Source organism: Sphingomonas sp. FW306-05-A, from assembly GCF_058782275.1.
This window is the reverse complement of record NZ_JBYSXN010000001.1, coordinates 1,312,795-1,370,465: the sequence shown is the minus strand read 5'-3', so window position 1 is coordinate 1,370,465 and position 57,671 is coordinate 1,312,795. Positions and strand designations below refer to the sequence as shown.

Annotated in this window: 36 protein-coding genes and 1 riboswitch (2 of these 37 only partly in view); of the genes, 22 read left to right on the top strand and 14 right to left on the bottom strand. The window is 65.1% G+C overall.

All coding sequences use genetic code 11. The features are described 5' to 3' along the window. From AC3WJR_RS06230 to AC3WJR_RS06210, 5 genes are all read left to right on the top strand, one after another. Positions 1-51, top strand: partial view of a PIG-L deacetylase family protein gene (locus AC3WJR_RS06230; protein WP_492723214.1) — the 3' portion only. 636 nt of this gene lie to the left of the window's left edge; the window shows 51 of its 687 coding nt (coding positions 637-687); the start codon falls outside the window, past its left edge; its stop codon occupies positions 49-51. 100 nt (positions 52-151) lie between these two features. Continuing rightward, entirely contained in the window at positions 152-1,081 is a 930-nt protein-coding gene (locus AC3WJR_RS06225) for a glycosyltransferase family 2 protein (RefSeq protein WP_492723212.1), read from the top strand. After that, positions 1,078-2,151 (top strand): glycosyltransferase, encoded by a 1,074-nt coding sequence (locus AC3WJR_RS06220; RefSeq protein ID WP_492723210.1) that lies wholly within the window; start codon positions 1,078-1,080, stop codon positions 2,149-2,151. Before AC3WJR_RS06225 ends, AC3WJR_RS06220 begins: the two co-directional genes overlap by 4 nt. Next, positions 2,148-3,062, top strand: a complete 915-nt coding sequence (locus AC3WJR_RS06215) for a polysaccharide pyruvyl transferase family protein (RefSeq protein ID WP_492723208.1) — start codon at positions 2,148-2,150, stop codon at positions 3,060-3,062. The genes AC3WJR_RS06220 and AC3WJR_RS06215 overlap by 4 nt, the downstream gene beginning before the upstream one ends. Next, a complete protein-coding gene (locus AC3WJR_RS06210) occupies positions 3,062-3,970 on the top strand; it encodes a glycosyltransferase family 2 protein (RefSeq protein WP_492723206.1) in 909 nt (302 codons plus the stop codon). The genes AC3WJR_RS06215 and AC3WJR_RS06210 overlap by 1 nt, the downstream gene beginning before the upstream one ends. 10 nt (positions 3,971-3,980) lie before the next feature. On the opposite strand, the gene AC3WJR_RS06205 is transcribed toward AC3WJR_RS06210, so the two are convergent. Then, complete coding sequence (locus AC3WJR_RS06205) at positions 3,981-5,204, bottom strand: alginate export family protein (RefSeq protein ID WP_492723204.1); 1,224 nt, start codon at positions 5,202-5,204, stop codon at positions 3,981-3,983. Between the two features lie 4 nt (positions 5,205-5,208). Further along, positions 5,209-6,576 (bottom strand): cation:proton antiporter, encoded by a 1,368-nt coding sequence (locus tag AC3WJR_RS06200; RefSeq protein WP_492723202.1) that lies wholly within the window; start codon positions 6,574-6,576, stop codon positions 5,209-5,211. A 221-nt stretch (positions 6,577-6,797) separates the two neighbouring features. Between AC3WJR_RS06200 and AC3WJR_RS06195 the strand changes: the two genes are divergently transcribed. From AC3WJR_RS06195 to AC3WJR_RS06185, 3 genes are read left to right on the top strand one after another with little or no spacing between them, the layout of a single operon-like run. Then, on the top strand, positions 6,798-7,031 hold the full coding sequence (locus tag AC3WJR_RS06195; RefSeq protein WP_492723200.1) for a type II toxin-antitoxin system Phd/YefM family antitoxin: 234 nt from the start codon (positions 6,798-6,800) through the stop codon (positions 7,029-7,031). After that, positions 7,013-7,513, top strand: a complete 501-nt coding sequence (locus tag AC3WJR_RS06190; protein WP_492723198.1) for a PIN domain-containing protein — start codon at positions 7,013-7,015, stop codon at positions 7,511-7,513. The genes AC3WJR_RS06195 and AC3WJR_RS06190 overlap by 19 nt, the downstream gene beginning before the upstream one ends. An 18-nt stretch (positions 7,514-7,531) precedes the next feature. After that, complete coding sequence (locus AC3WJR_RS06185) at positions 7,532-9,085, top strand: tryptophan halogenase family protein (protein ID WP_492723196.1); 1,554 nt, start codon at positions 7,532-7,534, stop codon at positions 9,083-9,085. Positions 9,086-9,107: 22 nt separating this feature from the next. Here the strand turns inward: AC3WJR_RS06185 and AC3WJR_RS06180 are convergent, their stop codons facing one another. The 4 genes from AC3WJR_RS06180 to AC3WJR_RS06165 form a co-directional block, all read right to left on the bottom strand. Beyond that, positions 9,108-10,604, bottom strand: a complete 1,497-nt coding sequence (locus AC3WJR_RS06180; RefSeq protein ID WP_492723194.1) for a glucuronyl esterase domain-containing protein — start codon at positions 10,602-10,604, stop codon at positions 9,108-9,110. Positions 10,605-10,738: 134 nt separating this feature from the next. Then, positions 10,739-12,442 carry a malate dehydrogenase (quinone) gene (gene mqo / locus AC3WJR_RS06175; RefSeq protein ID WP_492723192.1) on the bottom strand — a complete coding sequence of 568 codons (1,704 nt, stop codon included), beginning with the start codon at positions 12,440-12,442 and terminating at the stop codon, positions 10,739-10,741. Between the two features lie 325 nt (positions 12,443-12,767). Then, the gene (locus tag AC3WJR_RS06170; RefSeq protein ID WP_492724183.1) at positions 12,768-13,568 is read right to left on the bottom strand and encodes a dienelactone hydrolase family protein; all 801 of its coding nucleotides are present in this window, start codon (positions 13,566-13,568) and stop codon (positions 12,768-12,770) included. Between the two features lie 62 nt (positions 13,569-13,630). Next, positions 13,631-14,047, bottom strand: a complete 417-nt coding sequence (locus AC3WJR_RS06165; RefSeq protein WP_492723190.1) for a DUF3597 family protein — start codon at positions 14,045-14,047, stop codon at positions 13,631-13,633. A 197-nt stretch (positions 14,048-14,244) separates the two neighbouring features. Here AC3WJR_RS06165 and AC3WJR_RS06160 point away from each other — a divergent pair, with 197 nt between their 5' ends. Continuing rightward, positions 14,245-14,808, top strand: coding sequence for a DUF4142 domain-containing protein (locus tag AC3WJR_RS06160; protein WP_492723188.1), 564 nt, complete (start codon positions 14,245-14,247; stop codon positions 14,806-14,808). 88 nt (positions 14,809-14,896) lie between these two features. Here AC3WJR_RS06160 and AC3WJR_RS06155 read toward each other — a convergent pair whose 3' ends face one another. Then, entirely contained in the window at positions 14,897-17,923 is a 3,027-nt protein-coding gene (locus tag AC3WJR_RS06155) for a TonB-dependent receptor plug domain-containing protein (RefSeq protein ID WP_492723186.1), read from the bottom strand. Positions 17,924-18,313: 390 nt separating this feature from the next. On the opposite strand from AC3WJR_RS06155, the gene AC3WJR_RS06150 reads away from it, so the two are divergent. Next, positions 18,314-19,558, top strand: a complete 1,245-nt coding sequence (locus tag AC3WJR_RS06150) for an MFS transporter (RefSeq protein WP_492723184.1) — start codon at positions 18,314-18,316, stop codon at positions 19,556-19,558. After that, positions 19,555-21,189: a glycoside hydrolase family 43 protein gene (locus tag AC3WJR_RS06145; protein WP_492723182.1), complete on the top strand. Its 1,635-nt coding sequence runs from the start codon at positions 19,555-19,557 to the stop codon at positions 21,187-21,189. The genes AC3WJR_RS06150 and AC3WJR_RS06145 overlap by 4 nt, the downstream gene beginning before the upstream one ends. Before the next feature lie 25 nt (positions 21,190-21,214). Here AC3WJR_RS06145 and AC3WJR_RS06140 read toward each other — a convergent pair whose 3' ends face one another. Then, positions 21,215-22,249, bottom strand: coding sequence for a LacI family DNA-binding transcriptional regulator (locus tag AC3WJR_RS06140; protein WP_492723180.1), 1,035 nt, complete (start codon positions 22,247-22,249; stop codon positions 21,215-21,217). A 189-nt stretch (positions 22,250-22,438) separates the two neighbouring features. On the opposite strand from AC3WJR_RS06140, the gene AC3WJR_RS06135 reads away from it, so the two are divergent. From AC3WJR_RS06135 to AC3WJR_RS06125, 3 genes are all read left to right on the top strand, one after another. Further along, complete coding sequence (locus tag AC3WJR_RS06135) at positions 22,439-23,554, top strand: Gfo/Idh/MocA family protein (RefSeq protein WP_492723178.1); 1,116 nt, start codon at positions 22,439-22,441, stop codon at positions 23,552-23,554. 150 nt (positions 23,555-23,704) lie between these two features. Then, complete coding sequence (locus AC3WJR_RS06130) at positions 23,705-26,086, top strand: DUF3772 domain-containing protein (protein ID WP_492723176.1); 2,382 nt, start codon at positions 23,705-23,707, stop codon at positions 26,084-26,086. A gap of 102 nt (positions 26,087-26,188) precedes the next feature. Then, positions 26,189-26,992 (top strand): FkbM family methyltransferase, encoded by an 804-nt coding sequence (locus tag AC3WJR_RS06125; protein ID WP_492723174.1) that lies wholly within the window; start codon positions 26,189-26,191, stop codon positions 26,990-26,992. Here the strand turns inward: AC3WJR_RS06125 and AC3WJR_RS06120 are convergent. From AC3WJR_RS06120 to AC3WJR_RS06100, 5 genes are all read right to left on the bottom strand, one after another. Further along, positions 26,976-28,205 carry a glycosyltransferase family 9 protein gene (locus AC3WJR_RS06120; protein WP_492723172.1) on the bottom strand — a complete coding sequence of 410 codons (1,230 nt, stop codon included), beginning with the start codon at positions 28,203-28,205 and terminating at the stop codon, positions 26,976-26,978. The genes AC3WJR_RS06125 and AC3WJR_RS06120 overlap by 17 nt on opposite strands. Next, a complete protein-coding gene (locus AC3WJR_RS06115) occupies positions 28,202-30,358 on the bottom strand; it encodes a tetratricopeptide repeat-containing sulfotransferase family protein (protein WP_492723170.1) in 2,157 nt (718 codons plus the stop codon). Before AC3WJR_RS06115 ends, AC3WJR_RS06120 begins: the two co-directional genes overlap by 4 nt. Before the next feature lie 43 nt (positions 30,359-30,401). Then, positions 30,402-44,834, bottom strand: a complete 14,433-nt coding sequence (locus AC3WJR_RS06110; RefSeq protein ID WP_492723168.1) for a hypothetical protein — start codon at positions 44,832-44,834, stop codon at positions 30,402-30,404. 234 nt (positions 44,835-45,068) lie between these two features. Further along, positions 45,069-46,208 (bottom strand): AGE family epimerase/isomerase, encoded by a 1,140-nt coding sequence (locus tag AC3WJR_RS06105; protein ID WP_492723166.1) that lies wholly within the window; start codon positions 46,206-46,208, stop codon positions 45,069-45,071. Then, on the bottom strand, positions 46,205-46,705 hold the full coding sequence (locus AC3WJR_RS06100) for a D-glycero-alpha-D-manno-heptose-1,7-bisphosphate 7-phosphatase (RefSeq protein WP_492723164.1): 501 nt from the start codon (positions 46,703-46,705) through the stop codon (positions 46,205-46,207). The genes AC3WJR_RS06105 and AC3WJR_RS06100 overlap by 4 nt, the downstream gene beginning before the upstream one ends. Before the next feature lie 137 nt (positions 46,706-46,842). Between AC3WJR_RS06100 and AC3WJR_RS06095 the strand changes: the two genes are divergently transcribed. The 8 genes from AC3WJR_RS06095 (at position 46,843) to cobJ (ending at position 57,070) form a co-directional block, all read left to right on the top strand. Then, positions 46,843-47,652, top strand: coding sequence for a hypothetical protein (locus tag AC3WJR_RS06095; protein ID WP_492723162.1), 810 nt, complete (start codon positions 46,843-46,845; stop codon positions 47,650-47,652). 18 nt (positions 47,653-47,670) lie between these two features. Then, on the top strand, positions 47,671-49,146 hold the full coding sequence (rfaE2, locus tag AC3WJR_RS06090) for a D-glycero-beta-D-manno-heptose 1-phosphate adenylyltransferase (protein ID WP_492723161.1): 1,476 nt from the start codon (positions 47,671-47,673) through the stop codon (positions 49,144-49,146). Between the two features lie 3 nt (positions 49,147-49,149). Further along, positions 49,150-49,386: riboswitch (cobalamin riboswitch) on the top strand. 170 nt (positions 49,387-49,556) lie between these two features. After that, positions 49,557-50,594, top strand: a complete 1,038-nt coding sequence (gene cobW, locus AC3WJR_RS06085; RefSeq protein ID WP_492723159.1) for a cobalamin biosynthesis protein CobW — start codon at positions 49,557-49,559, stop codon at positions 50,592-50,594. Between the two features lie 6 nt (positions 50,595-50,600). Beyond that, positions 50,601-53,861: a cobaltochelatase subunit CobN gene (cobN, locus tag AC3WJR_RS06080; RefSeq protein ID WP_492723157.1), complete on the top strand. Its 3,261-nt coding sequence runs from the start codon at positions 50,601-50,603 to the stop codon at positions 53,859-53,861. A gap of 38 nt (positions 53,862-53,899) precedes the next feature. Next, complete coding sequence (locus AC3WJR_RS06075; protein WP_492724181.1) at positions 53,900-54,961, top strand: ferredoxin-like domain-containing protein; 1,062 nt, start codon at positions 53,900-53,902, stop codon at positions 54,959-54,961. After that, a complete protein-coding gene (locus AC3WJR_RS06070) occupies positions 54,961-55,590 on the top strand; it encodes a precorrin-8X methylmutase (RefSeq protein WP_492723155.1) in 630 nt (209 codons plus the stop codon). Before AC3WJR_RS06075 ends, AC3WJR_RS06070 begins: the two co-directional genes overlap by 1 nt. Beyond that, positions 55,587-56,324, top strand: coding sequence for a precorrin-2 C(20)-methyltransferase (cobI, locus tag AC3WJR_RS06065; protein ID WP_492723153.1), 738 nt, complete (start codon positions 55,587-55,589; stop codon positions 56,322-56,324). The genes AC3WJR_RS06070 and cobI overlap by 4 nt, the downstream gene beginning before the upstream one ends. Continuing rightward, positions 56,321-57,070 carry a precorrin-3B C(17)-methyltransferase gene (cobJ, locus tag AC3WJR_RS06060; protein WP_492723151.1) on the top strand — a complete coding sequence of 250 codons (750 nt, stop codon included), beginning with the start codon at positions 56,321-56,323 and terminating at the stop codon, positions 57,068-57,070. Before cobI ends, cobJ begins: the two co-directional genes overlap by 4 nt. Here the strand turns inward: cobJ and AC3WJR_RS06055 are convergent. Next, positions 57,046-57,671, bottom strand: partial view of a cobalt-precorrin-6A reductase gene (locus AC3WJR_RS06055; RefSeq protein WP_492723149.1) — the 3' portion only. The gene runs 124 nt beyond the window's last position; 626 of the gene's 750 nt are visible here — the last part of the coding sequence; its start codon lies off the right edge, out of view; its stop codon occupies positions 57,046-57,048. The two genes, cobJ and AC3WJR_RS06055, sit on opposite strands and share 25 nt — an antisense overlap.

The window sequence follows — 57,671 nt, the reverse complement described above, 5'->3', positions numbered from 1 at the left end:
ATGGAGACGGCGGTTCGTGCGGTGGAGGCCGAACGGCTTTTCGACGGCTGATTGTCGCCGGATACGGCATCGTGATTGACTCCGCCCCCCGGATGCCAAAATGCAGCGTCGGATCCTTGTCGTTCGATCCTCCTCCAACCGAGCTTTCTTCATGACCGAAGTTTCTGTCGTCACGCTGGGAAAAGGGCGCCCGGATCATCTCGTCAACGTCGTGCGCGGGTTGATGCGCCAGACCCTGCCGCCCGCCGAGCTGATCGTCGCGGTGATGCAGGACGATCTGTACGACCTCCCCGACACCCCCTTCCCGATCCGGCAGATCAAGGTCGTCGCCGACGCGCTGCCGCTGGCCGAAGCGCGCAACGTCGCGGCGCGTGCGGCAACCGGGGACGTGCTCGTCTTCCTCGATATGGACTGTATCCCGACGCCAACGCTGCTCGCCGACTATGCCGGGTTCATCGCGGACCTCGACGGCCTGTTGATGGGCGAAGTGCTGTACCTGCCGGGCGGGGCGACCGACGGCGACTGGTCGTATGACGCCTTCGCCAAGGTTGCGGTCAAACATTCCGACCGGCGCGGCCCGCCGCACGAGGGGATCGAGATCTGCAACGATTATCGTTGCTTCTGGTCGCTCAACTTCGCGATGCGGCGCGCGACGTTCCTGTCGCTCGGCGGGTTCGACGAACGCTATTCAGGTTATGGCGGCGAGGATACCGACTTTGGCAAGGTGGTCGACACTGCGGGCATCCCGATCGCGTGGATCAAGGGCGGGCTCGCCTATCATCAATATCATCCGCACCACATGCCGCCGGTCCACCATCTCGACAGCGTCGTTCGCAATGCCGAAGTGTTCGAAGCCAAATGGGGCTATCGCACGATGGGCCACTGGCTGCAGGCGTTCCGCCTGATGGGTCTGGTCGATCTCGCGCCGGGGCAGCCGATTCGCATCCTGCGCCGCCCGGACGACGCCGATCGCGCGTTGACCGGGCAGCAGAGCCACCAGCCCTATGCCAATACCACCACCGTCATCCGTTTGCTGGAGGACCGCCTCGCGGCGTCCGAGCAAGCGCGGTCGACCGGATGAGGATCGCGGTCCTCGGGCATGTCCGACAACGCATCGGACAGCCCTTTGCGGGCGGGATGGAATCGCACTGCTGGCATCTCGCGACCGGGTTGCAGGCGCGCGGGCATGACGTCGTGCTGTTCGCGTCCGGCGACAGCGACCTCGGCCTGACGCTCGATCCGGTCCTGCCGGTCCATTACGAAAAGGCGTTCCCGGGTGCCGAGCATCGCGGCTACGCCCCGCTGATCGCGCATATCGACGCAGGCTATGAAGCCGCGTGCGACCGGATCGCCGGCGGCGGGTTCGACGTGGTGCACAACAACAGCCTCCACCGCTTCCCGATCGAACCGGGTCGCACGGCCAGGGTGCCGACCGTCACGTCGCTCCACGTCCCGCCCTATGACGCGCTGCGCTGGTTCGTCCACGCAAGCGCGGTGCCGGGCCACCGCCTGACCGTCACCTCGCAGCGCCAGCTGAACGCATGGTGGCCGGACGGCGCGCCGCCGCAAGCCACGGTGCTGTACAACGGCATCGATCCCACGCTGTGGCCGTTCGTTCCGCAGGGTGATGGACAGGCGGTGTGGTGTGGGCGGATGACCCCCGACAAGGGCCCGCATCTCGCCGCCCAGGCCGCACGTCTGGCGGGAATCCCGCTGATGCTGTTCGGCGCGATCGAGGACCCCGGCTATTGGGCGACTAAGGTCGTGCCGCTACTGGACGACACGATCCGCTATGGCGGGCATATCGACGGCACGATGCTGCCAGCCGCAATCGGACGCGCGTCGGTGTTCGTCTTCACGCCGTGCTGGGACGAACCCTTCGGGCTGGTCGCGGTCGAGGCGATGGCGTGCGGGGTCCCGGTCGCGGCGTTCGACATGGGCGCGGCGCGCGAAGTGATTGGCGCGGGCGGGTGCTTCGCGCCGATGGGCGATGTCGCTGCGCTCGCCGAAGCGATCACTGCGGCCGCCATGCTTCCGCGCAAGGCGCAACGCGCGCGCGTTGAAGCCTTGTTTACGCATGACGTCTGGCTCGACGGGTGCGAGGCGCTGTACCGCGACGTCATCGCCGACCGGGTGGATGCAGACACATGATGGTCGACCGCATCGCCGCGCAACAGGCGGCGCTCCGTGCCTTGTACCGTAGGCACGTAGCCCCCGGTGACGCCTATGCGCTGGTCGATTTCCCCGATCATGCCAATGTCGGCGATAGTGCGATCTGGCTCGGCGAAGTGACGCTGCTGCGCGCGCTGACCGGGCGCGACCCGGATTACGTCTCTACCTGGCATGATTTCGACGAGGCGGCGTTTCGACAGGCCTGCCCCGGTGGAACGCTGTTCCTCCACGGTGGCGGTAATCTTGGCGACATCTGGCCGCACCACCAGCGGTTCCGCGAAACCGTTCTGGCGACGATCGACGACCGGCCGGTGGTGCAGTTACCGCAGTCGATCCATTTCCGGTCCTCCGCCGAAGCTGACCGGTTTGCGATGCTGGCGAGCGCGCACCCGGATTTCACGCTCTACGTTCGGGACGCCCGCAGTCTCCAGTTCGCGCAACAGCGCTTTGCCTGCGAGACGCAGCTTGCGCCGGACTCCGCCTATGCGCTCGGGCCGCAACCGCGCGGTACCGCGGATTGCGAGGTGCTGATGCTGCTGCGCACGGACGATGAAAGCGTGGGCTATGCCCTGCCCGCCCCGGAACGGGCGACGATCGTCGACTGGCTGGATGACGGTCCCGACGTTCCATCCGGCAGCGATCCTGCGGCCCGCCATGCGCAAGCCGCCAACCGCGTCACGCGCGGTTTGCGGTTGCTGTCGCGCGGGCGTGTGCTCGTGACCGATCGGCTGCACGGCCATATCCTGGCCGACCTGCTCAGCGTGCCGCATGTCGCGCTCGACAATGATTACGGCAAGCTGGCGGCGTATCTCGACGCCTGGCCGCCTGCTACCGTGATCGCACGCGCGACGACCCCAGCCGCAGCATTGCTGGTGGCCGAACGCCCGTAATGCGCAAGGTTGCCCTCACCCTCCTGATCTGCACGCGCAATCGCTGTGCTTCGCTTGCCGCGACGCTCGACTCGGTCACCCTCGCCGCCGCGGCAGGCCGCGAAAGGGGCGTAAGGATCGAGGTCATTTTGGTCGACAATGGCTCGACCGACGGCACCCCGGACCTGATCGCGCAGTGGTCGCAAGACCAGCCGTTTCGCGTATCTTTGGTCGAGGAACCGCGTCCCGGGCTCGCGCGCGCGCGCAACAGCGGGCTGGCGCATTGCACCGGCCCGATCATTGCGATGACGGATGACGACTGCATCCTCCACGCCGATTATTTCGTCCGTCTGATCGCCGCCTTCGCCAAGGCCGAGGGCCCCGCGATCATCGGAGGGCGGATCCTGCTCGGCAACCCCGCCGACCTGCCCGTGACGGTCAAGCTCGAGGATCACCCGATGGTCGCGCCGCCCGGCGGGTTCCCCGGTGGCTTCGTGATGGGCGCGAACCTTGCCTTCGGGGCGGACGTGCTCGCCGCGGTGGGGCCGTTCGACGAACGCTTCGGCGCGGGCGCGCCGTTCGTCGCGGCGGAGGACACCGACTTCCTCTTCCGCGCGAGCGGGCTGGGAATCCAGTTGCTGTACGATCCGTCGATCGTCGTCGATCATCACCACGGAAGACGCGACGTCGCCGACGAGACCCGCCTGCTCGCGGGCTACAGCTTCGGCGACGGGGCGTTATATGCCAAGCATTGGCGCACCGACCGGCGCGCGCGGCGGATGCTGCTCGCGGACGTCGGAGATGTGCGGCTCGACCTTCTCCGTCCGGTGACGACCCATGCGGGGGTACGCCGGTTCTATTGCTTCCGCCTATTCCACAAGGCGCGTGGCTTCCTGTCCTATTCCCTGATGGGTCGCAGAACCGGGTGACGCCAGATCCTCAGTGAATTGCCCATTCGACCGCCACCCAGAGCTTCGACGTGTCGGTGAACAGGCGATCCGCCTGATAGTGCGCGTAACGCAGCGACACGTTCGTGGTATGAATCCTGGCGGTGGCCAGCAGGTCGATTTCGTCGCCATAATGCCGCACGAGCCGGTCGCTCTCGAAGCGATGGTAAACGGCGGATAGTGCCACGTTCGCAAGCGGTCCTGCCTGTTTCCAGCCATAACCCAGCGAACCGTACAGGTCGCGGATACCGTCGGGCGGCGTGGTGGTGAACTTATCGGCCCAGCCCTGGAACTTGAACAGCGAGGAGAATGGCGTCTGGACGCTGGTCAACGCGGCGCCTTGGTCGGCCCCGAGGACCTCGTAGCCGACGGTCGCCAGCAACAACTTGCGCGCAACCGTCACCTCGCCGAGGGCATAGCTTGCCGCATAATCGTTCGGGTTGCGGTGATAGTCGCTCTGGCGCGCGTAGCTCGCGGTGTACCCGAGCTTCCACAGGCCTCCGATGGGACGCGTGCCGGTGAAGCGCGCGCCGTAGGTCTGGCTCGCAAGCCGGAAGCCCTGCACGGCGACGTCATCCTGATCGACCAGATAGGCGAAGGGCGCGATCGTGCCGACCGGCGTGGTGTAGGCGATCGTCCCGAACCAGTTGCTGCCGCTGATCGCCTGAGGACGCGCGCCGAAACCGTCGATACCGTTGATGGTGCGGTCGCTCCAAGCATAGGCCGCGTCGATCGCCAGCTTGGGCGTCGGGCTCCACGTGATGTGCACGGCGTCGTAGGTCTGCTGGTTCTGGCGGAACGAGGACGACCCGACGAACCGCTGATCCGCAAACTCGAGCACCTGGCGTCCGACGGTGATGCTCGCCGTCGGTACGGCATAGCGCAGTTGCGCGCGGTTGAGCTCGATGTTCTGCGGATCGGCGATGGTGGGATACCCCGCGCGTGCGTTCAGCCCGTCGTTGTAATTCTGGACGATACCGACCGTTGCCTCGCTCTCGACCAACCCCGACCAGGGGCCGGCGCTCGCCTCGACACCGCTGCGCACGCGCAGCGTGACGGCGTCTGCGGTCTTGGGCAGGCCGTCCTGATCGACGTCCTCCCAGCGCAGCCGTGCATCGATCAGCGGCTTGACCGTGACATCCTGTGCCTTTGCCCCCGACGCGGCGCACAACGCCACCGTGGCGAGCGCTGCGGCTCGCATTTGCTTGATAGTCATTGGATTATTCCGCTGCGACGCGCGCGTCGATCGCGCGCAGTTCGCCGCTTTCGCGCGCTTTCCGGCCATACACCAGCTCAAACAGCGGCCCCGCCATCATCGTCGTGACAATCGCCATCAGCACCAGCATCGAGAACAGCGTCGGTCCGATGATGCCCTTCTGCAACCCGATGTTGATGATAATCAGCTCCATCAGCCCGCGCGAGTTCATCAGCGCACCGATGCCGAGCGCGGTACGATTGTCCTCCCCGGCCAGCCGTGCGGCAAGGTAGCAGGCGCCGCCCTTGGCAAGGATCGACGCGACCAGCACGCCCAGCGCGATCAACAGCAACGACGGCGAGTTGACCATGTCGAGCCGGGTATTGAGCCCCGAATAGGTGAAGAACATCGGCAGCAGCAGCACCACCGCGAGCGGCTCGATCTTGCGCTTGATCTCGTCGGAGAAGAGCCCGCGCGGCATCACCACACCCAGCAGGAAACCGCCGAAGATCGCATGAATGCCGACCATGTCCATCAGGAATGCCGAGGTGCAGAACGCGGCGAGCGTGAGGGCCAGGACCGTATAATTCATCTCGCCCTCGCGCTCTACCCGGCGCGCGAGCGGCGCGAAGATGCGTGGTCCGAAGATCAGCACGATGACCGCCCACAACAGCCCGCCGCCGATCGCGAGGATCGCGACGCCCGCCCCGCCCCCGAACGCGGCAAGCACGATCGCCAGCACGCACCAAGAACATACGTCGTCGAACGCGCCTGCCGTCAGCGACAGGGTGCCGAGCGAACTGTCGGCAAGCCCGCGCTCGTTGATGATCCGCGCCAACATCGGGAATGCGGTCAGCGCGATGCACGCGCCCATGAACAGTGTCGCGTTGATCGTCGATATGCCCGGCGCGAACAGCCCGGGAACGGTCAGAAGGAACGGCGTGATCAGGATTGCCACCGCGAATGGCGCAGCGATCCCGGCAAACGAGACGCCTGCGGCACTCCGCGCCTTGGCCTTGAAATGGTCGATCCGCAGGGTCGTGCCGACGAGGAACATGTACAGCCCGACGCCAAGCTGCGCGCCGGCATAGAGCACGTTGCGCGTCTCCTTGGCGAAGATCGCTCCCTGCAGGTCGGGCCACAGCATCCCGAGCAGCGATGGCCCGAGCACGACGCCCGCAATCATCTCGCCGACCACCTGTGGCTGGCCGAGGAACTTCTGGCCCAGCCACCCGACGACGCGACACGCGATCAGGATGATCGCAAGCTGGAGGAAGAAATGGATCGAGAAGTCGCCCGGCGCATAGCTTTTCGCCGCGGCGACTGCGGCTGGCCCGTGCGGTGACAATACACCGCCAAGCGTAGACCAGAAGCTGTCCAATATTCCTGTCATACATCCCCCCGGATCGGCGCGGCCTTGGTTCGGCGGCACGCTCGAAGACGTTGACCAACGGCAAATCCGGGACCCCGCGCAATCGCAAATTACGGGTAGCCGGTCGATTTCGAGGGTCTTCACCCGATCTGTTGCAGCCGTGCCACGTTGTAGTAACATGCCTACAGTCGAGCCTGCGAAACGTAGGTTTGTAGAGCAGTGGGAACGCTAGCGTGAAGGTCATGACCAGCCGGGAATTCAACCAGGATGTCAGCCTGGCGAAGCGTGCCGCGCGACTCGCGCCGGTGTGGATCACCGACCGCGGCACGCCGACTCACGTGCTGCTGAGCATCGAGGCGTTCCAGCGCCTGTCGGGTGCGCGCGAGACAATCGTCGACCTTCTGGCGATGCGCGACGATGATACCGCGCCGCTCGACCTGTCGGCGGATGGTGCTGCGTGGACCGGTCCGCGCTGATGTTCCTGCTCGATACCGATGTGGTGGCCGAACTCCGACGGGGGACACAGGCCGACGCGGCGGTGGCGGCATGGGCCGGCACGCTCGCGCCCGAGCAGCTTTTCCTTTCAGCCGTGTCGTTGATCGATCTCGAGAATGCCGCAATACGCCGGGCGCCGCGCGACAAGGCTCAGACCGCGCGGGTGCAACGCTGGATCGACGAACAGGTGCTGACCGCCTTTGCAGGGCGCATCGTCCCGCTTGATGCGGCGATCATCGCCCGCAGGCGTGCGGTGACGGTGTCCGACCCGCGCGACGCGCTCGTCGCCGCCACCGCGCTCGACCGCGGCATGACGCTTGCCACGCGTCGTACCGCGGCGTTCAAATCCCCGAAGCTCAAGCTGCTCGACCCGTGGCAGTGGACCGCGGAGGACGACCTCGACTGGCGTCGCGCCAGCCGAACCGAGCCGCACTGGCTCAAGACGCTGTTCGTGCGCGCCTGACGTGGCTAGGATCACATCATGACAGCCACGCGGAGGATCCTGATCGTTGGTGGCGGGACCGCCGGCTGGCTGGCGGCGGCCTACCTTGCCAAGGCGCTTGCCTGTTCTCCAGCGGGCGCGGCGCAGATCACCTTGCTCGAATCGCCCGAAGTCGGGATCGTCGGCGTCGGGGAAGGCACCTTCCCCACGATCCGCGCGACGCTCAAATTCCTCGGCATCGACGAAGGCGAGTTTTTGCGCGAGACGTCGGCGACGTTCAAGCAGGGCATCCGGTTCGTCGACTGGCTGCACGCGCCCGACGGCGACACGCGGCACGAATATCTCCATCCGTTCGAGGCCCCCACCCATAGCGATCTCGGCAGCCTTGCCCCCTATTGGCTCGCACAGGATCCCCGCATGCGCGATACGTTCGCCGAAGCCGTCACGATCCAGAGCCGCGTCGGTGCCGCCGGGCGCGGTCCCAAGGCCTCGCGGGACGATCCGTTCGATGGGCCGCTGGCCTATGCCTATCATTTCGATGCGGTGAAATTCGCGGCGTTGCTGGCGCGCCATGCGACTGCGGGGGGCGTGACGCACCTCAGTGATCTGGTCACGCGTGTCGATGTCGGCCCCGACGGGCGCATTGCGGGGGTGGCGACGCGCGATAACGGTGTGCTCGACGCCGACCTGTTCATCGACTGCAGCGGGTTTCGTGCCGAACTGATCGGCGGGGCGCTCGGTGAGCCGCTCAGGTCGGTCCGCGCGCACCTGTTCACCGACCGCGCGATCACCGCCAAGCTACCCTATGACCGGGCACGGTCCCCGCTCCCGAGTTTCACCGGTGCGACGGCCCATGAGGCGGGGTGGTTCTGGGACATCGGGCTCGCTCACGCGCACGGCGTCGGCTGCGTCTATTCCAGCGCGCATATCGACGATGCACGTGCCGCGGAGATCCTCCACGCGTACCTCGGCATGGAGCCCGGAAGTGTGCCGACGCGGCTACTCGAGTTCGAGCCCGGCTATCGCGAACGGCAGTGGATCGGCAATTGCGTTGCGGTGGGTCTTGCGGGCGGGTTCCTCGAACCGCTCGAGGCCACCGGAATCGTGATGATCGAAGCAGCGGTGGCAATGATCGCCGAGATGCTGCCGCACGGCGGGCCGATCGACGCCCCCGCCGCACGCTTCAACGCTTTGATGCGCGCGCGCTACGACAATGTCGTGACCTTCCTGAAGCTGCATTATTGTCTCAGCCGCCGCCGCGAACCGTTCTGGCGCGACAATGCCGATCGCGCGAGTTGGCCCGTCCGGCTGGGGGAGTTGATCGACCAGTGGCGCTATCGTGCGCCGGGACGGTTCGACCTTGCGCTCGACACCGAGACCTTCGCCTATTTCAACTATCAATACGTCCTTTACGGCATGAACGAGGATGCCGCCTTGCCGTCCGGCCTCAACCGGCTGGCGAACGCGGAAATGGCGGACCGACAGTTCGCGCGGATCCGGTCGCTCGGCGATCGGGCGAAACGCGAGCTGCTGCCCAACCGCGAATTGCTCGAAACGATCGGCGGCCAGGAAGCGCGAGCGCGACGGGGCTGAACGGGGTCGCCGATGACCCGGCTCATCGCGCCGGGGCGTAGCCGATCTTGGCGTTAGCCCATGTGACGAAATGGCGCATGTTGGGCGCATCGGTGTGCCCGCCGTCATGCTGGCGCCAGGCCAGTTCTCCTTCGAGCAGGTCGGTGCCCTGCGGCGGCATCTGCGCCGTACGGTAATCGTCGCCCCGCCCCAGATCACGCTTTCCGAGCAGCGTCCACGCACGTCCAGCGGCGACGGTTGCCATGTAGCTGCCCTGCTGGTCGAGCCAATTGGCGTCGCCCTGTTCGGGTACGCCGTAGCTGACGAAGGCAAGCCGCGGTGCCACCAGCGCGAGCAGTTGGTGCGAATCCACCGGCAGATCCCCCGCCGTCCTGCGACCGAGCCGACCGTTCTCGGTCCCGTATTTCAGGAAGTTGCCCGCCATCCAGTGATACTCCCCGGCGCTCGTCAGGTTCTCGACTTGTTCCCCGAAGTTGCGTCGGTGCGGCTTGACCCCGCCCTCCCCCGATGAACCGATCAGCACCATCGCGAACCGCTCGTCGAACGCCGCGGTGACCAACGCTGCCTTGCCCCAGCGCGATACGCCTTCGATGCCGACGTGCCGCGCGTCGACTTCGGGACGCTTGACGAGATAATCGAGCAACCGGCTTGCCCCCCAGCCCCATGCCCGCAACGCACCCCATTGTTCGGGCGTGCGCGGCGCACCGTCGTTGACGAGACCGATGATCCCCTCGCGCAGCCCCGCGCCGGTATCGGCCTGAATGGTGGCGGTATCGAGCAAGGCGACGCCCCAGCCGGCGGCAATCAATTGGGTGATGCGGTCGTCGCTAGGGGGTGGCGCAAAGAAGCCGCCGGGTTTGACAAGTTCAAACCCGGGATGCTTCGCGAAGATCGTCGAAAATGACGGATCGCGTGCAATCAGCGTCGCCTTCATCGCGGCGTCGAGCCGGGCAGCTTCGGCGGCGTCGGGTTGGCTAGGAGACGGATAGCGCGCGGGCCCGAACATCACGAGCAGAGGAACTGCACCCTTGGCATTGGCCGGCAGCACCAGTGTGGCGCGGATGTCGACCGCAAGCCCCGGCGCTGCACGGTTATCGACATGGCCGACGAGCTGTTGCGCCAATACCGGCCGGCCACCGAAATACTCGCGATCGACCGTATCGATCCGCCACGTCACGCCGGGTACGTTCGCCGGAATGCGCCCGTAAACTTCACGCTCGAACAGCTCGATCAGTTCCGGGCGGCGCGCCTGCCGCCAAATCGCGGCGGTCTTGACCGGCCGACCGTCTACCATCGTCAGCAGAGTTGGCCAGACTGGGTAAGGGTTGGCCTTTGCCTGATCGTAATTGGCGGAGTCCGCCGCAGCCGGATCGCCGTTCGCACCGGGACGCAGCTTGGCGATGCCAAGCTGGCGCATCATGTCGGCATGGTCCTGTACGGCCGTCCAGGGTCCCGCCGCAGTCGAAGCGGAGGCAAGCAACGCCGCAGCCAATATCCCCGCTATTCTCTTGCCCGACATCGTCCCCCCTCCGTGATCGCGCCGCCGCTCACCCGTTGGCGATACGACGCGATCAGCATCGGGCAGTTGGACGCGACCGGCAAGCCCCGCCGCCGTTTGGTCGCGTCAGAGGCCGAGACGCGACCGAATGGCGACTAGAGCGCGAGGTCCGGGTGCCGGTCGACCTTGACCCGCGTAGCCGCCGGCCGCGGAACGGTCGGGACGGTGACCGCGGGTGGGGCGATCGCGAGTTGCAGGGTGTTGGCGGTCGATTCCCATTGCTGCGCCAACCGCTCGGTCTGGTCGTTGAGCGCGATACCGTAGCTCGGCACGATGTCGCGTATCTTTGCCTGCCATTCCGGCGTGGCGAGCTTGGCCGGGAACACCTTCTTCAGCAGGTCGAGCATGATCGACGGCGCGGTCGATGCGCCGGGCGATGCACCCAGCAACGCCGCGATCGAGCCGTCCTTCGAGGAAACGATTTCAGTCCCGAGCTTCAGCACGCCGCCCTTCTTGGGATCGCGCTTGATGATCTGGACGCGTTGCCCCGCCTGCCACAGACGCCAATCGCCGTCCTTTGCGGTGGGCAAATATTCGCGCAGCGCGTTCATCCGGTCTTCCTGCGACATGATCAGCTGGCCAGCGAGATATTCGACCAGGTCGAAATCATCCCAGCCGACGGCAACCATCGGCCGGAAATTGTCGAGGGTCACCGACGCGGGCAGATCGAAATACGAGCCTTGCTTGAGGAACTTGGTCGAGAAGGTCGCGAACGGGCCGAACAGCAGCGCCTGCTTGCCATCGAGATAGCGCGTATCAAGATGCGGGACCGACATCGGGGGCGATCCGACCGCTGCCTTGCCGTACACCTTGGCAAGATGCCGGTGCGCAACCGCGGGGGTCTCGGTGACCAGGAACGATCCGCCCACTGGGAAGCCGGCATAGTCGTCGCCCTCGGGAATGCCCGACTTCTGCAGGATCGGCAGCGCGCCGCCCCCGGCACCCGCAAAGACGAAGCGCGCGTTGATGATGCGCTTGTCATCGGTCTTCCGGTTGCGCGCGGTGACCCGCCAGCTCTTGTCGGCATTGCGTTCGAGCGACCGGACTTCGTGCCCGGTGGTCAGCGTAACCCCCGGCTGCCCGCGCAGCGCGGTGATATACTGCCGCGTCACTTCGCCCCAGTCGCAATCCGTCCCCAGCGGCGAGCGCGTGGCGGCAAGCTTCATCGCCGGGCGCCCCTGCATCATCAGCGGCACCCATTTCGTGATCTGCGCGGGATCGGTCGAGAATTCCATGCCCGAGAACAGCGGGCTCGCCTGCAGTGCGGCGTGCCGCTTGCGCAGGAAGGCGACGTTGGCGTCGCCCCACACCAGGTTCATGTGCGGGGTCGAGTTGATGAACGACCGCGGGTTTTTGAGAACACCGGCCTCGACCTGATGGCTGAGGAACTGACGGGTGACCTGGAACTGCTCGTTGATCTCGATCGCCTTCGCGATCTCGACCTTACCATCGGCGGCGTTCACAGGGGTATAATTGAGCTCGCACAGCGCGGAATGCCCCGTGCCTGCGTTGTTCCAGCCGTTCGAGCTTTCGTCCGCGACCTGATCCAGCCGCTCGACGATCTCGATCGTCCAGCTCGGCTCCAACTGGCGCAGCAACACCCCGAGCGTCGCGCTCATGATCCCACCGCCGATCAGCAGCACGTCGACGGTTCGTTCGGCGGGGGCACCCGCCACATCGACCGGGAGCATCGCCGCACTGCCCGCGACCAGTGCCGAGCCGATCACGCCGCGTCGGGTAACGCCGGATTTTGCTGCGTCGGTAAGATTGTCGTCGTTTGGGCCGTTCCGGAGCGCCATGCTGTCGCCATCCTTCAAATCTTTGCATGCCGCATCGATCAAAAGCGATGGGCGCGCGGTTACACGCCGGTTTCAGAGGACGGCGCCACACTGACGCGCTCGACGGTCCGGAACCGTCGACGGCCACCGGGCCACGCACGAACGCGTGTCGAAAGACCTCTCCCAAAGCTATGGTTTCTCGACCAACTTCATTCGTAACGTGCGGCCGGTTTCAGCCCTTAAATGGGGCGTTTGGACGCTCGGCGCAAGCAAACCCTGCCCGATGGCCCGAAAAGGTCGGTCCGAATTGCCAATTTCGCGCCGCGTTCGGCGCGCTTCACAAACGCTATCCCCGCAAGGTGCGACGGTAGAAGTCCAGCGTCAGTGCTATCGATTGCAGGAACAACGCCGGATCGTAGCGCGGCCCCTCGTCCCGCAGGAACGCGTGCTGCGCATTCAGCTCATGCCATTCGTACGGCACGGCGGCGGCTTCGAGACCCGCCCTGATTGTTTCCCGCCCCGCGAACGGCACATGCGGGTCCTGCCGTCCCCACACGAACATCATTTCGGCTTTGAGGTCGCCGACGCGTGCCAGACTGTCGTCCGACTTGCCCTCGCCGAGCGAGCCGGAATGAATGTCGGTCGGATAGAAGCAGGCGGCAGCCGAGACGCGCGGGTCGAATGCCGCCCGATAGGCCAGATGGCCACCAAGGCAAACGCCGAACGTCGCGAGCTTGCCGTCACAGGCCGGGTGCGCGACGAGTGCGGTCAGCGCTGCTTCGGCGTCCGCATCGAACGCCGACAAGAGCTTGGTGATCTTGAGCGCATTACCGCGATCGGTGCCGGCCGGGTCGTACGCCAGCACGGTGCCGGCCGGTTCGTACTCATGATACACCTCGGGAACCGCAACCAGGTAGCCATTGCCCGCGATCATCGTCGCCAACCTGCGGATCGGCGCGGTTACCTGATAAATCTCTGAAAACAGCATTACGCCCGGGAACCGACCCTCGACCGCGGGACGAAAGACATGTGCCCGCATGGCGCCCGATCCGGGCACGTCGACAGTCAGCGTTTCGTCCGTGTGCACGATCATCGGCGACCCTTTCGTGGGGAAAGTGATGCCGCCGCCCGGTCCGGGCGATGGCATCACCGCCAATGCAGCAAACGCTGCGATGGTGCGAGCCCGGATCGGGCTCGCACCAAATCGTATCAGTTGCGCAGCGAGTCGGGAACGACGCCACCGTTTTCGGCCAGCCTCGCCATCACGGCCTTATGCAGCGCGATATTCTGTTCCGGGGTGCCATCGGCACCGGCATGGACGCCGAGCTCGCTCCCCAGTTCCTTGCGGGCAGTGAGGCTGGAATCGAGGTCGAGCAGCTTCAGCAGGTCGACGATCGACGACTGATAGTTGCCGCCGCCATCCTTCATCGATGCCATCTCGGACAGGACCGCGCCGACGTCGACCGCCTGCGTTGGCTCTGGTGTCGCGGGGGTCGGTGCGGCAGCGGGTGCCGGGGCTGCGGCCGGGGTAGGTGCGGCCTGCGCGGGCGCTGCGGCGGCAGGCGCTGCGGCCTTTGCCGAACCGTGGTGGAAGATCTTGCTCATGATATTGCCGAAAATGCTCATTCGGATCACTCCTCGAAATAGCCTGCGAAACGGCGATTGCCGTGCCCGGCGTTAACGGCGCAACGGGTGCAAAGGTCCAGACGACCGCATCTCCGGTCGATCAAAACGTCGCGTCGGTTGATGCATCCGCGGGAACGTCCCTTGCCAGCGGTGGTTGAGGACGCGTGCCGATTAGGTTCGCGACAGGAGGAACGTCCATGAAGACGCCATATATTGCTTTGTTATCCGCTGGAACGCTCGCCTTGGCGGCGTGCGGTCAGAAGACGACCACCACCGAAAACACGACCGCCACGACGACCAACACCGAGATGACGACCGCAACGACGGTCGCGCCGAGCGCAGGCCAGACCTTCGCGAACACGGCGGCGGCAAGCGATGCGTTCGAGATCGCGACGTCGCAGATGGCGCTGACCAAGTCGTCGTCGGCTTCGGTCAAGAAGTATGCGCAGAAGATGATCGACGCACACACCCAGTCGACCGCCAAGCTGACCACCGCCGTCAGCGGCCTGACGCCGCCGATCGCGCCGGATGCGACGTTGAGCGCCACGCAGCAGCAGACGGTAGACTCGCTCAAGAGCAAGTCGGGTGCCGATTTCGACACGGCTTATATCGCGGCGCAGACGGCAGGACACCAGCAGACGCTCGACGCGCTCAAGTCCTATGCGGCGACCGGCGATGTTCCGGCCCTGAAGACGTTCGCGTCGACCCTGGTGCCGACCGTGACCGCGCATCTGAACATGGCGAAGGGCCTGAAGGCCTGACGCAAAGACGACGCGGGACCGCGGTCCCGCGTCGCTTCGCCTCGTGCTCTACCGATGCCGACGTAGGCACCGGTAGAGCCAGGTTGACCTAGAAGTTGAAGCGCACACCGACGCGATAGGTGCGACCGATGATGTCGTACAGCGCGGGATTGGCATTGAACGGCGAGCGGGCCGGATCCTTGTCGAACAGATTGTCGACCTTGAAATAACCGCTGACCTTCTTGGTGAAATTATAGGTTCCCCCGATATCGATGTAGAACGACCCGGGCATGAAGCGCGTGTCGACGGTCGGCGCGTTGGGGGTCGAGAGCGGGCAACTGCCGGGCGCACATTCGACATATTGATCGCCGATGGTGCCGTCGCTGAACCAACGTTCCTGCACCAGCAGGCTGAACTGGTCGTTCTCGTAGGTTTGCACCGCCAGCCATTTCCAGTCCGGCGTCGAGCCAAGGTTCACGCCTGCACCGTCGGTCGGGATCGTGCCCGGCAAGCCGGTGTCGGTGATGAATTCCCGAATATGTGTGGCAAGACCGCGCACCGTGAAATTGCCCGGCAAGCCAAGCGGGCGCTGCCAACGATAGCTCGCCTCGATGTCGAACCCGCTCGTCTTGATCGACGCGAGGTTGAACGACTGGACGTTGACGAAGTTGGGGCCATCCTGGTTGTTCAGATTATACGCGCTGCACGTCTCGGGCAGGATGTTGCGGAAGCACAGATCGACGATCTGCGCCGCGCCGAGGCTGGAGACGACATCGTCAATTTTGATCTTGTAGTAATCGAACGAGATGCTGAAACCCGGAAGCCACGCCGGGTTGGACAGGACCGCACCGAACGACGTGTTGCGCGCGATTTCAGGTGTCAGATTGGGGTTGCCGACCTGGTTCTGGATCGCGACGACGTTCACGTTGCGCACCGGATCGAGGAAGTTGGGAAGCGTGGTCGTGACCGGCGCAGCGAACAGCTCCGACAGGTTAGGCGCACGCACGTCGCGCGACGTCACCGCCCGCAGGCGAAGGCCGTTGATCGGCGTGTCCCAGGTGCCGCCGATCTTCCACGTCCACGCGGTGCCGGACGTGCTGTATTCGGTCACACGCGCCGCACCGTTGAGGTTGGCACGCCCGAGCGTTTCGGAATTGATGATCGGAAGATCGAGCTCGGCATAGGCTTCCTTGACGTCGAACGCGCCGTTGCCGTTCTTGTAATTGCCTGCATACCAGTTGTTGCCGCCCGCCAGCAGGGTCGGATCCGCCGGATATTCTGCCGTGTTCGGGCTGATGCTGCTTACCCCGGCGCCATAGGCGTCGGCGCGTACCGTGTAATATTCCTTGCGATACTCGCCACCGAACGCGACCGCGAGCGGCCCGGCCCACAGATCGATCGGCGATCCGGAGAAGTTGACGCTGACGACGTCCTGCGTCAGCCGCATCCGCTGTAACGGGCCGTTCGCCGGGCTGACATATTCCTTGGCTGCGGCCGAAGGCTCCGCCCCGCCGAAGATGTTGATTGGCTGGCACCCATTCGCCCGCGCAACCGCGCTGGCGCAGACGATCGCGCCGTTCAGCTCGACCGCTTGGATCGCCTGGTTGAAGTGCGGGGTGAGCAGGACGTTGTTGACGTCGACCGCGATGTTGTTGATGCCGCGCTCGTAATAAGCGTCGTAGGTCCACTTCGATCCGCCGATCGACACCTTGCCCTTCGCGCCGACGACGTAGCGATACTGGCGACGATCCGTGAACACCCGCGTGTTGGGCAGGATCGCGTTGCTGGTGCCATATTGGAAGCTGGTGATCCCGGCGGTTGCGCACGCCGCCTTGACCGAAGCGGGCACATACGGATTGGCGCATTGCATCGTCAGCCCCGGGCGGTTGGCCCCGTTGGTCGGCTGGTTGTTGGTCGTCACCTGCGCGACGTTGACGGTGGCGTAAATTTCGTTGTCGTCGGCAAAGTCATAGCCGATCCGACCATAGCCCACGACGCGCTGGATCGCGGATTGCAGCGACCGGCCGGTGTCGATGTTGCCCGACGTGTCGCCACCGACGCAGAAGCCCGGATAGCAACCATTGACCGTACCCGCCGCGTTGCGGGCCGGCGTTCCGTTCGATCCGTACTGGAAGGCGAACGGTGCGCCATTCTTGTCGAACGCTGTTCCCTGCAATGGCCCTGCGGTGATCAGGCCGTATTTGGTGAAGCCGGTGCTCTGGACGTTGTCGAGCAACAGATATTGCGGTGATCCGTCATTGACGACGTTGCGGTTGACCAGCGAGGTTTGCGTGAACCACGTGCGTCCCCCGGCGAGACCCAGTCCGAAGTCCCCTGCCCCGACGCCTTCCTCCTTGGCGAATTCGCCGCTGGCGACGACATGCAGCCGATCGTTGAAGAAGCTGCGTCCGGCGGCAAGCTGGATCAGGCCCTGCGCATTGTCGCCGTACGTCGTAATGCCGCCCTGGACATTGCCCTTGATGCCCTTGAACCGCGTATCGGTGATGAAGTTGACGACGCCGCCGACCGCATCCGACCCGTAGGAAGCCGACGCGCCACCGTTGACGACGTCGACGCGCTGGATCAGCAATTGCGGGAACTGGCTGACGTCGGTCACGCCGGTGTAATAGGCACCGACCACCCGCTGTCCGTCGAGAAGCGTCAGGGTGCGGATCGGTCCGAGACCACGCAACGACAGCGAACTCAGCCCTTGCTGGCCGCTGGAGGTGCTGAAGGTGTTGGTTGCGGATCCGCTCGACCCTTGCAGCGACGGTAGCTGCGCGATCGTCGTGAAGACGTTGGGTTGCGCATTGCCCTGGATCTGCGCGGCCCCGATCACGGTGGTCGGCGTCGGCGCGGCGAACCCGTTGGAAACGATGCGCGAGCCGGTGACGACGATGTCGCCACTATCACCGCTGGCGGCGTCGGGCGCGGTTGCAGCCGTCGGGTCGACCGTGCCGGGCGGGACTTGCGCGGCAGGTGGTGCAACCGGCGCCGGCGTGGGATCGGGCGCGGTGGTTCCTTCGGCGACCTGGCCGAATGCCGCGGTCGCGCTCATCGCGCAGGACAGTGCAAGGATGCCTGCGGACAGACGGACGCGCTGGCGCAGCGCATCCATTCCGCCTGGTCGGGCCATGGCCGGCGCGCCTTCCCCCGTTGCCACGTTGAAGGTCCGTCGTGAAATGTGCGTCCGTCGGGCCGTTTTCATGGCACCTCTCCCCGTTGTGATTGACGATCAGCGCTTTTACGCCTGGTATTCCACGTCATTGACGACGTTTGCCGTCAGCTACGTTAACGTTACCGCGCCGTCGTATTGAGTCGCGTTACTCTAGTCAATAGTCGGAGTTGATCGACAACTGAGGGATGGATTATCGCAAAACTTCCGGTAAGGAGAATGCTTGTCGGTGGTGGATATTGACGGTTAGCGCTGGCTTGAAGCGTGAAGCGCGACATTCGCCGTAGTGTCCGATAACGTTAACGTATAAGGGGTGACATGGAGGAGGAATCCGCAGCCGGTCAGGGCCGAATGAGGCGTCCTTTCCCTTACATCCGCTGGACGATCATCGCTGTGTTCGTCGGTGCGATGATCCTGAATTATCTGGCGCGATCGGTGCTGGGTGTCGCGGCACCCGTCATCCTGATTGAACAGGGCATATCGAGCGAACAATATAGCTGGGTGACCAGTGCGTTCCAGTTGGGCGTGATGTTCCAGCCGCTGATCGGCTATTTCCTCGATGGCTTCGGTCTGCGTCTTGGCTTTACGCTTTGCGTCGCGATCTGGTCGCTGATCACGATCGCGCATGTGCTGGCACAAGGCTGGTTCTCCTTTGCCGGCCTTCGGCTTGCGCTGGGTCTTGCGGAGGGATCGGCGCAACCGGCGGGCCAGAAGCTGATTGCCGAATGGTTTCCCGCGCGCGAACGCGGGGTGGCCGGCGGGATCTACAATATCGGCGCGTCCTTCGGCGCGGTGCTTGCGCCGCCGCTGATTGCCTGGGCGGTGATGACGCAAAGCTGGCGGCTGGCCTTCGTGGTGACCGGCGGGCTCGGGCTCGTCTGGTGCGTCGCGTGGTTGCTGTGGTACCGTGTCCCGGCACGGCACCCACGGCTCGGCAGTGACGAGCGCCGTCATATCGAGGCGGGACAAGTCGCCCGTCCCACCGGCACCAGAAAGCGCCAGCCAATCGGCGCGTTGCTCCGTCGGCGCAATCTGTGGGGCATCGCGCTACCCCGCTTGCTGGCTGATCCTGTATGGGGGATGCTGTCCTTCTGGATGCCGCTGTACCTTGCGCGCGAACGTGGGTTCGACCTTGCGCAGATCGCGATCTTTGCGTGGCTCCCCTTCCTTGCCGCCGACCTGGGATGCCTTTTCGGCCCTGGGGTCGTTGCGCTCCTGCAACGACGTGGCGTATCCCTCATCGATGCCCGGCGATGGGCCTTCACGCTTGGCGCGGTGATGATGATGGGAATGGCGTTCGTCGGACTGGCAACCAACCCGTATGTCGCGATTGCCTTGCTGTGCCTCGGCGGGTTTGCCCACCAGACGCTGTCGGTGACCGTCATCACCATGGCATCCGACCTGTTCCACCGCGAAGAAGTCGCGACCGTGACGGGCATCGCTGGCCTTGCCGCCAATCTCGGCGTGCTGGTCTTCACGCTGTCGCTCGGTCGACTGGTCGATCAGGTCGGCTATGTTCCGTTCTTCATCGTATTGGGCGTGCTCGATCTGATCGGTGCCGCCATCCTCTGGACCTTGGTGCGCAAACCCGCATGACGCAGCTTCGTAATCCCGTACTTCGTGGCTTCAATCCCGACCCGTCGATCGTCCGGGTCGGCGACGACATCTATATCGCGACGTCCACCTTCGAATGGTATCCGGGCATCCAGATCCACCATAGCCGGGATCTGGTCCACTGGCGGCTGGCGACGCGACCGCTGACGCGTGCGACCCAGCTCGACATGCGTGGAGACCCCGATTCGTGCGGTGTCTGGGCTCCTGACCTGAGCCATGCCGATGGACGGTTCTGGCTCGCCTACACCGACGTCAAGCGCTACGGACAGACGACCGTCAACGGCGCATCGGGCGCATCTTTGCGCGATTTCCACAATTATCTCGTGACGTGCGACACGATCGACGGCGAATGGTCCGATCCCGTCTTCCTCAACAGCAGCGGCTTTGACCCGGCGCTGTTCCACGACGACGATGGCCGGACGTGGTTGCTCAACATGCTGTGGGATCACCGCCCGGGGCACCCGCGGTTCGGGGGTATCGTCGTTCAGGAACTGGATCGCGCGACGTTGCGATTGATCGGCGAACGCCACACGATCTTTCACGGCACCGACATCGGGTTCACCGAAGGGCCGCATCTGTACAAGCGCGATGGCTGGTATCACCTGCTCGTTGCGGAGGGCGGCACCGGATGGGACCATGCGGTCACAATGGCACGGTCGCGCTCGCTGTTCGGGCCGTACGAAGTCCACCCGGACGTCGCGGTGCTGACCGCTGCCGGACGCCGCGACGGACCGCTGACACGCGCTGGGCATGCCGACCTGATGGACCTCGCGGACGGGACGACCTGGATCGCGTATCTGTGCGGGCGACCGCTGCCGACCCGCGAACGCTGCATGCTGGGACGCGAAACCGCGTTGCAGCCGATGGTCTGGGGTGACGACGGCTGGCTCCGGACGGTCGCTGGCGATGCGATGCCCGACGCCGAGCCAGCGGCACCGTCACTGCCCCCCGCCCCGTGGCCGGTTGCCCCTTCCGATGACCGGTTTGACACCGATACGTTGCCGCCCGAATTCCAGTGGCTGCGGACACCCGAGCCCGATGCGCTGTTCAGCCTGACCGCACGGCCGGGCTTCCTGCGGCTGTACGGCCGCGAGACGGTCGGGAGCCATTTCGCCCAAGCGCTCGTCGCGCGGCGTCAGGAGCACTTGTCCTATTCCGCCACGACGCGGATCGATTATGCGCCGACCCATTTCCAGCAGGCGGCGGGGCTCATCTGTTATTACAACGCCACCAAATTCCATTACCTAAACGTCACGCACGATGGCTCCACGCGGCAATTGCAGGTGATGACCGCATCGCCGGATACCGGAAGCTGCAGCGTCATCACTGTGGTCGATCATTTGCCCGATGGGGTGATCGATCTGCGCGTCGATGTGGATCTCGACCGGCTCCGTTTTGCCTGGCGGCTAGGCGACCTGGGCGAGCCGATCGATGCAGCGGACTGGACGTGGTGCGACCGCGTTCACGATGCGAGCATCCTCTCGGACGAGGCATCGTTGCCCGGCCTGCCCAATTTTACGGGCACTTTCGTCGGCATGGCGTGCCAGGATATGGCCGGCACCGCCCTCCCCGCGGACTTCGCCTTCTTCCGCTACGAAGGGCGCGACGACTAGGATCGAGGGTTCCGTCGTCGCGCGGTCAATCCCGCCGTGGCACCGCCGTCGATTGGCGGCGGACGATGCGGTGCGGCAGCACCCGGTCGATCCGATCCGACGGACGCGCTGGAGCGGCAATCTCGGTGACGAGCAGACCCAGCGCCTCCGCCGCCAGTTGACGGACCGGCTGATGCACCGTGGTCAGCGGCGGCCACAAGGTCACTGCTACGGTGGTATCGTCGAACCCCACGACGGTCAGTTCGCCGGGAACGCCCAGTTGCCGCCGATGCGCGACTGACACGATTGCCGCCGCCATGTCGTCGTTGCTCGCGAAGATGGCAGTCGGCGGCTGGGGCGCGTCGAGCAGTTGCTCGCCCGCCACCAGCCCGGAGGCGTAGCTGAAATCACCCTGCGCGACGGTGGTATGGATCCCGTCGCTTTCGCGCACCGCCGCATGAAACCCCGCCAGGCGTTCCGCGCTTGCCGCCTGATCGGGGTTGCCGACGACGAAGCCCAGGTTCCGGTGCCCCAGGGCGATCAGGTCGCGGGTCATTTCATACGCACCCTGACGATCGTCGATCCGCACGCAGATCGCCCCCGCAACCTGATGCGCGCCGACCGACGCGATCGGGACCCCTGCGTCCCGCAAGACCCGCAAGACCGTCGGGGATTCGCTCAACGGGGGCGTGAGGATCACGCCCGATACGCCCGACGTTCCCAACGCCTCGATCGCCTCGAGCGGGGGCGCCCGCCCGCCCTCGCCCTTGACGAGAATCAGCCGCGCGCCGCGGGCCGATGCCTCCTCGAATACGCCAGTCAGGAAGTCGCTCATGAACGCCGCGCTGGGATTGGAATAGACGACGCCGATCCGCAATTCGGTCGACGTGACAAGGTTCCGGGCGGTCTGGTTGGGGCGATAGCCCAGTTCGCGAATGGCGTCGTTGACGGTCGCGCGCGTGTCCGGCCCCACACCCGGCTGACCATTGATGACGCGCGACACCGTCATCGCGGAGACGCCGGCCTTTGCCGCCACGTCCACGATCGTCGTGTTGCGTCCGGGTGCCGCCTTCCGTGCCAAGTTCGCTCGCCCTCACCCTAACCCCGATGCCTCGTGCCTAGCCAATTTCCACAGCGGAGCAACAGGGATCGGGCACCGTGACGCGCGATGGCGATCATGCGCGCGAGCGACGCGTGCCTGCCGCGCCATGCAACGATCCCGGGCTACCATCGTTTGCGGGACTTCCCCCCGGTAAATCGAAGGACCGATATGTTCGGACACACGAAAAAGGTACGTTACGCCGTCGTCGGCGGCGGCCAGATCTCACAGCAGGCATTCATGCCCGGCGTTGCGCGGACCGACAATTCCGAGATGACCGCGCTGGTCACGGGCGATCCGGTCAAGGCCGACAAGCTCGCCAAGCTCTACAGCATCAAGGCCTGGTCCTACGACGACTATGACGCGCTGCTCAAGTCAGGCGAGATCGATGCCGTCTACATCGCGACCCCGAACTTCCTGCACCTGCAATATGCGGTGCCGGCACTGGAGGCCGGGATCCATGTCCTGCTCGAAAAGCCGATGGCATCGAGCGTGGCGGAAGCCGAACAGATCATCGCGGCACAGCAAAAGGGCGGCGCCAAGCTGATGATCGCGTATCGCCTGCATAACGAGCCCGGCACGGTCGACATGATCACGCGTGCCCGCAACGGCGACTTCGGGGACTTGCGCAGCTTCGTGTCGGTCTTCGCACAGAATGTCGCAGAGGCGAACTCGCGCGGCCATAACGGTTATTGGGGCGGCCCGGTGCCGGACATGGGCACCTATCCGCTGAACGCAGTGCGCAACCTGTTCGGCCAGGAACCCATTTCGGTTCACGCGGTCGGCATCAAGTCACCGGGGCGCGGGTTCAACTTCCATGACACGGTCGCCGTCACCTTGGGGTTCGCGGACGCGCGCGTCGCGCAGTTCACCGTCAGCTATGCCACGGCGTCGTCGGAATTCTTTGAGCTGGTCGGGACCGAGGCGAGCATCCACGCCAATCCCGCGTTCATGTTCGGGCCGAAGGTCGGCATCGCCTATGTCGAGCGTACCGCGGACGGCAGCAAGGAGCACAGCTTCGACCCGGTCGAACAGTTCGGCAACGAGACGCAGTATTTCTCCGACTGCATCCTGAAGGATCTGCATCCGGAAGCCGATGGCGAGGAAGGTCTGATGGACATGCGGGTCCTCGCAGCGATCGAGCAATCGCTCGAGCAGGGCGAAACCATCACGCTCGAACCCGCAACGCGCAGCCGGCGGGTCGAGGCGGACCAGGCGCTCAAGCTGAAGCCCGCCAAGCAGCCCAGTGAAGACGAAATGATCAGCATCATTCCCCAGTCCGCCTGACACCATCGGATATGCGCGTCCGTCCGTGGCTCAATGGAGGTACGGACGGACGCGCAGATCGCAGAACGAACACAGTATCCCGCAAGAACCATGCTGGTCGCGTTGCCGCGGCATCAACGCGTGTTTATGGCGATGGTGATGCCATCCCCAATGTTCCTGCTCCGAGCGATCCTCGCGGTGCTGCTCGTCATGACCGGAGCGGCTGCACTTGCGCAGACCCCGTCGGTCGCCGCCCTCTCGCAACAGCTCGGACGCGCGGAGACCGAGTTGCGCGCAGTGGACGGACAGCTCGACGAGCGTGTCGATGCCGACGACCAGAAAACGCTCCGCAATCGCACGCTGGCCGCGCAACAAATCGCCACCGACGTGACCGAGCAATTGCGGCAGCAGCAGACGTTGATCGATGCACGGATCGCCGGGCTTGGGCCCGTTACCGCGGGCGTTTCCGAACCGGTCGAGATCAGCACACAACGGACGGTCCTCGCGCGCCAACGCTCATCGATCGACTCCGCGATCAAGCGGGGCGGGCTGGCCAACGTCGAAGCGGAACAGTTGATTGAGGAACTCGACCGTAGTCGAGCGCAACAGTTCAACGAGAAGATCACCGCCAAGGTCGCCTCTCCCCTCACACCCGCCTATTGGCGCGCAATCGTCCAGGCACTGCCACGAGATCTCCGCCGTACCGAGTTGTTCCTGGCGCAAGGCACCCGCCAGATCGGCGCGCAATGGCATGGCAGCTTGCCCTGGCCGATGATCCTCGGGATTTTGCTGGGGCTGGTCCTGTTGTTCCCGGTACGGGTTCGCGCACGACAGTTCGGACAACGCCTCCTGGTCGAAGGTGCGCCCGGACACCGGGTTCGTCGATCGGCCAACGCGATGTGGCGCGTGTTTGTGGGAACGCTTGCGCCGCTGCTCGCCGCGGTCGCACTGGTGCAGGGACTGCGCTGGTCGGGGCTGCTCCCGACGCGGTGGAGCAGTGTCCTCGACGCGTTCGTCATGACGATCGGGTTCAGTGCCTATACCGCAGCCGTTTGCGGCGCGCTGCTGATGCGCAACGGGGCTTCGTGGCGCGTCGCCCCGCTCGACGATGATACCGCCTCGGCGTTGCGACCGCTCTCCTGGGTATTGGCGGGGCTCTCGTTCGCAAGCATCCTGCTCAGCGCGATCACGACCGCGATCGGAACGAGCCAGCCGGCACTTGTGGCGACGCAGACGCTCAATGCGTCGCTACGTCTGGTGCTGATCGCCGTCTTCCTGATCGTACTGGGTCGGCTGCGGGCCAAGCGGGCGGGCACCGAGCCGATCGAATACGTCAAGACGAGCGCAGGGATCGGTCTTGGAACCTTGCTCGCCTGGGCGCTGGTCGCGTTTGCGTTCGTCGCGCTGCTGCTCGGCTATATCGCCCTCAGCCTGTTCATCGCCTGGGTGGTGTGCTGGGCGACGATCCTGGGGACCACCCTGTATCTGCTGATGGCCGCGGTGGACGACGTGTCGACGAGCATGTTCGTGCGGGACAGCCCGCTCGGCGTGACCGTCACCCGCGCGCTGGGGGTGCGGCCGAGCATGGTCGACCAGTTCGGCGTGCTGCTTTCGGCGGTGCTGCGGATTGCGCTTGTCCTGCTGGCGCTGGGTTTGCTGGCGACCCCGTTCAGCGGCGGCAACGGGATCGGCACGATGTTCGGCCGGCTCGGCGTGCTTGCGCAAGGCGTCGAGTTCGGCGGCGTGTCGATTTCCCCGGCCAATATCCTGCGGGGGATGATCGTGCTGTTCGTCGGCCTGGCGCTCGTCCGCGGCTTCATGGGCTGGCTGGAGACGCGCTATCTGCCGATCACCGACCTCGACGGCAGCGGGCGAAATTCGGTCAGCCTCGTCGCGCGCTATGTCGGGATCGCGCTGGCGTTCATCTGGGCGCTGGCGTCGCTCGGCATCGGCGTCGAACGCGTGGCCTTGCTGTTGTCGGCTTTGTCGGTCGGGATCGGCTTCGGTCTGCAGGCGATCACGCAGAACTTCGTGTCGGGGCTGATCCTGCTGGCGGAACGCCCGATCAAGATCGGCGACCTCGTTCGGGTTGGAACCGATGAAGGCGACGTCAAGCGGATCAGCGTACGTTCGACCGAGATCGAACTGGCGGACCATTCGACGCTGATCGTCCCCAATTCCGAACTGATCACAAAATCCGTGCTCAACAAGACGATGGCCAACCCGCTGGGGCGCATCCAGATCCAGTTCTCGGTCCCGCTCGACAGCGACGCCCAGGCGGTCAGGACGATGGTGCAGGAAGCCTTTGCGGGCGAGAGTGCGGTTCTGTCGGACCCTGCCCCCGCGGTGTTCATCGACGGTCTCGTCAATGGGCGGATCACGTTCAATTGCTTCGGCCATGTCGCACACCCGCGTGCCGCGTACAGCGCCCGTAGCGCAGTGCTGATGACCCTGCTGCAACGCTTCCGCGTAGAAGGCATCGACATCGGCACGATCCCGCAGCGGATCGAACTGGTAGCAGCGAACCGACCGCTGGTTGAACCCGAAGCCTGAAACCGTCGCTTTTCCTTTGGGTTTTCGCGGTGAAGCGATACTCTCCGATCGGCTCCTGTATCGAACCGCGTCATCGTCCCCTCGCGATCAGGAGCAGGGTCCATGCGCGAACCCGTGATCAGGACGTACGCCACCCGTTCGGGGCCGATGCTCGCGCTAGCAGGCGACCAATATGTCACGCGGGCGCTGGATCTCTACGGCGAATATGCGCCGGATGAATGGCGAATGCTGCGACAGCTGATCCGTCCGGGTATGACCGTGGTCGAGATCGGCGCGAACATGGGATCGCACAGCGTCGACATGGCACGTGCCTGCGCCCCCGGCCCGTTCTACGCGTTCGAGCCGCAGCAACTGCTGTTCCAGATCCTGTGCGGCAATCTCGCGATGAATAACGTCACGAATGCCGTCGCCTTCCCCGACGCTTGCGGCGCAGACGAGGGCGAGGCGATTATTCCCGCGATCAATTATGCCGCTGGCGGCAACTTCGGCGGGGTTTCACTGCAAAGTCAGGGCAGTGGCCGCAAAGTCCGGGTTCGGACGCTGGACGGGCTGGGCGTGGACGCGTGCGGGCTGCTCAAGATCGATGTCGAGGGGTTCGAACCCGCTGTGTTGCAAGGCGCCGTCAAGACCATCCGCCGATGCCGTCCCACGATCTACATCGAGAACGACCGCGCGGCGAACCAGCAAGCCGTGATCACGGCGATCGCGGATCTCGACTATTGCCTGTACTGGCATCTTCCGAACCTGTTCTCGCCCGATAACTTCCGCGGCAATCCGCAGAACGTCTGGCCCGGTACGGTATCGATCAACATGCTGTGCCTGCCGCGCGAGGTGAATGTCACCGTCGAGAGTGCACTGCCGATCGACCCGGCGAACTGGTCGTGCCCGATCAACCTGAACGCCTGACCCGCAGCGGTTCAACCCGCTCGACCGGCGATGCTGCCGTAGCGCGATGACGGGCGGCTTCCAGCGTAAGCGCGGTTGCGACATCATCGATCACCTGATCCCAGCGCCCCCATTCCCGCTGGCGGAATAGCCGGACGGAGGGATACCACGGGCTGTCGGTGCGATGCTGCAACCAGCGCCAGTCCGGCAGCAACGGCAGCATCACCCACGCCGAACAACCGAGCGCACCCGCCAGATGAACCGGGGAACTGTCGATCGAGATCAGCAGGTCGACTTCGCACAGGATTGCGGCAGTATCCTCGAAGTCGTTGATTTGAGGACTAAGACTGACGACATCCATTCCGGTCGGCGGCGTCAGCGCCTGCCCCTCGGTCGGCCCTTTCTGGATCGAGAAGAACGTCACCCCGTCCTGTGCGAGGGGCTGCAACTGCGCCAGCGTCATCGAGCGGTTGGCATCGTTGAAGTGCGTCGGGCGCCCTGCCCACAGGAACGCGACTTTGAGCCCGCGATACGGCGCAAGCCGACTGCGCCAGACCGCACGCCGCTCGGGCAGTGCCGACAGATAGGGCATGGGCGACCCCGGCAGATCGTCCAGCGTCAGCCCCATCGCGTGCGGCAAGCTCATCATCTCGCAATGCACGTCGAACCTCGGCGGAATTTCTCCCCGCAAGGTGATCGCGTCGAACCCCGCCATGCGCCTCGCGAGCGAAGCGGTCTCGTGATTGATTTCGAGCACGACCGTCGCCTGACTGCGCGCCTTGGCCCACCCTACCATCCGCATGAACTGGAAGGTATCGCCATAGCCTTGCTCATCATGGATCAGCAGCGTCTGCCCGGGAATGGCGCGGCCGTCCCAACGCGGTCGCTGCACCTTGCGTTCGATCCGGGTGGTGTGCGCAAGGCTGTACCGATGGCTGTACTCGCGCCACCCACGGTCGAATTCGCCGAGCAACAGCAGCGTTTCGGACAGGTCGAAGCGCGTCGACACATGCCCGGGCAGCGCGTCCACCAGCATTTCCTGGATCGGTCGAGCCTCCTGCACCCGGCCCTGGACCCGCAACGCCTGCGCCAGCAGTGCCCACAGCGCCACCGGCCCCGAGCCGTTTGACAACAAGGGGCGAACTCGCATCTCCACCTCGCGTCCACGCCCCGCCTGCAGCAGCGGCCGTAGCTCGACTTCGAGGGCTTGAAGGTCGAGGACCGGCCCGGTCATCCCGCCACCAGTCGCGGGCCACGCTTTGCGCGAACCTTGGGCACGTCTCTGACGATCGTCTCCACCGCGGGGGCCGCACTGATCCCCAGCGCATCGAGCAGCGGCGCAAGATACTGCGCATAGGGTCGCCACCGCCCGATGCTATCGGCGTGAAGCGGTTGCCGGACCTGATTGAGGCTGGCGGTGCGAATGATCCGCGCGGTGTGATAGAAGTCGAGGCAGGCCGGATCCCAATCGAGCCCGCAGAACGCGAGCATCCGTCGACTTTCCCTCTCGATATCGCCGACGATGTCCTCGTACCGCACTTCGATGAAACGATCGGCCGGTAAAACCGTACGCCAATGGTCTAAAAGCCGGTCGTAACTGCGGTAAAACCGTCCGAGTTCGGTCTGATCATAGGCGAATTGCTGCTCGCGAGTGAACAATTTGGTATAGCAGGACAGGCAGGTATCGACCGGATCGCGGCGAACATGGATGATCCGCGCATCGGGCAGGATCCGATGAATCAGCCCTGCAAACAGGAAGTTGGAGGGCATCTTGTCGACGACCCGACGATGTTGCAGCGCAAGCGGTCGAATAGCCTCGAGATACTGCGCACCCAGCGCCGCTTCCTCCTCCACCGTGAACTTCGCCGCCGATGCCGGATACAGTCCGGCAGTGTTAACCGCCACTTGCAGCGCGGACATCTCACCCGCACCGAAGATGTCAGGATGCGACGCGAGGATCTGTTCGACGAGCGTAGTGCCCGATCGGGGCATGCCAACGACGAACACCGCTAGGTCGCTTCCGGAAGTTCCTGCCCTAGAATGTTGAAAACGCTCGGACGGAAACGCCGTGATGATCTCGTCTATCCACCGATCGGTTGCTGCCGCGTCATAAGAAAAACTCGCGCGTTTGCGGCGATTACCGTCATCGAGATGCGCAAAAGCGCGCTCGGGGTTTCCAACGTCGAGCCAAGCCTTGCCCAAGGCAAAATGCAATGCGGTACGATCCGCCTTGCCCTCGATCCCCCCCGGCGCAAGCAAGGCCTCCATCGCCGGAATCCGAGGATCACCGGGGTGAAAACAGTGGAGATCGGCGAAGTTGAACCATGCGGGTACCGAGCGTGGGTTGTGCGCCAGAATGTTTTCGAACACCGCCTCGGCATCGCCCTTATGGCCCTGTTCCATCAACGCAATCCCGCGATTAACGAGCGCTTTCTCGGGTGCAAATCCGGTGGACAGGGCGGCGCGGTCGAATGCTGCGAGCGCTTCGGGCAATTTGTTCTGCGCCTGCAGGACTTCGCCCAAGATGTTCTGGATTTCGCCATCGTTCGGCGCGGCTGCTGCGGCGCGCCGCGCTTCGGCCAGCGCCTCATCGAGCCGCCCGAGCTGCCGCAGCGCCGTCGCTCGCACACCCAGCGCTCCCACGTGTAGCGGTGCGAAACTGAGCAGCGCATCGATCCAGCGAAGCGCTTCCGCATAGCGGTCCCGCGCGACCTCGACTGCGGCCGCATTTATGTAAGCGTCGGACAGGCGCGGATTGGCGTCGATCGCGCGGCGCGCGAAGGTCATCGCCTGATCGAGATCGCCAAGATCGTTGAGCAAATGCGACATGTTGCTCAGCGCCTCGGCATAGCCGGGCGTCAGCTCCAACGCGCGCGCGTAATGCCGGCGTGCTTGGTCCAGCCGTCCCAACCGTTTCAGCGTGTTGCCAAGATTGTTGTGCGCCTCGGCATAGTTGGGCTGCAACGACACGACGCGTTCGAGACAAGACAGGCTGTCGTCGAGCTTGCCCTCTTCCTGCAGGATGATCCCGAGGTTGTTCCACCCGGCAACCATCGTGGCATCCATCGTCACGGCGCGGCGGGCGGCCTCCTCGGCTTCGACCAGCAACCCCTTCTGGCGACACATCTCGCCTAAATTGCTGAGATAAATCGCTTGCACCCGCGGTGCCTGACAGGCGCGACGGAGATGGTCGATCGCGCTGTCGAGGTTTCCATAGGCGTGCGCTATCAACCCCAGGAGATGATGCGCGTCGGATTGCCCGGGCCAGACCGCCAGGACGTGCTGGCACAGGCGTTCGGCCTGGTCCGCCTGCCCCGCGTTCCAATGCGCACTGGCCTGCCCCAGCGCCTGCTCGATCGTTATGCCGGTCGGTGCGGGATCGCTCATGCGACACTCCCTCTTTTGGGTTGCTTGGTCAGGGATCGCTTGGTCACAGGCTGAACGTCATCCTGACAGTTCCCGAGTGGCTCTTGAAATCACGGCGCAAATCGCCGTCATATTGCACGCCGATCCGGAACCGCTCGGTCTGCATAAAGGATAGCCCTGCCCCAACCGTCAGCCCGTCGCGCGCACCGCGGGCGGACGTGCTGGTAAACGCAACGCCTCCAAGCACGGCGGTCAGCGGGATCGGACCATTGGTGTAGGTATGGACCCAGCCGAGCTTCAGCAGCGGGGCGAAACGACCCGAGGTCGCCTCGAACACACCCGCACCCTGGAAGCCGATCTCGTGACTGAGCGAATCCACGTCGAGGCTCGAGACCTTCAGATTGGCGGACGCGGCGTCGCGCTCCTGGTATCCGGCATTGTGCAGATGCACTTCGCGAAGGCTGGCGAAGGGCATGACCGAAGCGCTGGTGGACAAGGGGATCGTGTAGCTCGCGCGGAGGTTCCCCAGATATTGCTGGCCGTCGTACGATGCGCGCGCGCTGACGCCGAGGAAGTCGATCCGCCGCCGCTGGTCGTACTTGTTGTACCCAAAGCCGAGTTGGCCATCGATTGCGAAACCAGCGGTTTCGGGATCGCCCGGTTGCCACGAGAAGTATCCCGTCGCCTGGAAGCTGTTGAGCGTCGTCGAGCTGCCGCTGATATTGCCGCGTCCGTGCGCTGTGCTGTTGATCCAGCTGATCGCCCCCCCCGCCATCAGGTTCGGCGTGCCGATCAGGTCTGCGCCGACCATGACACCATAGCTGCTGGCTTGATACGGCGATGCGGCCGCCACCGCCGCACGGGTTGCCGAATTGATCAGGAACTGCCCCCAGATCGCGCCGCGCTGCCCTTGCGATCCCGCAGCAAGGCCACGTTCCTCACGGCCAGTCACGGCTGCGGCAAGCACTTCCTGATGCTGTACGATCGCGTTGACCGCGGGGGATACGGCAACCGCGATGACTTGCGGCGTTAGTTGCGTCGGCGCGAGTTGGACGATCGCCGTCCGCTGCTGCGTCACGGGCAATTGTGACAGCGGCAGCAGGACATTGGTGATAACCGGGGTCGCCGCCGGTCCGCCGAGGTCGGCAATCGCATCCAGCGCCGCGCCCGTGCCGACGCCTGGACCACCCGCCACGATGCCAGTGCCGGTAAAGCTCGTTGGGGGCGGCGGCGTGATCGTGCCCGCGGGGTTGCTCAGCGTAAGGACAAGACCCGTCGCACCACCGCTGGCGACGCTGGAGAAAGCGCCGTCCAGCCCGGTTACAGACGAGGTCAGGTTGCTGAACGTCAGCGCGCCGCCGGCCTTCACCACCGTATAGGCCTGCCCTGCCGCCAGTGTCGCGGACCCCAATTTGACCAACGTGACGTTCGTGCCCGTCAGGTTTGCCGCGCCCGTGACCGAGAGCTGACCATAGGCCGCGCTCGACGTGACTCCGATCAGCAACTTGCCGCCGGTCTGGCTGTAACTCCCGGTAATCCCGACCGGTGCGTTGACGGCAAGCGTGGCACCATCGGCGATCACCGCCCGGCTGCCCACGTCGACCGCATCGTTGAGCAGGATGTTGCCGGCGAGCAGCAGATTGCCACCGGGGTTGACGATCGTTCCCTGGCTACCCGCGGCATAGCCGGTCAACGTCCCGAACACCGTCCCGCTGCCGCCGGTGATCGCCAATGCCGCGGCGGCGTCGCTGACGATGTTGCCGGCAATCACGCCGGTGTTGCCGATCGGTCCGATCGCACCGAGATTGCGGATCGCAGCATCCGATCCGCTTAGCGTGCCGCTGTTGGTCAGGCTGCCAAGCGTGCCGGTCGCTGCAATGTAGAGGGGATAACGCGTCGAGAGGTTGCCACTGTTGGTCAGGCTGGCAAGGTTCGCGCCGACGAAATTGTTCTGCGCGGTCACGATTAAATTCGTTCCAGCCGTCGCGGACGTAAGCTCAAGCTGGGGCGTCGATCCGACCGAGACGGTTACGCCGGTATAGCTCGAACCCATACCAGCCTGAACCAGAGTTCCAGCCGTAGCACCGACCAGATAGTTGGCAGTTGGCGAGAAGCTCGTCGATATCGTTCCACCGCTCAGCGTCGCGGCGTCGCTGACGACGAGTTTCGCGTCCTTCGCGAGAGTGAGTGATCCCGCCGTCTGACCGTACCCGCCAGTCACGCTCGTACTGGACGCGAGCAGCAGATCCGCGCCCTTGTTCGATACGACATGCCCGGTAGCGATGATATCGTCGTTGACCGCGAGCGTCCCCCCCGCGAATTCCACATCGCCGCCCGGACTCAGAATCACACCGCGCGCCCCGCCGAAGCCCGTCAATGTACCGATTTCGGTCCCTGTTCCGCCCGAGATCGTCAGCGTTTGCGCAGCCCAGTTCTCGATATCCCCTGCGATCAGGCCACTGTTCGTGATCGGCCCCAGCTTTCCTGCGTTGTAGATCGCCGCGATAGTACCGCCGAGCGTGCCGGTGTTGGCCAGACCGCCGAGGCTGCCGGTGGAGGCGACATACACTGGATAGGCGGCAGTGAAGGCATCGCTGTTCGACAGGCTCGCCAGAGTGCTGCCGATGTAGTTGTTGTTCGCGGTTACCACGAGATTGCTTCCGCTCGCGCCCGCGCTCAGCGCCAGCCCCGGCGTGTTGCCTGTGATCACCTCGACCCCGGCATAGCGCGATCCCGTGCCGCCCTGGACCAGCGTGCCGACGGCTGCGCCGGCCAGATAGGTCGCCGCAGTCACGATGCCGGTCGAAACGGTACCGCCCGTCAGAAGCGCCGACCCGCTGACCACCAGCCCGGATGTGCCTCCAAGCGCCAGCAGACCGCTGTCCTGACTGAAGTTGCCCTGGATGCTGACCCCATTGAGAAGCGACAGCGATGCGCCAGCATTGACCACGGTATTCGTGCCGACATCGAACGCATCGTTGAGTGCAATGGCGTTCGTGAGGACGACGTCACCGTTGGCGCTGGAGATCGTTCCCTGGCTGCCGGGCGCATATCCTGTCAGCGTTCCGCCGGAGATGCTTAACGCCTGCGCCGCGAGATTGTCGATATTACCCGCGATAACGCCGCTGTTGGTGATCTGTCCGAGCGTTCCGGCATTGTAGATCGCCGCGATCGCGCCGCTGAGGGTGCCGCTGTTGTTGAGCGCCCCCAGCGCGCCGTTCTGAGCAATGTAGACGGGATAGTCCGCGGTCAACGCGCCGGTGTTGGCGACGCTGCCGAAGCTCCCCCCGATATAGGTGTTCCGCGCGGTCACGACGAGGTCGGTTCCGGCAGCGTTCCAGGTCAGCGCCAGCCCATCGATATTGCCCGTATCGACGTTCACACCGGCGTAGCTCGACCCCGCGCCGCCGCGGACCAACGTGCCGGCGTTTTCGTTTGCGAGATAGTTGGCGGTCGGGTCGAACCGCGTCACCACCGCACCCCCCGTCAGGTTCGCAGCCCCGCTCACTGCGAGCTGCGCGCCGTTCTGGACGTATAGGGCGCCTGCGGTCTGACTGTAGCCACCGGTAATGCTCGCCGACGTGAGAAGTCCGAGGGTTGCACCCGCATTCGATACTACGTGTCCCGTCGCGACGATGTCGTCGTTGAGCAACTGCACGCCCGCGCCGAACGCCACATCGGCCGACGTGCTCGATATCGTTCCGCGCGCCCCCCCGAAGCCCGTCAGCGTACCGGCGGTTTCGAAAGTGCCGCCAGTGATCGTCAGCGCCTGCGTCGAACGATTGTCGATGTTGCCCGCAATCACGCCGCTGTTGGTGATCGGCCCAAGCGTACCCGCATTGTAGATCGCCGCGATCGCGCCGCTGAGCGTGCCGCTGTTGGTGAGGCTTCCCAACGTGCCGGTCGCCGCAACATACACTGGATAGTCGGCAGTAATGGCATTGCTGTTCGACAGGCTCGCCAGAGTGCTGCCAATATAGTTGTTGTTCGCGGTCACCACGAGATTGCTTCCGCTCGCGCCTGCGGTGAGCGCCAGTCCCGGCGTGTTGCCTGTGATCACCTCGACCCCGGCATAGCGCGATCCCGTGCCGCCCTGGACCAAAGTCCCGACGGCTGCGCCGGCCAGATAGGTCGCCGCAGTCACGATGTCGGTCGAAACGGTACCGCCCGTCAGAAGCGCCGACCCGCTGACCACCAGCCCGGATGTGCTTCCGATTGCCAGCAGACCGCTGTCCTGACTGAAGTTACCCTGGATGCTGACCCCGCTGAGAAGCGACAGCGATGCGCCGGCATTGACCACGGTATTCGTGCCGACATCGAACGCATCGTTAAGCGCAATGGCGTTCGTGAGGACGACGTCACCGTTGCCGCTGAAGATCGTTCCCTGGCTGCCGGGCGCATATCCTGTCAGCGTTCCGCCGGAGATGCTCAACGCCTGCGCCGCACGATTGCCGATATTGCCCGCGATCACGCCGCTGTTGGTGATCTGCCCGAGCGTTCCGGCATTGTAGATCGCCGCGATCGCGCCGCTGAGGGTGCCGCTGTTGTTGAGCGCCCCCAGCGCGCCGGTCTGAGCAATGTAGACGGGATAGTCCGCCGTCAACGCGCCAGTGTTGGCGACGCTGCCGAGGCTTCCCCCGATGTACGTGTTCAGCGCGGTCACGACGAGGTCGGTTCCGGCAGTGTTCGAGGTCAGCGCAAGCCCATCGATATTGCCCGTATCGACGTTCACGCCGTCGTAGCTCGATCCCGCGCCGCCGCGGACCAACGTGCCGGCGTTCTCGTTCGCGAGGTAATTGGCGGTCGGGTCGAACTGCGTCACCACCGCACCGCCCGTTAGGTTGGCGGCCCCGCTCACCGCAAGCTGTGCGCCGTTCTGGACGTAAAGCGCGCCTGCGGTCTGACTGTAGCCACCGGTAATGCTTGCAGAAGTCAGGATCCCGAGAGTTGCACCCACATTCGATACGACGTGTCCCGTCGCGACGATGTCGTCGTTGAGCAACTGCACGCCCGCGCCGAACACCACATCGGCCGACGTGCTCGATATCGTTCCGCGCGCCCCCCCGAAGCCCGTCAGCGTGCCGGCGGTCTCGAACGTGCCGCCGGTGATGGTCAGCGCCTGCGTCGATCGGTTGTCGATATTGCCAGCGATGATGCCGCTGTTGGTGATCGGCCCGAGCGTACCCGCGTTGTAGATCGCGGCGATCGCGCCGCTGAGCGTGCCGCTATTGGTGAGGCTTCCGAGCGTGCCGGTCGCTGCGATGTAGACGGGATAGTCGGCTGCCAATGAACCCACGTTCGCGACGCTGCCGAGACTGCCCCCGATGTATGTGTTCCGCGCGGTCACGACGAGGTTGGTACCGGCCATGTTCGAGGTCAGCGCCAGCCCGTCGATATTGCCGGTGTCGACGTTCACGCCGTCGTAACTCGATCCCACGCCGCCGCGCACCAACGTTCCAGCGTTTTCGTTCGCGAGGTAATTGGCGGTCGGGTCGAACTGCGTCACCACCGCCCCGCCGGTCAGGTTGGCGGCCCCGCTGACCACAAGCTGTGCACCGTTCAGGACGTATAGTGCGCCGGCGGTCTGACTGTAGCCGCCGGTAATGTTCGCAGAAGTAAGAAGTCCGAGGGTTGCGCCAGCATTCGAGACAACATGTCCCGTTGCGACGATATCGTCGTCGAGCAATTGAAAGCCCGAACTGAACACCACATCGGCCAATAGGCTCGATATCGTTCCGCGTCCGCCTCCGAAGCCCGTCAGCGTGCCTGCGGTCTGGAACGTGCCGCCGGTGATGGTCAGCGCCTGCGCAGTTTGGTTATCGATATTGCCGGCGATCATCCCGCCATTGTCGATCGGTCCGAGCGTGCCCGTTGCGGCGGCGTAGATCGCGGTGGCACCAGTGATCAGCCCGAGGTTGGTCACCCGACCGAGTGATCCGGTGTTGACGAGACCGTAGGTCTCGCCGGAGATTGTGCCGTTATTACGCAACACGTCGAGCTGGCCGCCATTGTTCAAGCCTGCACTGGCCGGACCTTGCGAGTCGGTGATCAGACCGCTGTTGTCGATCGTTCCGATGCTACCCCCATTGTAGAGCGCAAGCAGACCCGCGATCGTGCCACTGTTGACGATCCGACCGATCGTAGCGGTGTTGTACAGACCGCGGGACGTTCCGCTGATCAAGCCTGCATTGAGGACCGCATCGATGACGCCGTCATTGGCGAGGCCCGCCGCCAAGACGACGGGTGTGTCGATAATGCTTCCGCTATTGAGGATCGTCCCGATCGTGCCGCCGTTGTACAGCCCGACCGTACCGCCGATGACGCCGTCATTCTCGATCCGGTCGATGACCCCGAGATTGCGCACGCCGAACCGGCTGCCCTCCAGTGTGCCGCTGTTCCCGAGCGTGCCAAGGCGGCCGCTCGCCGCGACATAAGCGGCGGTCGAGACCCCCGTGATCGTTCCGCTGTTGACCAGAGTTCCGAGCGTACCGCCGACATAGTCATTATTGATCGTTAACAACAAATCCACGTTGCCGCCGATCGTCCCGGTGGCCGCGGCAATCGCCAGTCCGGTGACGCCCGACGCGACCGAGACACCATCGTACCTCGACCCGGCACCCGCGCGAACAAGCGTTCCGCCCCCGCTGCCGGCGCTATAGTTCGCCGTGCTGTCAAGCTGATCACTGGTAATCAACCCGCCGGTGATGCTCGCGACACCGCTGACCAGCAGCAACGCCATACCCAAGGCGAGCGTGCCCGATCCCTGCGCGTAATTGCCGACTACGTTGACCAATTCCTGGAGTTGGACCAACGCACCATCGTTGACGAGCGTTCCCGTACCCAAAACGACCGTATCGTTCAGGACGATGCCACCCGACGCGAGGACGACGTTTCCCAGCGTGTTGGTAATCGTTCCCTGACTGCCCGGGACGTAACCGGTAAGCGTTCCGAACCCGGCACCACTCCCGGCAAACACCAGATCCTGCATCGAACGATTGATGATGTTGCCGGCAAACGTGCCGCTGTTCCAAATGGTGCCGAGCGCGCCCGCATTGTCGACCGCTACCGGCCCGGACAGCACTCCACCGTTCGAAACCAGGCCGATCGAACCGGTATTGGAAATACCGGTCGTGCCGACATCGAACGTTCCGGCATTAATGATCGCACCAACGATGCCGTTATTAACGACACCGATCTGCCCCGTCAGGCTCCCATTGTTGGTCAGCGTGCCGAGCGTGCCGGTGGCGCTGACGTATACGGACGTCGGAACGGCAAGGTTTTGGACATTGACGATCGACCCCAGCGAACCGCCGACATAATAATTGGCAAAGTCGACCCGCAACGCATTGCCTTGCGTGGTTCCTACCAGTTGCAACCCGGTGACACCGGATGCGTAGGACAGGTTGGTATAGGCCGACCCGGCACCGCCCTGCACCACCGTCCCGCTGCTGTCTCCCGCCTGATAATTCCCGGCCGCGGAGATGCCGATCAGTTCGATCGTGCCCCCCGTCAGTGACGCCGCCCCGCTGGCGATCACCTGGCCGGTGCCGTTGGCCAGGGACAGCGTGCCGCCTGTCTGAGCAAACGCGCCGGTGACGCTTACCGCGCCCGTCACGGCTACCGCCGCGCCGATATTGGCAAGCGTACCGGACCCAACGTCGACCGCATCGTCGAGCAGCATGCTGCCCGAGGCCAGGACGACATTCCCGATTGTGCTCACGATCCTGCCCTGGCCGGACTGACCGGTGAACGTCCCGACCGCACCGTTCGTACCGCCCACGATCGTCACCGCATTGGCGGACAGGTTGACGATGTCGCCCCGGACCATCCCGCTGTTCGATAGCGTCCCCAGATTGCCGGTGCCCGCGATGTAGATTGCGGTTGGTGCATTCAGTTCACCGCTGTTCGTCAGTGTCGACAGTGTGCCGCCTATGTACGTATTGCCAAACGTATCGATCAGCGACGAGCCGACTGTCCCTTGTGTGGCAAGCAAGCCCGTGGGTGCGCCGTTGACCGTCACGCCGGCATAATTCGAACCGGTTCCTGCGGAAATCAGGACGACATTATCACCAGCCAGATAATTGCCGGTATTCGACAAGGAGGCCGTCACGGTTCCGCCGGACAATGCCGCGGCACCGCTCACGGTCAAGCCGCTGGTCCCTGGAACGAAGGATAGGATCCCGCCCGTCTGGCTATAATTCCCCATGATCGTCGTCATGCCGCCGAGCGTCAGATTGGCGCCCAGATTGGTCACCGTGTGACTGTTTCCGACGATAATGTCGTCGTTCAGCAGCAGCGCGCCGCTGATGAACGTCAGGCTGCTCGCATTATTGTCGATCAACCCGCGCCCAATATTGCCGGTGAGCGTGCCCACCAGCGTGTCAAATCCGCCGGTAAAGGTCAGGTCGTTCGCGCTGGCGTTGACGATGTCGCCACGGATCAGCCCGCTGTTGCCGATCCCGCCAATGTGTCCGGCGGTGGTGATCGTGATTGCCGGGCCTGCACTTGCGGTCAGGACGCCTGCGTTGAGCAAGGTGCCGATCGTGCCTGATGCATACAGCCCCTTCGAAGTTCCGGTGATCGTTCCACTGTTGCTCAGCATACCGACATTGCCGGTATCAAAGATCCCGACCACACCGCCGATCGTCCCGCTAGGCGCGTTGATGAGGAAGCCGATCGATCCGCCCGCGTTGTAAATCCCGATGTTGTTGCCGATCACGCCGCTGTTCGTGAGCGTGCCGATCGTGCCGCCGTTGTACAGCCCCGTCATGCGCTGGTCGTCGTTGGTCCGGATCGTACCGCTGTTCGCGAAGCGGTCGATCGTTCCAGCGTTGCTTACCCCGGCGCCGCTGCCCGTCATCAGTCCGGCATTCGACAGGTTACCGATCGTTCCGCCGTTCGAGAGGCCCGCGCCATTTCCGGCACTATTGCTGATGATCCCGTCAGCACTGTTTACCAGCGTGCCGATCCGCCCGACGTTGTCGATGCCGTAACTCGCATTGGTCGCCGTCCCGCCACCAATCAGTCCGACGTTCAACAGTATGCCGATAGACCCTGCGTTGAGCACGCCCGTACCCGTCGCACCGCCTGTGCCGAATACCGTTCCCGCGTTGCCCAGAGCCTCGATCGTCGTAAGATTGTGAATTCCGATGGGACCGCCGGTCCATCCGTAGTTTATCAGCGTCCCGATACGTCCTACATTGTAGAGACCGCTGGCAGCCCCATCGAGAACGCCGTTGTTGGTCAGACTACCGATGGTCCCTGACCCTGCGACATACAGTGCATAGGTCGCACCGGTGATCGTCGCGTCGTTCGTGAGCGTGGCTTGGGTATCGCCAATATAGTCGTTACCCGCCGCAACGATCAGGTTCGTGCCGCTGGTGATCGCCGACAGTTTGAGCCCGGCAATGCTGCCGGGAACGTTCAAGTCAACGCCGGTATAACTGGACCCGGAGCCCCCCGAGACCAGTGTTCCGCCAGCGGCGGACCCGACGCGATAGGTGGCCGCCGGGGACAAACCGTCAAAATTGGCGGAGATCGTGCCACCCGACAGGACGGCGGCCTGCGTGACGACGAGCCTGCCGTTGCTCCCCAGGTTCAGCACACCCGCGGTCTGCAGATAATTGGCGCCAATCGTGACGATCGTGGCCAAGGCCATATCCGCCCCCACGTTGCTGATCGTCACGCTGCTCGGCGGGGGGCCGACGGCGAGGATCTTATCGTTGAGCAGCAGGGCACCGGATGCGAAGGTCAGGTTGGTGCTGACGCCAAGTGTGCCCTGGACCGTTCCGGAGGTCCCGGTCAGCGTCCCGATCGTTCCGCCGCTACCGCCGATGATCGTCCCGATCGTCCCGCCGGCCGGATTGATGTTGCCGCGGATGATACCGCTGTTGGCGATCGTCGCATACGTACCCGAAAGCGCGTTCGTGCCCCCGGATAACGTGCCGCGATTGTCCAGCACGGTGATCACGGCGTTGTTTTGCACCGCGACGCCTCCGCCTGAGATGACGCCGCTGTTGGTCAGCGTTCCGATCGTGCCGCTGTTGAGGATCGCCCAGCTGCTGTTCGTGATCGTGCCGCTGTTGGTGAGTTGGCCGATGCTGCCCTGATTCCACAAAGCGGTGAAATTGGCGTTGGTGATGAGCCCCGCGTTGGAAAAGGTACCGATCGTACCGCGATTGTTGACGCCGAATTGCGCGCCGCCGAACGTCCCGGTGTTGGTGACCGTTCCGATGCGGCCCGTGGTGGCGACGTACAGCGCGGTCGAGGCGGCGGTGAGCGAGGCGCTATTAGCAAGCGTGGCCAGCGTCCCACCGACATAATCGTTGTTGAGCGACAGCAGGATCTTGTTGCCGACGGTACTCGTGGATCTGGACAGCCCGGTCACCGTGCTGACCGATATAGTCGCCCCGGTGAGGTTCAGGGCGGACGCGCTGACGAGCGTATAGGTGCCAGGCAAGTAGTTGCCAGTACTGGACAGATCGGACTGAACCGTGCCGCCACTGATCGCCGCGGTGCCGCTGACGACTAGCCCTGCCAAGAGCGGGTCGACCGTCAGCGTGCCGCCGGTCTGGCTGTAATTGCCCGTAAGGTTGATGATCGTGCTGAGCTTAAGATTGGCACCAAGGTTGCCGACGGTCCGACCGGTTGCCACAATATGATCATTGAGCAGCAAGTTGCCCGACGCGAACACCAGATTGCTGAGCGTGTTGGTGATCGTTCCCCTGCCCGATTGCCCCGTCAGCGTGCCGATCGTACCCGCCGCACCGCCGGTTATCGTCAGCACGTTGGCCGTATCGTTGCGGATCGCGCCACGGATGATGCCGCTATTGGCAAGCCGCCCGAGCGTCCCCTGCAGATACAGGGCGTTATTACCGCTGATGGTCGCCCCGGCCTGGTTGTTCAGCGTACCCAGCGTGTCGGATAGGTTGATCGCGTTGGTCGCGTTGCCGATGAAACCGCTGTTGGTGAGTACGGTCACTACGCCGCCCAGGCCTAGCGCGCTTTGTCCCGAGATGATCGACCCACTGTTCGCGATCGTCGCGATGCTACCGGCGTTGTAAATGCCTTGCGGGCCGCCATTGATCGTCCCGCTATTCGCCAGCACCCCCAACGTGCCGTAATTGGCGAAACCTGCGGACCCCGAAGAAATATACCCGGCGTTGGTCAGCGTGCCGAGCGACGTGTCGTTCTGCAGCCCGGCCGCGGTGCCGCCCAGGATCGTCCCGCCCGCGGCGTTGATCAGGGTGGCGATCGTCGACTGGTTGCCCAATCCCTTCTGCGCACCGGAAATAAGACCGCTGTTGTTGAGCGTACCGATGCTGCCGTTGGTATTGAGCCCATCGGCGGTGCCGCTGAGCGCGCCGCTGTTGGTCAGCGTCCCGACCGTGCCGGTGTTGGCGACATACAGCGGATAGGTAACGCCGGCGATCGTCCCTGCATTGGTGACCGTCGCTTGCGTATCACCGATATAGATGTTGGCGGCCAGCAGCGCGAGATTGGTCCCTCTGGTGCCTGCGGTCGCAGCCAGACCGGTAACGCCGCCGGTCGCTACGACGCTCACACCGCTGTAGCTCGACCCCATGCCGCCGCTGACGAGATTGCCGCCAATCGAGTCCCCAACTCGATAGGTCGCATTTGCCGAGACACTACTGACATCGGCGCTGATCGTGCCGTCCGTGAAAGTCGCGGCTTGCGTTACCACCAACCTCCCCGCAGCGCCGAGGTTGAGCAAACCCGCGGTCTGGCGGAAGTTGGCGTCGATCGTGACGATCGTCGACAGGGCAATGTCTGCCCCCGTATTGCTGATGGTGGTGGCGGCAGACGTCGTTCCGACCGCGATGATATTATCGTTGAGCAGCAAGGCCCCGGATGCGAACGTGAGCTGGTCGCCCGCGCCGAGCGTGCCCAGGGTCGACCCGGAGAAGCCGGTCAGCGTGCCGATCGTTCCGTTGGTGCCGCCATTGATCGTCCCGATTGACCCGTTGGACTGGTTGACGTTGCCGCGAATGACACCGCTGTTGACGATGGTCTGGAAAAAGCCGGCAAGTGCGTTGCTGCCACCGGACATCGTCCCGCGGTTGTCGATCAGCGTGATGACGCCATTGTTTTGAACCGCATTGCCCCCGCCAGCGATGATGCCGTTATTGGTGAGGGTGCCGATCGTCGCGCTGTTCAGGATCGCCCAACTGCTGTTGGTGATCGTCCCGCTGTTGGTCAGCTGGCCGATGCTGCCCTGGTTCCAGAAGGCGGTGAAGTTCGCGTTGGTGATTACCCCGAGATTGGCGAAGGTGCCGATTGTGCCGCGATTGTTGACCCCGAATTGTGCGCCGCCGAACGTCCCGCTATTGGTCACCGTGCCGATGCTGCCGGTAGTTGCAACGTACAGTCCGGTGTAGCTGCCGGTGATCGCGGCGCTATTGGACAGCGTGGCCAGCGTCCCGCCGACATAATCGTTGTCGATCGATAGCAGCAGCCTGTTGCTGACCGTGCTCGTCGATTTGGCGAGGCCAGTGATATCGTTGACCGTCACGGTCGCGCCGGCCAGATTGAGGGTCGATCCGCTGACGAGCGTGTAGCCGCCTTGCAGATAGTTCGCGGTGCTCAGCAGAGTCGAACTGACCGTGCCGCCGCTGATCGCCGCGGTGCCGCTGACGATCAGGCCGCCCTTCGTCGGGTCGATCGTCAACGTCCCGCCGGACTGGCTGTAATTGCCCGTCAGGTTGATGAGGGTGCCGAGCATCAGGCCAGCGCCGCTGTTGCTGACGGTCCGACCGGTCGCAACGATATTGTCGTTGAGCAGCAGGTCGCCCGACGCGAACACCAGATTGCCCGCCGTATTGGTGATCGTCCCCTTGCCCGACTGGCCGGTCAGCGTCCCCACCGTTCCCGCCGTGCCGCCGGTGATGGTCAGCGTGTTGGCGCTGCCGTTGAGGATGTTGCCCGAGATCAGACCCCGGTTACCGATCCCGCTGATCGTGCTGCCGGAGGCGATCGACAATGCGAGTGGACCCGAGATCGTCCCGCTGTTGTCGATCGTCCCGATCGTGCCGCCGTTGAAGTTGATGCCGGCCTGCGCCCCGATGATCCGACCGGTATTGATGACCGCGTCGATCGTCCCCTCGGTATAGATACCACCGGTGGCGCCGCTCAACAGGCCGTTGTTAATCAGACGGCCGATCGACGCGTTGCCGAAGTTGTTGCCGATCCCGCTGCTCTTGCTGCTCAGAATCGTGCCGTTGTTGATGATCGTGTCGATCACCGCGCTATTGGCGATTCCGCCCGCTGCCGCGCCGCCCAAGGTCCCCGCGGCGATCACGCCGCTGTTGCTGATCGTGCCGATATGGGCACCGAAGACAAGGTAGACCCCGCGGGTCGCCCCGAACACGGTCCCCGAGTTGACTAGCGTATCGATCGTCCCGGTCGCGGCGACGTAGACGCCGGCCCCCGCGCTGTTGATGGTTCCGCTATTGTTGAGCGTCGCCAGCGTGCCGCCGACATAATCATTGGTCGCCAGCAGCAGCAACTGGTTGCCCGATACGCTGCCCGAGGTCTTCAAACCGGTTGCCAGAGACGTCCCGACCGTGACACCGGTATAGTCCGCGGTTCCAGTGGACTGCACCAAAGTGGCGAGCGTTCCGGCGAAATAGTTTCCCGTGTTCGACAGGAGCGCCTGCACCGTCCCCCCAGTCAGGCTTGCAACCCCGGACACCGACAACGCCCCCGCGGTTCCGAGCATGAGCCTGCCAGCCGACTGCGCATAGGTACCGGTGACGCCGATCAGCGTCGTCAGGGTCAGCGACGCGCCACTGTTCGTGACGGTCTTGCCGGACGCGGCGATGCGGTCGTTGAGCAGCAGATTGCCCGAAGCGAAGACGATATCGCCACCGGTGGAAATCGTCCCGATCGATCCGGGAATCGACCCGGTGAGTGTGCCAATCGTCGCGCCGCTGCCGCCCCTGATCGTTATAATACCGGTATCGTTGACGATGTTCCCCGCGATCAGCCCGGTATTGACGATCGTTCCGATCGAACCGGAAGATGTCCCGTCCGACGTGTTGTAGATCGCCATGGGTCCGGTGATCGTACCGTTGTTGGTCAGCGTCCCGACCGTTCCGCCAATATTGAGGAACGCACCCGTCGTGGCACCCAGGATCAGACCGGTATTGGTGATCGCGCCAATGACCGGAACCGTCGGCGAATTGGCGGTACTGCGGGTGATCACGATCCCCCCGCCAAGCCCGCGGATCGTCCCGCTGTTGACGACCGACCCGATCGAATTAGCGTTGATCAACCCGTAAAACAACTGGCCGGTATTGCTGATCTGGCCCTGGTTGGTCAGCGTGCCGATCGTGCCGTCGTTGTAGACCGCTGCGGTCAGCGTGGTCGTGACCGTGCCCGTTCCGGTGATCGAGAACTGTCCGATCGAGCTGTTGATGACCTGCGCGCCGACCGTCGTTCCCGAAATGGTCGTGTCTGCCAGCGATGGTTGCGGCAAGATCAGCCCGGCACTGATTGCAAGCAGCGAAATACCGGTTTGGAGGTTTCGGGTTCGTCTGGTCCGCTCGGACGTATCGCCGTTCAGCACCACCGGTTCCCCTGTCTTGCCGCCACGCGTACGGGACGCTTCGGCGACGTTTACTCCATAATGAAGCCTGTATAGGGTAGGAGTTGGTACTATAGCAGTACTGTCACTGCCCTTTAAGTATTACTACAGTTCACTACGCTTTCGTCATCGTGAGTATTGCTGCTGAACTGCCACACATCTGTTTTCGGCAATGAACTCCAGGGCGGTACATATATGGTATAGCGAACTGGCGGGAATATAAGCGTCGAGCATGACCCCGGTCGTCGCGACCCGGTCCCACCAACCGCCAGGGAACGACGGGCGACAGAATGCGTGCCAACCAGCAGCCAGCGCATCCGACACCCCTGTCGGTCGAACCGCACGCCCCTGCGGTGTCGCGAAAGCCTTGGCGGCTTCCATTGCCGCCCACAACCGGCAGGTCGGGGCTGCCGCACCATCTGCGGAGACATGTTCCACCACGCGCCCGCGGGCATCGACACCGCGCAACGCCGTCCGCATCAGCCGGTCGATCCGATCCTCAACGGCGATACCGCTCGAGCCCGCGTATCGCGTGAGCAACCAAACCCATTCGAAATGGTGCCCCGGCTCGAACTGCGATTCTCCAACGGCCGTCCAATCGTCATCGTAATATTCCCGCAGGTCGGAACGGTCGGCCGGACAGAAACGTCGGTCCATCAGATCAACCATTGTTGCGATCCGGGCGCGAAAATCCCCGCAGCCGGCGGTTTCCTGCAGCGACAGGAACGCTTCGAGCAAATGCATGTGGGGGTTTTGGCGCCGCGGCAGAACCGCCACAGGCCATTGCTCGACATAGCCGCCCGCGGGATGCGCCATCTCGCGGTCAAGGAACGCCATCGTGCGGTGGATGAGTTCGCAATATCGTGGCTTGGCGTCGATCCGAACGAGCGCAGACAATGCCAGCAGGACGAACGCGTGTGCATACAGATCACGGCGTCCGTCGACGACCGCGCCCGACCGATCGATGGAGAAAGCCCACCCCTCCGTGCCGCCCCGCGCATGATATCGTGCGATCATCGTCTCCCCCGCGCACAGGGCAAGTTCTTCTCCGCCTGCAAGCCAGCCGTTGCGGGCGGCGGTCGCAAAGGCATGCACCTGCCGGGCCTGCACCATCAACCGCCGCGGTACGTCCAGTTGCGGGCTGCCATCCAGCGCCAGCCGTTCTACGAAACTGGCGGTCTCGGCGTCGAACCCAGCGGTGCTCCACAAGGGGAGCGCGCGGGTGGATAGCCAATCGATCCACCAGGCGGGATCACCCGGCGTCATATCCGATCCAGGATCCGTGCCACGAATGCATCAAGATCGCCGCCTTTGAACAGATACCCGACGATCCCGGCGCGTTCGGCAGCCTGAAGATCGCTTTCCTTGTCGCCGATGAGGAAGCTGTGCGCGCGATCGACCCCGTGATCCGCGATCAGCCGGTCGACCATACCGGGCGCGGGCTTACGGCAATCGCAAGGTCGTGCGTAGGTGGCGATCACCCCATCGGGATGATGCGGACAATAAGCGAACGCATCGATCCGCGACTCTTCGGGCAGTGCCTCCTGCAGTGCGGCATGCACCCGCAAGATCGCCGCCTCTTCGAAATACCCGCGCGCTACCCCCGACTGATTGGTTACGACGAAGCGGCGAAAGCCCGCCCGTGCCAATCGCGACAGGGCAAGCTTTGCCCCGTCAATCCACTGAATCTGCCCAGGATCAGCTAAATACCGACAGTCGGAGATCAATACACCGTCGCGGTCGAGAAATGCAGCGCCAGTCATCGCAAGGTCATCATCCCTCATGGATAATACGCATCCTTGAATGCGACAGGGCTCAATGGGTATACAGGTATGTTACTGCCCTCATGGAGAGGATGTGCATGCATCGTGTCCTTCGAACTGCGCGGTACCTTGCCGTCTTGCTCTTGCTCTTTGCCGGATGTGCGTCAGATGCGCGTCCGTCGGCGCAACGGCTTGCGCGGCAGGCGAAATGGCAGTGGGAGGTGATCCCGGCCGCCGATTTCGACCTCGCTGCGGCATGGCGCCAAGGCAGCGATCGATCGGGTGTCATGGTCGTCTATATCGAGGGCGACGGCCTGGCTTATACGCGCGAGGGGCGACGTTCGCTCGATCCCACGCCGACCGACCCACTGGCGCTGCGGCTGGCGCTGCAGCACCCCGGCAGGGGGGCGGTGGCGTGGCTTGCGCGCCCCTGCCAATATCATCCGCGCGGTCGCACCTGTCACAGCGATTACTGGAGCATCGCGCGCCTGTCGGTCGACGTCATCGACAGCGCGAACGTGGCGCTGGACCGGCTCAAGCGCGAGACGAACAGGCCGCGGATCATCCTGGTCGGCTACTCGGGCGGTGGCGCGCTGGCGGCACTGCTGGCGGAACGACGTCAGGATGTCGCCGGGTTGATCACCGTCGCGGCCAATCTCGACCTCGCGCAATGGGTCCGCGCCCGGCATTTGACCCCGCTGTCCCGCTCGATCGATCCCGCGACGGATGCGGCTGTGATTTCGAACCTGCCACAGATTCACTTCGTCGGGTCGGAGGACAAGGTCGTCGACTCGTCGGTCGCGCGGAGCTTCGTCGCCCGGATGGGGCCCACCACGCATGCGTCCATCGTCATCGTTGCCGGCCAGGATCACGGCAGCGGCTGGGCGAGTCGCTGGCCGGCGCTCGCCGCGCGAAGCGAGCTTTCGCAGATCGCAGGATGGCGCTGACATGAGAGGGCTAATCGGATGACCGACGCACTTGCGCCCTCAATTCTCGTCGTCGGCGATGCGATGGTCGATCGCTACATAATCGGCGAAACCACCCGAATCTCGCCCGAAGCCCCCGTGCCCGTCATCAGGGCGGCGCGCGAAGATATCCGTCCCGGTGGTGCGGCGAACGTGGCGGCGAACGTGGTAGCGCTGGGACAACGCTGCACCCTGCTGACAATCTGCGGGGACGATGCTGCCGGGCAGGACCTTGGTCGGATGATGGAACACTACAAGGTGGTGCTCGACTGCGTCTTCGACCCGGGACGACACACCACGCAGAAGACCCGCGTGATATCGGGCGTGCAGCAGATCGCGCGGATCGACCATGACGGCAGCGTCGGCGAAGCCGCGCGAAACGAACTTGCGCGGCGCTTCGAGGCACGGTTGGACGGCGTCCGCGCGGTTATCTTCTCCGACTATGATAAAGGCGCACTCACCGATCTGCCGACGTTGTTGGCAATCGCGCGGGAGCACGGCGTACCGACGTTCGTCGACCCGAAGTGCGCCGACCGCGCGCGGTACACGGGCGCATTCCTGCTCAAACCCAACGCGCGCGAATTTCACGCGCTATTCGGCGACTGCGCCGACGACCGCATCGCTGATCGCGCCGCAACCGTGCTCGACGCGATGGCGCTGGAATATCTCGTCGTGACGCGCGGGGCGAAGGGCATTTTGATGGTGTCGCGCGATGGCGACGTCGTCGACCATCCGACCGAGGCTTTGCAGGTCTTCGACGTGACGGGCGCAGGCGACACCATCATGGCGGCGCTCGTCGTCGGAATCGTCGAGGGTCTGCCGATCGCCGCAGCGATTGATCAGGCGAACGTCGCCGCGGGCATCGCGGTTTCCCGCCCGGGAACCTGCGTCGTCTCGCGCGGTGACCTGGAAGAACGGTTGTACCGCCGCGACCATGCCATGACCAAGCTGGTGCCGTTGCCGCTGCTCGCCGCAAAGCTCGCGCATGCGCGCGAGACGGGCGCGCGGATCGTGTTCGCCAACGGGTGTTTCGACGTGCTTCACGCCGGACATGTCCGACTGCTCGACCTGGCGCGACGACAGGGCGACGTGCTGGTCGTCGGGCTTAACGACGACGCATCGGTCACGCGCCTGAAAGGCCCGACGCGACCGGTCAACGCTTTGGCTGATCGCGCCGAGGTCCTGAGCGGACTAGCTTCGGTCGATCACGTCGTCGCGTTCGAGCAGGACACGCCGCTCGAGCTGATCCGCGTCATCAGGCCGGACGTTCTCGTCAAAGGCGGCGACTATGCGCTGCATGATATCGTCGGCGCGGATCTGGTACGGTCCGGCGGGGGCACGGTGTTCATCGCACCGATGCTGGCCGGGCGGTCGACCACCGCGATCCTGCGCGAGGGGACACGCCTTACCGATCCAACGACAAGCGAATTGGCAAGTCCGGCGGTCTGCGCTACAGTCATAGTCGAGAACCGTTAAACGGTTCTCGTTGATCGCGCCGGTGCCCCGCGAGGGGCTTGAATGGGAATGCGGTGCGGGGGCTTCCCCCAAATCCGCGGCTGTCCCTGCAACTGTAAGCGGTGAGCGAAAGCGTCATGCCCCCTCCACTCGGAGCGGGCGGCCACTGGACTGCACCGGTCTTCGGACCGGACGTCTGGGAAGGCGATGCTCGAGCGATGACCCGCGAGCCAGGAGACCTGCCGGCGATAAGGTCGCTCTTGCCTTGGCCCAGGGGATGGCCGCGGCACGGTTCTCCGTCTGAGCGACGAGCCTATGCGGCTGGGGCTGCATCGGTGCGTGGCTCGGGCGGCATTCGGCGCTCGTCCGCCGTCGCGCGCCGTCCGTAATCGGCCCCTTCCGTTCGTTGCTGTCGCGCCGCGGGGAAGAGCATGTCCGATCTATCCAAAGTTCCCGTCACCATCGTCACCGGCTTCCTGGGAGCAGGCAAGACGACGTTGATCAGCCATCTGATCCGTTCCGCTGGTGGCAGACGCCTCGCGGTCGTGGTCAACGAATTCGGCACCCTCGGGGTCGATGGCGACATCCTGAAGGGCTGCGCGATCCCCGATTGCCCGGCGGAGAACATCGTCGAGCTTGCCAATGGCTGTATCTGCTGCACGGTCGCGGACGATTTCATCCCGACGATCGAAACGTTGCTCGCGCTCGATCCCCGGCCCGACCATATCCTGATCGAGACATCGGGGCTGGCATTGCCAAAGCCTTTGCTCAAGGCATTCGACTGGCCTGCGATCCGGTCGCGGATTACCGTCGATGGGGTCATCACGCTCGCCGACGCGGAGGCCGTCGCGGCGGGGCGGTTCGCGCCCGACCTGGATGCGATCGATGCGCAGCGCGCGGCTGACCCCAGTATCGACCACGAGACGCCCTTGTCCGAAGTGTTCGAGGATCAGCTCGCGTGCGCGGACCTGGTGCTGCTGACTAAATGCGACCTCGCCGGGGTAGACGCGGTTGTGGTTGCGCGCAAGTTGATCGCTGCCGAGATGCGACGCACGCTCCCCGTGATTGAGCTCGTCGACGGCGTGATCGATCCGCGGATCGTGCTCGGGCTGGGTGCCGCGGCGGAGGACGATATCGCCGCGCGCCCGTCGCATCATGACGGCGAGGATGAGCATGAGCATGACGACTTCGACAGCATCGTCGTGGCATGGCCCGAGATTGCCGACCCCGCCGAACTGGCATCGCGGATCGAGGCGCTTGCTGCGCAGGGCGACGTGCTGCGGGTCAAGGGGTATGCGGCAGTGGCAGGGAAACCGATGCGGTTGCTCGTGCAGGCGGTCGGGGCGCGGGTGCGGACGCATTATGATCGGCTGTGGCGCAGCGACGAAGCGCGCACGTCGCAACTCGTGGTGATTGCAGAGCGCGATCGGCTGGATCCTGTGGCAATCAGGGCGGCGCTGATCGGCTGAGCGACGATGCACGTCGCCTTTCGCGAAACGCATGGCATCGACGACGCGGCGACCCCGCGCGATCTGGGGCAGGATGCCGCGGATCTAGTAGTGCTGTCCTTCTCGGACAGCGATCTCGGCGCGTTCGCGGCTGGATGGCGGGCGGCGGGGCCTGCGCTGCCGACGCTGCGGCTCGCCAATCTCGCCGAGCTGACGCATCCGCTTTCGGTCGATACCTATGTCGAACGGACGCTCGGTGCGGCCAGGGGGATCCTAATCCGGTTGATCGGGGGTACCGCTTATTGGTCTTACGGCGTCCAGCAGGTCGCCGCGCTCGCCCGGCAGCGCGGGATCGCACTGGCGGTGCTGCCCGCGGACGGGCGCGTGGATGCGCGGCTGGATGCGGCCTCGACGCTGCCCGTCGCGACGCTGCGAAGACTGGCGGGGCTGTGCGATCTTGGCGGCGCACACGCTGCACGGGCCGCGATCGAGGGACTCGCGGCAGCGGCGGGGCTGGCTGACGACCTTGCCGCGACCCCGCCAGTGATCGCAGCGGTTGGTGGGTGGCAACCCGACACGGGGGCCTCCTGCCCCGCCGCGTTCGCGATCACGGCGCGCAAGCCGCGGGTGCTGCTGGTCTTCTATCGATCGTACCTGCTGGCCGCCGATGTCGCGCCGATTGCGGCGCTGCACGCGGCGTTCGCCGCCAAGGGATATGACGCGATCGGGCTGTTCGTCCCCTCGCTCAAGGAGGCAGGCGCGCGCGGCTGGATCGCTCGGTGGGTGGCGGCGCTGGGGCCGGTTGCGATGGTCAACGCGACCGCTTTCTCGGCGAGCGATGCGGCGGGCGTGACGCCGCTCGACGGGGCCGGGGTGCCGGTGTTTCAGGTGGCGCTGGCGACGTCGGATCGCGCGGCTTGGCTGGACGCGCCGCGCGGGTTGTCTCCGGCGGATCTGGCGATGCATGTCGTTCTGCCTGAGGTGGATGGGCGCGTCTTTGCAGGCGTTGCGAGCTTCAAGGAGGCCGCGCCGCGCGACGCCGATCTGCAATATGCGCGGCGCGAGCACCGGCCTGATCCGGCGCGGATCATAGCGATCGTTGCACAGGTGGACGGGTGGGCGCGGCTTGCCGCCACGCCGGTTGCGGAACGACGGATCGCGATCGTTCTGTCGACCTATCCCGGCAAGGCGCATCAGATGGCGCATGCGGTGGGGCTCGATGCGATTGCGTCGGTGGGCGCTATGCTGGGGGATCTGGCGGTGGCGGGCTATGCGGTCGATCCGGCGAAAGTGACGAACGTTGCGGGTGATGTTCTCGATAATACAATGACTTGGGCGGTTGCGGCCTACCGCAAGGCATTGGCCGACCTTCCGGCACGACTGCAGGCCGACCTGTGCGACGCCTGGGGCTTGCCGGAGACCGACCGTGCCGTCCGCGGCGATGCCTTCCATTTTGCGGCGATCGACACCGGCGCTGGCCTGATCGCGCTTCAGCCCGAACGCGGCGATCCGCAGATGCGGGCCGAGCGATATCACGATCTTACGCGCTGCCCGCGGCATGGGTATGTCGCCTTCTATCTGTGGCTGCGGACGCTTGGGATCGATGCGCTGGTGCATGTCGGTGCGCATGGGACGCTCGAATGGCTGCCCGGCAAGGCGGTTGCGCTGTCGGACGACTGCTGGCCCGCCGCGCTTACGGGCGCGATGCCGGTCATTTATCCGTTCATTGTCAACGATCCGGGTGAAGCCGCGCAAGCAAAGCGCCGGATCGGTGCGGTGACGATTGGTCACGTCCCGCCCCCGCTCGTCGCCACGCGCAGCGGCGCGGGGCTGGGGCGGCTGGAGGCGTTGCTCGACGAATTCTCGAACGCGGACGGGCTCGATCCGGCGAGGCGCGATCGATTGCGGGGCGATATTGCGGACGAGGCGCGGTCGCTCGGGTTGGATGCGGTGCTGGGGCTCGACGCTGCGGCGTCGCAGGCCGATGCCATCACGCGGATCGACACCTTCGTATGTGACGTGAAAGACAGCCAATTTGGCGACGGGCTCCATGTCTTCGGGCGGGGCGAACAGGGGCCGGCGGAACGCGACGGGCTGTTGCGCGCGCTGGCCGGAGAGCGGGTTCCACCCGGGCCATCGGGGTCGCCGTGGCGTGGACGACAGGATGTGCTGCCGACCGGGCGCAACCTGTACACGACCGATCCGCGCGCGGTGCCGTCGCGCTCGGCGCGGGCGCAAGGTGTTCTGCTCGCCAACGAATTGATCCGGCGGCATTTGCAGGATCATGGCGACTATCCGCGCGGGCTGGTGGTCGACCTGTGGGGGTCGGCGACGATGCGCACCGCGGGTGAGGAATTTGCGATGGCGCTCCACCTGCTCGGGGTCGAACCGGTGTGGGATCATGCCACGGATCGGGTGACGGGGATCGAAATCCTGCCCTTAATGACGCTGGATCGTCCCCGAATTGACGTCACTTTACGCGTTTCGGGACTGTTTCGAGACGCTTTTCCCACGCTTTGTGCGCTGTTTGGACAGGCCATTCGCGCCCTTGCGCAGCGCGATGAGCCCGCCGATCGCAATCCGTTCGTCGGAACCGCGCCGGGGCCGCGCGTCTATGGCCCGTGTCCGGGCAGCTACGGCATCGGCTTGGGCGATGCGGCGGACACCTATACGCCCGAGGCGCGGATCGGGGCGGGCACGGCGTGGCTCGCCGCGTCGGGCTTTGCGCTCGATGCGGGGGATGCGCACGCCGACGCCGCAGGCATTGCCGCGCGGGTCGCCGCTGCGGACGGCTTCGTCCACGTCCAGGACCTGCCCGAGACCGACCTGTTGCTTGCGGCGGACTATGCGGCGCACGAAGCAGGGTTTGCGGCGGCGCTGGGCGTGGTCGGGGGCAAGGCGGCGCTGTACCATCTCGACGCGACCGATCCGGCACGGCCGCGTGCCCGTCCGCTGGCGGAGGAAATCGCGCGGGTCGTGCGGGCGCGGGCGGCGCATCCCGGGTGGATCGCGGGGATGCTGCGCCACGGGTTCCGGGGGGCTGCCGAGATTGCGGCGACGCTCGATCATCTCGGGAGCTTCGCGTCGCTCGCCGATGTCGTGACGCCGGAGACGATCGATCTCTATTACGATGCGACGCTCGCGCAGGATGAGGTTCGCGCCTTCATGGCCGAGGCCAATCCGCTGGCGCTTGCGGCGATGGAAGCGCGGTTTGCGGCGCTTCATGCGGCGGGGCTGTGGGCTACGAGGCGTAATTCGACGCTCGCGTGGCTGGAGGACCGGACGTGAGCGTCGTCCGAGGCTGGTGCCCGACCGCGCATCGCCCGATGGCGGCGGGGGACGGGCTGATCGTGCGGGTCCGCCCGCGGCTGGCGCGGTTGACGCGTGCGCAGGTGCTGGGCCTGTGTGAGGCGGCGAGCACGCATGGCAACGGGCAGATCGACCTGACCAACCGCGGCAATCTGCAGATCCGCGGCGTCTGCGAAGACAGTTGGCCCGCGCTGATCGACGAATTGTGCGGCCTCGGTCTGGTCGACCCCGATCCGACGATGGAAGCCCGCCATGCGGTGCTAGTCGCGCCTGACTGGCGTTCGGGCGACGAGACGCATCGCATCGCCAGCGACGTGATCGCGCGTCTAGCCAACTTTCCCGATCTGCCGGGCAAGTTCGGGTTTGCGATCGATGCAGGGGCCGCGCCGGTGCTGCGCGACGACCCTGCCGACATTCGGGTCGAGCGTGGCGCAGACGGCGGGCTGATCCTGCGCGCGGACGGTCGTGCGACTGGGGTGCGCATCGCGCCGGGCGACGCGGTTGCCGCAATGAACGCGCTGGCGGAATGGTTCGTCGCGAGCGGCGGCGTTACCGCGGGGCGGATGGCGCGTCATGCCGCCCCCCTCCCCGACTGGGCGCGTGGCGACGCTCTTCCGGCAGCGTCCGTACCGATGCTCGCGGCTGGTGCGCATGGTCTCGGCGCTGTGCATGGCGTCGCGTTCGGGCGGATAGACGCGAGAACGCTAGCTTCGCTGACGACGCCGGGCGTCAGCGCGTTGCGGATCACGCCGTGGCGTCGCGTGATCGTTGAGGGGGGTACGGCTCCCACCACCCCCGACCCGGTCGGCATCGCCGTGGACGCCTGCGTCGGCGCGCCCGACTGCCCGCAGGCGAGCGTCGAGACACGCGCGCTGGCGCTGCGGCTCGCGCCGCATGTCGCGGGACGGCTGCACGTCTCGGGTTGCGCCAAGGGGTGCGCGCGGTCGCGGCCTGCGGACGTCGTTCTCACCGGGCGCGACGGGCGCTTCGACGTCGCGTTCGACGCGCGCGCTGGCGACCCGCCTGCCCTCATCGGGTTCGACCAAAACCGGCTTCTCACCCATTTCGGAGTTTCCTGATGCCGCATGTCTACCAAACCGACGGTGCGGCGATCTATCGCCAGTCCTTCGCCACGATCCGCGCCGAAGCCGAGCTCGATCGCTTCACCCCCGAGGAGGAACCCGTCGCGGTGCGGATGATCCATGCCGCGGGTCTGGTCGAACTGGCGGCGCAGATCCGCTTCTCGCCCGACTTCGCGCGCGCTGCCCGCGCGGCGCTGGCGGGGGGCGCGCCGATCCTGTGCGATGCGCGGATGGTGACCGAAGGGATCACGCGCGGACGCCTCCCTGCGGACAATCCGGTGATCTGTACGCTGCATGATCCCGCGACGATCGAGCTCGCCCGCACGATGCACAACACGCGCTCCGCCGCCGCACTGGAGCTGTGGCGACCGCATCTGGCGGGCGCGGTGGTTGCGATCGGCAATGCGCCGACCGCGCTGTTCCATTTGCTCAACATGCTCGAGGACCCTGCCTGCCCGCGCCCCGCGGCGATCATCGGCTGCCCGGTCGGCTTCGTCGGGGCGGTCGAGTCCAAGGCGGCGTTGTGGGCGGAACAGCCGGTGCCGTGCGTCGTGGTCGAAGGCCGATTGGGCGGGAGTGCGATCACCGTCGCAGCGATCAACGCGCTCGCGAGCCGCGCGGAATGACCGAGCCGCTTCCCCCGGGCATCATCCACGGCGTCGGGCTCGGCCCCGGTGCGCAGGATCTGATGAGCGTGCGCGCGGACCGGCTGGTGCGTGGCGCGCAGCATGTCGCCTTCTTCCGCAAGGCGGGGAAGCCCGGCCACGCGCGGCGGATCGTCGACGGAATGCTCCATCCGGACGCGGTCGAATTCGCGATGGAATATCCCGTCACGACCGAAATTCCGACATCCGATCCGCGCTATGCCGATCGACTGTGCGGCTTTTACACCGACTGTACCGCGCATCTCGCGGCGCTTTCGGCGGCGGGCGAGGATGTCGTCGTGCTGTGCGAGGGCGACCCGTTCTTCTATGGATCGTTCATGCACCTCCACAGCCGGCTGGCGGGGGTCGCGCCGGTGCGGGTCGTCCCAGGGATCACCGGCATGTCGGGCGCGTGGACCGCGAGCGACATTCCGATCACCTGGGGCGAGGACGTGCTGACCGTCCTGACCGCGACGATGGGCGAGGACGCGTTGACCCGGCGGATCCGCGATACCGATGCGCTGGTGGTGATGAAGATCGGGCGGCACCTGGGCAAACTGCGCCGCGCGGTCGCAGCGGCGGGGCGGACGGAGGGGGCGTGGCTGGTCGAATATGCCGCGATGCCCGAGCAGCGCGTCACGCGGCTGGCCGATGTCGAGGGGATCGCGCCCTATTTTGCGATCCTGCTGATCCACGGTCAGGGGCGGCGGCCATGAGCGGGTGGATCGCGATCGCGGGGCTCGGGCCGGGGGATGCGGCGCTGGTGACGCCTGAGGTGACTGCTGCGCTTGCCGCGGCGACCGACGTGATCGGCTATATTCCTTATGTCGCGCGGGTTGCGCCACGGGAAGGCCTGACGCTGCATCCTTCCGACAATCGGGTGGAGCTGGACCGCGCTGGCCATGCGCTGACGCTCGCGTTGGCGGGACAGCGGGTGGTGGTCGTATCGTCGGGCGATCCGGGGGTGTTCGCGATGGCGGCGGCGGTGTTCGAGGCGATCGATCACGGTCCGGCGGCGTGGCGCGGGGTCGACGTTCGCGTGCTGCCCGGGATCACCGCGATGCTCGCCGCCGCGGCGCGGGCGGGTGCGCCGCTCGGGCATGATTTCTGCGCGATCAACCTGTCGGACAATCTCAAGCCGCAGGCGCTGATCGAGCGGCGCGTGCGGCTTGCGGCGCAGGCGGATTTCGCGATCGCCTTTTATAATCCACGCTCGCGCGCCCGGCCTGAAGGGTTCGGGCGCGCGCTTGCGATCCTGCGGGAGGAATGTGGCGACGACCGGCCGGTGCTGTTCGCGCGTGCGGTGACGACGGCGGAGGAGAATCTGCGGATCGTGCCGCTGCCCGACGCGACGCCCGAGATGGCGGACATGCGGACGGTGGTGATCGTCGGGTCGAGCACGACGCGGACGATCCTCCGGGACGGCCCGCCGATCCTCTATACGCCGCGGTCGGCGTCGTGAGCGATCCAGTGCAGCACCGCCGCGATCTCCGCGACCTGATGCCGGTCGGGCAGCGCGGGGCGGTCGATCATCAGCACCGGCAAAGCGAGCGCGCGGGCGGCGATCAGCTTGGCTTGCGCGCCGCTGCCGCCTGCGTTCTTGCACACGACCAGATCGATCGCGTGGGCGCGGAGCAGCACTTCGTCGCCCGCGGCGGTGAACGGGCCGCGATCGACGACGATGTGGTGATCGGGGAGCTGCGGCGGCGTTTCGGGCGGATCGACGTAGCGCAGGAGGTAGCGGTGCTGCGGCTGCGCGGCGAAGGCGGCGACGTGCATCCGTCCGAGCGCAAGCATGACGTTCTGCCGCGCGCCAGCAAGCGCCGCTACCGCCGCCGCGACATCGGGAACGCTGTGCCAGCTGTCGCCGGGTTCGGGAGTCCAGGCGGGGCGAGTCAGCGCGATAAGGGGCACGTTGGCGGCTGTGGCGGCGAGGACTGCGTTGTGGCTCATCTGCGCGGCGAAGGGGTGGGTCGCGTCGACCAGATGGGTGATCGCCTCGTCCCGCAGATACTTGGTCAGGCCTGCGACGCCGCCGAACCCGCCGATGCGGACGGCGACGG

Coding starts and splice junctions, on each gene's coding strand:
- AC3WJR_RS06185 (WP_492723196.1), top strand. CDS start 7,532: ATGACAGCCACGCGGAGGATCCTGATCGTTGGTGGCGGGACCGCCGGC.
- AC3WJR_RS06165 (WP_492723190.1), bottom strand. CDS start 14,047: ATGAGCATTTTCGGCAATATCATGAGCAAGATCTTCCACCACGGTTCG.
- AC3WJR_RS06160 (WP_492723188.1), top strand. CDS start 14,245: ATGAAGACGCCATATATTGCTTTGTTATCCGCTGGAACGCTCGCCTTG.
- AC3WJR_RS06135 (WP_492723178.1), top strand. CDS start 22,439: ATGTTCGGACACACGAAAAAGGTACGTTACGCCGTCGTCGGCGGCGGC.
- AC3WJR_RS06100 (WP_492723164.1), bottom strand. CDS start 46,705: ATGACTGGCGCTGCATTTCTCGACCGCGACGGTGTATTGATCTCCGAC.
- AC3WJR_RS06070 (WP_492723155.1), top strand. CDS start 54,961: ATGCCGCATGTCTACCAAACCGACGGTGCGGCGATCTATCGCCAGTCC.
- cobW (WP_492723159.1), top strand. CDS start 49,557: ATGTCCGATCTATCCAAAGTTCCCGTCACCATCGTCACCGGCTTCCTG.
- AC3WJR_RS06150 (WP_492723184.1), top strand. CDS start 18,314: ATGAGGCGTCCTTTCCCTTACATCCGCTGGACGATCATCGCTGTGTTC.
- AC3WJR_RS06195 (WP_492723200.1), top strand. CDS start 6,798: ATGACCAGCCGGGAATTCAACCAGGATGTCAGCCTGGCGAAGCGTGCC.
- rfaE2 (WP_492723161.1), top strand. CDS start 47,671: ATGACCGACGCACTTGCGCCCTCAATTCTCGTCGTCGGCGATGCGATG.
- mqo (WP_492723192.1), bottom strand. CDS start 12,442: ATGGCGCTCCGGAACGGCCCAAACGACGACAATCTTACCGACGCAGCA.
- AC3WJR_RS06215 (WP_492723208.1), top strand. CDS start 2,148: ATGATGGTCGACCGCATCGCCGCGCAACAGGCGGCGCTCCGTGCCTTG.
- AC3WJR_RS06180 (WP_492723194.1), bottom strand. CDS start 10,604: ATGTCGGGCAAGAGAATAGCGGGGATATTGGCTGCGGCGTTGCTTGCC.
- AC3WJR_RS06075 (WP_492724181.1), top strand. CDS start 53,900: ATGGCGGCGGGGGACGGGCTGATCGTGCGGGTCCGCCCGCGGCTGGCG.
- cobI (WP_492723153.1), top strand. CDS start 55,587: ATGACCGAGCCGCTTCCCCCGGGCATCATCCACGGCGTCGGGCTCGGC.
- cobJ (WP_492723151.1), top strand. CDS start 56,321: ATGAGCGGGTGGATCGCGATCGCGGGGCTCGGGCCGGGGGATGCGGCG.
- AC3WJR_RS06120 (WP_492723172.1), bottom strand. CDS start 28,205: ATGACCGGGCCGGTCCTCGACCTTCAAGCCCTCGAAGTCGAGCTACGG.
- AC3WJR_RS06170 (WP_492724183.1), bottom strand. CDS start 13,568: ATGCCATCGCCCGGACCGGGCGGCGGCATCACTTTCCCCACGAAAGGG.
- AC3WJR_RS06220 (WP_492723210.1), top strand. CDS start 1,078: ATGAGGATCGCGGTCCTCGGGCATGTCCGACAACGCATCGGACAGCCC.
- AC3WJR_RS06105 (WP_492723166.1), bottom strand. CDS start 46,208: ATGACGCCGGGTGATCCCGCCTGGTGGATCGATTGGCTATCCACCCGC.
- AC3WJR_RS06210 (WP_492723206.1), top strand. CDS start 3,062: ATGCGCAAGGTTGCCCTCACCCTCCTGATCTGCACGCGCAATCGCTGT.
- AC3WJR_RS06130 (WP_492723176.1), top strand. CDS start 23,705: ATGTTCCTGCTCCGAGCGATCCTCGCGGTGCTGCTCGTCATGACCGGA.
- AC3WJR_RS06200 (WP_492723202.1), bottom strand. CDS start 6,576: ATGACAGGAATATTGGACAGCTTCTGGTCTACGCTTGGCGGTGTATTG.
- AC3WJR_RS06145 (WP_492723182.1), top strand. CDS start 19,555: ATGACGCAGCTTCGTAATCCCGTACTTCGTGGCTTCAATCCCGACCCG.
- AC3WJR_RS06225 (WP_492723212.1), top strand. CDS start 152: ATGACCGAAGTTTCTGTCGTCACGCTGGGAAAAGGGCGCCCGGATCAT.
- AC3WJR_RS06125 (WP_492723174.1), top strand. CDS start 26,189: ATGCGCGAACCCGTGATCAGGACGTACGCCACCCGTTCGGGGCCGATG.
- AC3WJR_RS06205 (WP_492723204.1), bottom strand. CDS start 5,204: ATGACTATCAAGCAAATGCGAGCCGCAGCGCTCGCCACGGTGGCGTTG.
- cobN (WP_492723157.1), top strand. CDS start 50,601: ATGCACGTCGCCTTTCGCGAAACGCATGGCATCGACGACGCGGCGACC.
- AC3WJR_RS06155 (WP_492723186.1), bottom strand. CDS start 17,923: ATGGCCCGACCAGGCGGAATGGATGCGCTGCGCCAGCGCGTCCGTCTG.
- AC3WJR_RS06115 (WP_492723170.1), bottom strand. CDS start 30,358: ATGAGCGATCCCGCACCGACCGGCATAACGATCGAGCAGGCGCTGGGG.